We start from the raw sequence: 57,370 nt of genomic DNA, 5'->3' as shown, positions 1-57,370 counted from the left end.
CCGAACGCGGCCTCGAACACCAGCATCGCCAGCAGCAACTCCCACGACTTGGCACTGATCTGCCCGCCGACAATGCGCGCATTGAGGAAGTATTCGAGCTTGTGGATAACAATCAGGTAACCCAGCGCCGCCACGGCCACCCAGATCGACAGCGACAGGCCGACAATGGTGATCAGGGTGTTCGATATCAGGTTGCCGATCACCGGCAGCAGCCCTAGCAGGAACGTCAGCACGATCAGGGTTTTGGTCAGCGGCAGCTTGATCCCGAACATCGGCAGGACCACCGCCAGGAAAATCCCGGTGAAGAAGGTGTTGAGCAGGGAAATCTTGATCTGGGCAAACACGATGTTGCGAAACGCCTGGACCAGCAGGTGCAAGCGGTCGAACAGCGCGGCGGCCAATGGCTTGCGCTTGGTCAGGTCCGGCACGCGCTGCAAGGCAATGATCGCCCCCAACACCATGCCGATCAGCAGCGTCACAAACATGTGCGCCGCATCCTTGCCCACCAGCTGCAAGTCGCTGAGGTGTTTGCTCATCCACTCGCCAATCGCCACGCGGAATTCGGCGGCGCTGGCGGGCAGATAGACGTCGATGAACGGCGGCAATTGCCCGCGCGCGCGATCAACAACGACCATGAATTTGTCGAGAGAAGCGCCGGGGTTTTCCGCTTCGTGCAGCAGAAAACTGATGGCACCGGCAAAGATCAGCGTCAACACACTGACCACTAGCGTTCCCAATAACGCCACCGCCAGCCAGCGCGCACGCCGACCTTCGATCAGCCGCTGCAATTGCGGGGTGAGCATATTGACCAGCTCAAACACCAGCAGCCCGGCCAGCAGACTCGGTAACAACCGCAGCGGGATCACCAGCAGCAAACCACCAAAGATGATGACCCAACTGATTAGCAGCAAGACTTGGCGTTGAGAAAACGTTGGCATACAGCCTCAAAACGAACGGCGTAAAAGGATTGGCAGTCTGCCAGCGTTCCGGCGGCGAAGCGAGCAGATGCCTTCGCCCCGTAGACGCTTGATTATTTTTTCTTCAGGCAGTCGCTCATGAAGGTTTTGCGCGCATCACCCTTGAGGGCCTGGGTAGTGGCGGTAGCGTTACAGGTTTTCATCTTTTCTTGCTGAGGGGTAAGGGCTTTGGCGTCATTGGCGGCCGGCGCCGCTTTCAGGCACGTGCTCATGAAGGCTTTACGTTCATCGCCCTTGAGGGTTTTTGCGGTGGCGTCCGCATTGCAGGTGGTCATCTTGTTCTGTTGCTCAGTGGCGGCAAAGCCCTGGGAGCAGAGCAGCAAACCCATCATCAACAACGGGACACGCAACATCTTCATGGAGTTTCTCCCTGTTGCCGCACCGAGGAGCACGGCCTCGCTCTGGAGTGTAGACAACGCCTGTTACACCTTCCTGCTCTCAAGGTGGCTGCGTCGATACTGTTCCGGCGTGCACCCTGCCTGGCGTTGAAACATCGCGATAAACGCTGAACCGGTGCTGTAACCCGTGTCGAAAGCGATGTCCTGAATGCTGCGGTGGCTGTCCAGTGCTTCGATGGCGGCCAGATACCGCAAGCGCTGGCGCCACTCGCCAAAACTCATGCCCAGTTCACGCACGAACCGCCGCGCCAGCGTGCGTTCGCTGACATGGATCTGCGCGGCCCACTCCGCCAAGGGACGGTTATCACCGGGCTCGGCCTGCAAGGCTTCCAGTATTGCGAGCAAGCCGGAACTGCTGGCGTAGGGCAAGTAACACTCATGCACCGGTGCCTGTTGCAGTTGATCCACCAGTACCTGGGCCAGACGTTTGTCCGCTTCGTGCGCGGGAATCTTCACATCGCGGGCGGCAAAGTCTTTGAGAATGGCTTTGAGGATGTCGCTGATCGCCAGGGTGCAGGCCTGTTGAGGCAGATCGTGGCACATCAGCGGAGCCAGGCAGACCGCACGATAGTTGATCGGCTGATGGCTGTAGAAACTGTGCTCGGTCTGCGGCGGCACCCACACCGCGTAGTGCGGCGGTGACATGAAGCGGCTGCCGCCGATTTCCATGTGCAAGACGCCGTGGGCCGAATACTCCAGCGTGCCCCAAGGATGACGGTGCGCCGAGGCAAAACGATGAGCATCAAAGTCGGCATAGCGGAAGTACACCGGGGCAGGCAGTTCGCTGAAATCCAGCAGGTCGATGTGTTTGCTGTTCATGCTGTCCGTCATCAGGGGCAGGTTGTCTGGATCGAAGTATAGGCTTGCATCCAGACAGGCGATAATCACCCCTCATTAACGCTCTGGTTTTTCCCATGCAATACGCTTATCCCCTGCTGGCCATTTTCATCTGGGCCGGCAACACCGTGATCACCAAAATGTCAGCCGGGGCAATCTTCCCCGCCGAGATCGGTTTCTACCGCTGGCTACTGGCCGGATTGCTGTTCACACCGTTCATGCTCAACCCGGTCATCGCCCATTGGCCGGCGATCCGCCCGAACCTGGGCAAGATTTTCATCCTCGGCGTGCTGGGCATGGCGGTTTATCAAAGCCTCGCGTATTTCGCCGCGACCCTGACCTCGGCCACCAACATGGGGATCATTTTGTCGCTGATGCCGTTGATGTCACTGGCCATGGCCATTGTCAGCCTCGGCCAGCACCTGACCGCCGGAGCACTGGCCGGTGCAGTGCTGTCGCTCACGGGGGTTTTGGTGGTCGTCTCGTCCGGCAGCCTTGGCGCGCTGCTCGAGCACGGGGTGAACCTGGGTGATGCCATGATGCTGATCGCCACCCTGGCCTACGCGATCTACAGCACGCTGCTGAAAAAATGGCAGCTGCGGTTACCGCCGCTGGTGTTGCTGTATTTGCAGGTATGGGTGGCCGTGGTGGTGCTGTTTCCGCTATTCCTCGCGTCACCGAAGATCGGCCCGACGCTGCAGAACATTCCGCTGGTGCTTTACGCCTGCCTGCTGGCCTCGATGCTTGCACCATTGGCGTGGATGCAGGCCGTGATCCGCCTGGGGCCGAGCCGGACCACGTTGTTTTTCAATCTGCTGCCGTTGATTACCGCGCTGATTGCGGCGGTGGTGCTGCATGAGCAGTTGGCGATGTATCACCTGGTGGGTGGGATGTTAACGTTGGGTGGGGTGATTCTTTCCGAGCGCTGGACGACCGCGTTGGGCCGCAAGGTCAGCGTCGCCTGATAGAAAAAGATCGCAGCCTTCGGCAACTCCTACTGGATTGGCGTACACCTGTAGGAGCTGCCGGAGGCTGCGATCTTTTGATCTTAATCTTACAAACCAGCCGCTTTCAGCCGCGCCGCATGCTCGACAAACAACCGAATCGGCTCAGCCCCCTTCCCCACCAAACCCAGTGACTGATTGACGATATCGAAGTGATCCATCGGATACTCATCACCAATCACCGTCCCCAGATGCGAGCTGTAACGCCCGACCATCCCGTCGCAATGCCCGACCTCTCGAACGAAGGTCCTGGCAAACAACCGGCAACTGCGATTAGTCCCATCGAACAGGTTACGCCCCCGATCAGTTTTCCCCGGCTGCAAGGTCCCGGACCAGGAGTAATAACGCACCCCGTTGACCTCTTCCGGCCCATGCCCGCCCCAGGTGTCAGGCAAGCCCTGTGGATAACGCTGGTTGAACAGCGCCACGCCTTCAGTCGTCAGTGAATGATGAGAGGCATGGATATCCACCGGCAATTTCGGCCCGCGATAACCGGTTTCCAGCAGGCTCATCAGCGCACTGATCCACCGCAGCAAAACGGTGAGCAAACGCCCCTTGGCGCTGTCGCCCGGGTAGTGTTTGTGCAGGTAATCCGCCAGCTCCGAACCGTGATTGGGCCCGGCCACCGAGGTGACTGAGGCGACCCGATCCGGACGTTTGGCGGCGGCGTAACGGGCGGTGAGCGAGCCCTGGCTATGGCCGATCAGGTTGACCTTCTCGGCCCCGGTTTCCCGCAGAATCTCCTCGATTCGCGCCAGCAACTGTTCGCCACGTACCTCATTTGAATTGAGCGGCGAGACCTGCACTGCAATCACTGTCGCCCCACCGCGGCGCAGCGCCGAAATGATCCCGTACCAGTACGGATAGAGCAGCAGACGGATAAACCCGAGCATTCCCGGGACCAGCACCAACGGGTAACGCGTGGCGGAACCTTGCGACATGGGCGAACTTCCTTGTGATCGGTGAGGTGACGCAAGGCTGGATGCAAGACATCAGCCAAGCATCGGCATCGAAGATGACAACGCGACGACCAGTCTATGACATCCCGCCTTACTTCAGCCCCACTCCCCCGCCACGATCACCAACGACGATCAGCAAATACAACCAGACGATCTAGAACTCCCTGGCCAGCGCCCGCAAACGCTGCTCGGCCTCGGCGCCTCAAGTTCTCCACCTGGCCCGAAACGGGGCGAATTCCAGGTCGATGGCGCCGGATACAGCGCCCTCTGCGTGCCCGGACGTGAACGACATCCGCCGGTCCGGGCATTTTTTTCCTGGTTGCGCGAGGAGGCGTTGCTGTCCGGGCATGCCTTGGCGTGATTGCTTCGCGCCAGGCTGGCGATTGCCAAATGACATAAAACTTTTCGCCGCGCTCATCACTCACACCCTAGGTAGCGATCACTTCTATAGAGGGTGACGCAAACCGGATTAGCCTCCAGGAGATCGAGATGAGCGACATGCATTTGTCTGATGTAACCACCCTTCGCGAACGCGCCCGCAAGAACGTCGAGAACGGTGCGGTAACTGAAAGCTACAGCGCCAACCGTGAAGAAGTGCTGCGCCTGCTCAACGAATCGCTGGCCACCGAACTGGTCTGCGTGTTGCGCTACAAGCGCCACTACTTTATGGCCAGCGGCCTGAAAGCCCAGGTCGCCGCCGACGAATTCCTTGAACACGCGACCCAGGAAGCCCAACACGCCGACCGTTTGGCCGAGCGCATAGTGCAACTGGGCGGTGAGCCGGAGTTCAACCCTGACCTGCTGTCGAAAAACTCCCACGCTCAATACGTGGCCGGTGATTCACTTAAAGAGATGGTCTACGAAGACCTGGTCGCCGAGCGAATTGCCATCGACAGCTATCGCGAGATCATTCAGTACATCGGCGGAAAGGACCCGACCACCCGGCGCATCTTCGAAGACATCCTGGCCCAGGAAGAAGAGCATGCCGATGACATGGCCGACCTTCTGAAAGATATGTAAACCTCAAAAGCAAAAGATCGTCCGAAGGCTCGGGCCTTCGGCAGCTCCTACAGTTGGAATGCGTCCCCCAGTAGGAGCTGCCGCAGGCTGCGATCTTTTGATCTGCATTTTACCGGGAGGGTTTAACGGTCACGGGCGCCTTGCCCGCCTTCATCTGCTCCAGCAACGGCGCACACTGATTCGGTTCGCCACCGCTCGGCGCCACCAGCGCCAGCAAGCCTGCCGCCGGTGCGGCAATCACGCCCAACGCCACCATTCCCGCCCCACGCAAAATCAGCGGCACCGCCTTCACACCCGCATCAGGCTTGATGAACTTGCCGCGCACATACAGCGGCGAACGCAGCGAAATCAGTCGCCAGCCCTTGGATTCCGGGGTGATGGTCAGGTCCAGTTGCTCAGTCGCCATGTTTGCCGTGCCATCGATGTAGATGATCGCGTTTGCGGTATCGAAGACGAACAGGCGCGTGGTCGCCAGCCCAGTCTTGATGTCGAAGTCGGCGGCGGCGCAGTTGATCTTCACTTCCTTGTCGCCAAAGATCTTGCTCACCACATAGTTGCCGACGTTGAGCCCCGCCAGTTCCATCAACTCACGGCTGATGGCGCCGTCGTTGATCAGCATCTTCAGAGTGCCATTGGCGCTGCCCAGCAGTTTGGCCACCGAGTTGCCACGACCGGTGATATCGGCATCACCATTGAGTTCGCCGAAACTGGTTTTCATTGGTTCAAAGGTCGGGAACAGCTGCTTGAGTTTGAATTTGCGTGCGGTGAGTTTGGCCTTGCCTTCCAACGGTTCGGTTCGGCCATTGAGGCGAATCTGAGCATCCAGGTTGCCGCCGGCCACGCCGAAACGCAGGGGCTCAAGGCTCAGCACACCGTCAGTGAGTATCAGGTGGGTGTAGAGATCATTGAACGGCAGTTTTTCGCTGTGGACGATGCGCTTGCCGGTCAACTCGACGTCGGCGTCCATATCGCGCCAGCGCTCGGTTTTGAACTCTTCGACCGGCAACACCTTGTCAGCCGGCTGCTTGCTTTCACCGCCGCGGGCCTTTTGTTTAGCGTTGGAGTCGGCGCCGATCAGCGGGGCCAGGTCGGCAAACAGCAACTGATTGGAGAGCAATGAGCCGCTGAGTTTCGGTCGCGGATGGCTGGCGACATAGAGCAGGCTGCCATGAATGTCGCTCTGACCGATCTTGCCGTTGAATTCTTCGTAACGGAACACCGCGCCGCCCGCCTCATGAAGCTTGGCGATCAAGTGCCCGTCCGTGGCGTACGGCGGGGTGTCCGGCAGGGTCACGCCGGTCAGCGGGTAGAGATTGGCCAGGCTGGTGCCGGCCAATTTCAGGCGTAAGTCCAAAGCGCCGAGGTTCAGTGGATCGGTGAGGGTGCCGGCCAATTCGACGCTGGTGTCGGCGATCTTGACTTGAGCCTGAAGCGGAAACGGTCTGGCCGCGTCCTGCAAGGCCAGCAGGCCGCCGATCTTGCCTTCACCCGCGAGCTTCTGTTCGTGGTACTGGCCTTTGACCTTTAGGGCGAACGCGTAGTCCTGAGGCGCAGCGCCCTTCTCCTGTGCGGTTTTCGCCGCTTTGTCACCGACGATTTCGCTGAACGGAATCGGTTTCCCCAGCGGATCGATCAGCACATCGAGCTGAGTTTTCAGGCTCTGGTCGTCGAGGGTGACGTGGCCTTTGTCGAAGCCGATCGCACCGATATCCACCACCCAGTTTGAAGGCTTGGCGTTCGGGTCTTTCGGGTCGAATTTGAAGGTCCAGTTGGCGCGACCGTCGGCCAGGCGCTGGAGGTCGGCTTTCGGTTCGGTGAGGTCAATGCGCGGAATCACCACGCGCTGCGCCAGCAAGGCCAGGGGCGAGAGGCGCAACTCGACGCGCTTGAGGGTAACCATCTGCGGCTTCTTCGACCAGTCCGGGTTGCCCAGGCTCAAGTCCTCCGCCACAACATGCGGCCACGGCACCCACGCGCGCCAGCCGCCCTCGTCGGGTTCACGTTGCCAGACCACCGCGAGGTTGCCGTTGATGGCGAACGGGCGGTGCAGCTCCTCGGAAACCTTGGCGTTAAGCGGTGGTTTGATCCGGTTCCAATCGAAGAACACGATGATCAGAACCAGTACGGCCAGCAGGACAACAAGGCTGGCGAGGGTCCAAGTAAAAACTTTAAGAGTGCGCGTCATTGCACAGGGCTCCTGATACGACTAAGCGCCCTGACTGCGACGCACGCTTGAAACGTTAGGCCAGAACTGGCCTGCCATGGAATCTACGACTGAAAAACGCCCTGCAGGTTTAACCGAAATACCGCTTAACGCTCAAATAATCGGTCGGGGACACTCTGCCCCCTCATCCGGCGTTACCGACCCCGCACTTTTGCGAGTCGGGAGTGGGTCGAAAATACCCACCTCGGTGCAAAAATGTCCGCCGGAAACGCCCGTTCTAGAGCGCTTTGGCGGAACAATCAATTCCGTTGATTATTACCATTGCGTTTATGAACTTTTATATCGACTTATCGAGAGTAGCATTGCCCTCGTACCCACTTTATCGCCCTCCTACGGAGCACCTGATCATGAAACGCCAATTACTGCTTAGCCTTACACTCTCACTGCTGGCCAGCACTGCTTTTGCCCTGCCGGCTGCTGACCAAACTACCCCACAAGTCAAATCCACCCACTCGGTGTTCAGCCAAACCGTCGCCGAAGGTGGCAATGATCGCCTGAAAGAGAAAGGCCTGATCACCCAAGATGGTTCTGACCGTACTCCACAAGGTCAAACCCTGGCGGCTGACGGTTCCGATCGCACCCCACAAGGCCAGACCCTGGCTGCTGACGGTTCCGACCGCACCCCACAAGGTCAAACTCTAGCTGCTGACGGTTCCGACCGCACCCCACAAGGTCAAACCCTGGCGGCTGACGGTTCCGATCGCACTCCACAAGGCCAGACCTTGGCTGCTGACGGTTCCGATCGCACTCCACAAGGTCAAACTCTGGCCGAAGGTGGTGGTGACCGCGTCATCGAACGCAACAGCGCTTTGAGCTAAGCCAATGGCGGCCTTTAAAAAAAGCCCAATCCCCGGATTGGGCTTTTGACGTAATAGATGCCTCACTTCCCCGCTTGATCCCCCGATAGTCGTTCGACGCAGGCAAAGCCGATTTGCTAGAGTGCGTCGCTGTCTTATCCAGAAAACACCCTTGCGATGCTGCCCCGCGCCGAACAGAAACAACAGACCCGTAACGCCCTGATGGACGCTGCCCGCCACTTGATGGAATGCGGCCGAGGATTCGGCAGCCTGAGCCTGCGCGAAGTCGCCAAAACCGCCGGGATCGTGCCCACCGGTTTCTATCGGCATTTCGCCGACATGGATGAACTGGGCCTGGTACTGGTGAGTGAAGTCGGTCAGACCTTTCGCGAAACCATTCGCCTGGTGCGCCACAACGAGTTCGTCATGGGCGGCATTATTGATGCCTCGGTGCGAATCTTTCTCGACGTGGTCACGGCCAATCGCTCGCAGTTCCTGTTCCTCGCCCGCGAGCAGTACGGAGGTTCGCTGCCGGTGCGGTTGGCCATCGGCCGCTTGCGCGAAGACATCAGCTCGGACCTGGCGGCCGACTTGTCCTTGATGCCGAAACTGCAACACCTGGACATCGCCGGCCTGAGCGTCATGGCTGATCTGATTGTTAAAAGCGTGTTCGCGACCTTGCCCGACATCATTGATCCACCGATGCAGGCATTGCCTGAGCATTTGACGCCTCAAGCAAAAATTACCCAGCAGTTGCGCTTTATCTTTATCGGCCTCAAGCATTGGCAGGGCCTCGGAAGCACCGAATAACTCTCTAAAAGATCGCAGCCTTCGGCAGCTCCTACATGAACCCCTTTTCCCTGTAGGAGCTTCCGAAGGTTGCGATCTTTTTTTGTGCGCCGCAATTTGGTGCGAGTAGCTCTGCACCGCACCAAATTCATCCAAACCGCCGCAGAGTCCTGGAGTATTTGCAGAGTTCCGACAGGCATTTCCTACGCATCACCCGATTGGCAAGCCCCTTGCTCTAGCCTAAGCATTGTCCATTGCTGGAAGCTTTCCGATGCTGGTGATTCATCGCAGAATCGACCCTCAACCCGTCTGGGCCGCCGAGTTGCACCTGACCTTCGAAGCCCGGAGCAAAAGCCGTTTGCGCTGTTTCAGTGCCGAGGGTGAAGACGTCGGGTTGTTTTTGGAGCGCGGTCAGCCTCCGCTGTATGACGGCGAGTGCCTGCAAGCCGAAGACGCTCGCATCGTCCGCGTCTGCGCCCGAGCTGAACAACTGCTGCACGTCACCTGCGCCAATGCTTTGGAACTGACTCGCGCCGCCTATCACCTCGGCAACCGCCACGTCGCCCTGCAAGTCGGTGATGGCTGGTTGCGCCTGCTCGACGACTACGTGCTCAAGGCCATGCTCGAACAGCTGAATGCCAAGGTCGAAAACATCGAAGCGCCGTTCCAGCCGGAACACGGCGCCTACGGCGGCGGCCATCATCATTCGCGCCACGGCGATGAAGACTTCAACTACCCACCGAAACTGCACCAGTTCGGCGTACGGCTATGAACCCAGCCTGGGCGCTGTTGCGTCTGGCCAGCCCACAGCTGCCGATTGGCGGCTACAGCTATTCCCAGGGCCTGGAAATGGCGGTGGATAACGGCCGCATCAGCGATTGCGACAGTGCGCGGCGCTGGATCAGCGATCAGTTGCAGTTGAACCTGGCACGTTTCGAAGCGCCACTGCTGCTTGCTCATTGCGTGGCCGCAGCCGAAGAAAACTGGGGCGAACTGCTGCAACGCTGCGAAGAACATCGCGCCAGCCGAGAAACCCGCGAGCTGCATCAGGAGAGCCGGCAGATGGGCTATTCCTTAAAACAACTGCTCAACGGTTTGCCAGAGCTTGATGCGCCGGCCCGCGCCTTTCTTGAACAACGCCCCGAACCGCACTTGGCCCTCGGCTGGGCACTGGCCGCTCGCGCCTGGACGATCAGCCCACAGGATGCGCTGGCGGCGTGGCTCTGGAGTTGGCTGGAAAACCAACTGGCGGTGCTGATGAAAACCCTGCCGCTGGGCCAGCAAGCCGCTCAACGCTTGACCAGTCAATTGTTGCCGCTGCTGCAAGAGGCTCAGCAGAAAGCCACCCGAATCAACCCCGAACACGTTGGCAGCGCCCCATTCGGCCTGTCCCTGGCGTGCATGGCCCATGAGCGCCAGTACAGCCGTCTGTTCCGTTCCTAGGGCCTTTTATTTTGGAGAATCACATGAACACACAACCTCTGCGCATCGGCATCGGCGGCCCCGTCGGTTCCGGCAAAACCGCCCTGACGTTGGCCCTGTGCCTGGCGCTGCGCGACCGCTACAACCTGGCGGTGGTCACCAACGACATCTACACCCGCGAAGACGCTGATTTTCTGGTGCGCAACGAAGCCCTGGCGCCGGAGCGAATCATCGGTGTAGAAACCGGCGGTTGCCCGCACACGGCGATTCGCGAAGACGCCTCGATCAACCTCGAAGCCGTGGATCAACTGAACCGCCGCTTTCCGGGGCTGGACCTGATCCTCGTGGAGTCCGGTGGCGACAATCTTTCCGCCACCTTCAGCCCGGAACTGTCCGACCTGACCATTTACGTGATCGACGTCTCGGCCGGCGACAAACTGCCGCGCAAGGGTGGGCCGGGCATCTGCAAATCAGACCTGCTGGTGATCAACAAAGTCGACCTCGCGCCTCTGGTGGGCGCGTCGCTGGCGTTGATGGACAGCGACACCCAACGTATGCGCAACGGCAAGCCATTTGTTTTCAGCAACCAGAAAACCGGTCTGGGACTGGAAGAGATCATTACCTTCATCGAACGCCAGGGCTTGCTGACAGCGGCGTGAACACAATCAACTTTTATCAACAAGGACGCTTATCCATGACACTTAAACGCATTCTCGGCGCCATGGCCCTGCTGCTGACCCCGGCCATCGCCTTCGCCCATCCCGGGCATGGCGACAACGGCTTGATCGCCGGCATCAGTCACCCGATTGGGGGCCTTGATCACTTGCTGGCGATGGTCGCGGTCGGTTTGTGGGCGGCGCAGCAAAAAGGCACTGCACGCTGGGCGCTGCCGTGCACGTTCGTCGGCATCATGCTGATCGGCGGATTACTGGGATTTGAAGGGCTGAACCTGCCGGCGCTGGAAAGCGGGATTGCGGCGTCGGTGCTGGCGCTGGGGCTGGCGGTGGCGTATGCAGTGCGTCCGCCGTTGAGCCTGGCGGTACTGGCGACGGCGTTGTTTGCACTGTTCCACGGCGTGGCCCATGGCTTGGAGTTGCCGGACATGTCTAGCCCCTGGGCGTATGCCGCAGGGTTTGTGGTGGCGACGGCTGCGTTGCATGGGTTGGGTTACGCCGTCGTGCGGGTGTTGCCTCAAGCGGCGGCGCCATTGGTTCGACTGGCGGGTGCAGCTTCGGCGGCGACTGGCGCGTGGTTGCTGGCGGGCTGATTTCTATCGCCTGTTCCGGCCTCATCGCGAGCAGGCTCGCTCCCACATTTGCCCTGTGTACACAACTCCACTGTGGGAGCGAGCCTGCTCGCGAAGGCGGCCTGACAGACACCGCTTCTCTCAGGCCTGCTAACATGTCGCGCAACTAACCCTGCCGTGACGACGCCAGCCAATGCCGCCTGTTTCCCGCTCCGCCTCCCAGCCTGAATTGACCGCTCTGTTTGCATCGGTGCAACAGCACTTTCTGGACGTGATCGTGCCACTCTGGCAAGGCCCCGGCTGGAATGCCGACATGGCGCTGCCCTATGAGGCGCTGGATGCCGAGCATCAACCGCTACCTCCCCAACGCTACCGGGCCATGGCCTGCGCGCGGCAGCTCTATCTGTTTTCCAGCCTGATCGGTCAGGTACCGGCCGCCGAAGAGCGCGCCGCAGCGCTGTTCCGTTCCTTGCAGCAGCATTTCCACGATGCCGAGCATGGCGGCTGGTTCTACAGCATCGACCCGCAGGGCGCGCCGCTGGATCAGCGCAAAGACCTCTACACCCACGCCTTCATCCTGTTCGCCTGCGCCCATTACTGGGACAAAGTACGCGAGCCGCGGGTGGAGTCGGCGCTCAATGACGCACTGGAAGTGGTCGCACAGCGCTTTGCCACAGACGACGGCCTGTACGAAGCCAGCCTCGACCGTGACGGGTCCTCGCTCAAGTCCGGACCGCTGCAAAATCCTTTGATGCACTTGGCCGAAGCCTTTCTTGCCACGCTTTCGGTGCGAGAAGACGTCGCCGTGCAAGACGCACTCGTCGAGTTATGCACATCCATGCAGAAGCGTTTTATCGACCCGCAACACGGTGTGTTGATGGAGAAACCGCTGGGAGCTGTGGATAACTGGTTTGAACCGGGGCATCAGTTCGAGTGGTATTTCCTGCTGGAATCTTCGCCATTGCAGCGCGGTTCGGCGCTGCACCGGTCACTGGACCAGGCGTTTGCGCTGACCGAACAACTGGGCGTCGATCTACAAACAGGTGCTGTGCAGGCGATGCTCGATCTGGATGGCCGTTCCAAGGACGGCACCCAACGAATCTGGGCTCAAGCCGAGTACCTGCGGGCACTGACCTTGCGTCCGGACAGCGAGGCTGCAGTGCTGCGCCAGTTGCAGGCGTTGCAGCAACATTCTCTGCATGCCGGGGGCTGGTTTGAGTGCCGTGATGAGAATGGTGAGGTGAGCCGTCGGGACATGCCATCAACCACGCCTTATCACTTGGCAACCTGCTATCGCGGGTTGGCCGAGTATCTTCGCTGACTGAAAAACTGCCTTCGCGAGCAGGCTCGCTCCCACAAAGATCACACTGACCCTGTAGGAGCGAGCCTGCTCGCGAATTGCCGTTACGCGGTCTTAAGCCTTGACATTGCGCTCAATCGCAAACCCGCTCCACGTCTGGCTCACCGGCATCAGTTCCAGGCTGTTGATGTTGATGTGCGCCGGGGCATTGAGCACCCAGAAAATGGTGTCCGCGATGTCTTGCGGCTGAATCGGCTCGGCACCGGCGTAGGTGGCGTTGTAACGCTCCTGATCACCGGCAAAACGCACCAGCGAGAACTCGCTTTCGCACAGCCCCGGCTCGATGTTGCTGACCCGCACACCCGTACCTTGAAGGTCGCAGCGCAGGTTCAGGGAGAACTGTTTGACGAACGCTTTGCTTGCGCCATACACGTGGCTGCCCGGGTACGGGTAGTTACCGGCGATGGAGCCAAGGTTGACGATGCCGGCGCCGCGACCGTGAGCGATCAGGCGTGGCAATAACAGACGAGTGCTGTACATCAGGCCTTTGATGTTGGTATCGACCATGGTGTCCCAGTCGTCGAGGTCGCACTTGGGCGCCGGGTCAACGCCCAGGGCCAGGCCGGCGTTGTTGATCAGCCCGCGCAGTTTGGTGAAGGATGGCGGCAGGTTGGCAATCGCCTCCTCCATGGCCTTGCGATCACGCACGTCGAGCACCAGACCATGGACCTCAGTCTGCTTCGACAACTCTGCGCACAGCGCATTGAGGCGCTCTTCACGACGGCCGGTCAGCACCAGTTTCCAGCCAGCCTCGGCAAAACGACGGGCGCAGGCTTCACCAAAACCGGAGGTCGCGCCGGTAATAAACAGGGTGTTGGACATCGTGTTCTCCTCGCTTCGGCTGATCGGCAGCCACTGGAATAGAAAATCAGAAGGCAGCATGCCCGGCCTTGCCCGCAGCGGCAACTACCGTAGAAGCTGTACAAAAAACAATCAAACCTCGCCACGCCTTACACGCCGTGGCTTTCAGCCATGTGCGCGCACCTTATCCACAGGCCGGTCCACAGTTTCCGGGGGCAAGTGGAAAAGCTGTAAGCCGCTGTGTACAAGGCTTTGCGGGCACATTGGAAATTTTTTTGCTTGACCCTGGAACACCGGCTGTGTTGCCCATGGCATTTTGCACGATTCACCGGCTCTACCGACGATGGCGCCAAGCCAGCAACTACGGCCTTCAGCCGAGTCTTTCCAGAGTTTAACCACAGACTTATCCACAGGCAGCTCCAGCCCGTTTCAGCCTACTTTCGTCACCAACAAAAAGGTTGACAAAGCCTGCTTACGGTCCCGCAAAAACGCCTGATCAAAAAACAACCACAACCCTGCAAGCCACGGTTTCAAAGGCTTTCAGCCAGCTACTCCCACGTTATTCACAGCCAGCTCCACAGCAAACGGGGACAAGTCAAAACCGTGACAAAACAACTATTTGCAGCGGCTTTATGTCGCGCTTTGAGAGCTTGTAAATATTGTTTTCCACAATTTCAAAAAACCTTTACGACCGGCATAAAAAAACGCCCTGACGTGGATTCGTCAGGGCGTTTTTCATGCACTCAGCAGTTTAGTGGCCGCCGAGATAGGCGTTACGCACTTCCTCGTTAACCAGCAGTTCCTTGCCGGTGCCGGTGAGGCGGATCTCGCCGTTGACCATCACATACGCCCGGTCCGACAGTTTGAGGGCGTGGTTGGCGTTCTGCTCCACCAGGAAGATGGTCATGCCGGTACTCGCGAGTTCCCGCAGGGTCGCGAAGATCTGTTTCACCACGATCGGCGCCAATCCCAGGCTCGGCTCATCGAGCAACAGCAATTTGGGCCGGCTCATCAGCGCACGGGCGATGGCGAGCATTTGCTGTTCGCCGCCGGACATGGTCATCGCCCGTTGGTTGCGCCGTTCTTCGAGTCGCGGGAACAACTCGAACATGCGCTGCATGTCTTCCTTGGCGTACTTGTCACCGATAGGAATAGTGCCCATCAGCAGGTTTTCCTCGACGGTCATGTCGGGGAACACCCGCCGGCCTTCCGGCGACTGAGCGATGCCGTTGGACGCGATGTAGTGGGATGACTTGTGAGTGATATCCACACCCTGGTAAATGATCTGCCCGTCAGCCGCCCGAGGCTGGCCGAAGATCGACATCAACAGGGTAGATTTGCCGGCACCGTTGGAGCCGATCAGGCTGACGGTTTCACCTTCGTTGATGTACAGCGAGACTTTCTTCAGGGCCTGGATCGGCCCGTAAAACACGTCCAGCTCCTTGAGTTCGAGGATGGGTTGGCTCATAGCACCACTTCCTCTTCATCGGCGCCCAGATAGGCCGCAATCACTTTCGGATCGCGGCGTATATCGTCGGGGCCGCCCTCGGCGATGACGATGCCGTGGTCCAGCACCACAATGTGGTCAGAGATGCTCATTACCATGCCCATGTCGTGTTCGATCAGCACCACGGTCAGATCGTGCTCGTCGCGCAGCAGCCGGATCATCGCGCTCAGCGCTTCGGTTTCCTGAGGATTGAGGCCGGCGGCCGGTTCGTCGAGGCAGATGATCTGCGGCCGGGTGCACATGGCCCGGGCGATTTCCAGACGGCGTTGCTGGCCGTAGGACAGTTCACCGGCCAGACGGTTGGCGCAGTCCACCAGGTCGACGACTTCCAGCCAGTAGAAGGCGTGGTCCAACGCATCGCTTTCGGCCTTGCGGTAGCCCTTGGTGTTGAGGATACCGGCCAGCAGGTTGCGGTTGACCCACATGTGTTGGGCCACCAGCAGGTTTTCCAGCACCGACATTTCCTTGAACAGGCGAATGTTCTGGAACGTCCGCGCCAGGCCGGCCCGGTTCACCAGATGGGTGCCGCCGAACATTTTGTAGTACATCCGGCTGGCGAAAGATTTCGGCGAGACGAAATCGGTCGGTTTGAACGATTCACCCAGCAGCTTGATGACATTGGTCTCCTCGCCGCGAATGTTGAGTTCGATTTTGCCGCCGGAGGCTTTGTAGAACCCGGTCAGACAGTTGAACACCGTGGTCTTGCCGGCGCCGTTGGGGCCGATCAGGGCGAAAATCGAATTGCGGTGCACCTTCAGGCTGACATCGCTCAACGCCTTGATGCCACCGAAGTGCATCATCAGCTTCTCTACCGAGAGTACGACTTCGCTCATGGCGCTACTCCTTTACGCGGTGTCACACCGGTACGGCTGATCCGAATCAGGCCGCGCGGTCGCCAGATCATCATCAACACCATCAGGATGCCGAACAGCAGTACGCGATATTCCGCGAAGCCACGCAGCAGTTCCGGGGCGACGGTCAGCACAAATGCCGCAATCACCACGCCGATGGTCGAGCCCATGCCGCCGAGTACGACGATGGCGAGGATCAGGGCTGATTCGAAAAAGGTGAACGAGGTCGGGTTGACGAAGCCTTGATAGGTGGCGAAGAACACACCCGCCAAACCGGCGGTCGATGCACCGATGGTGAACGCCGAGAGTTTGACCAATACGTGGTTCAGGCCCATGGAGCGGCAAGCGATTTCGTCTTCACGCAAGGCTTCCCAGGCGCGACCGACCGGCATGCGGGTCAAGCGGTGCTTGATGTACAGCACAGCCAGCACCACCAGGAACAACACCGCGTAGATGAAGAAGTACTTCACGTCCGGGTTATAGGCGATGCCGAAAAACTCATGAAACGGCACCCCACCCTCTTTAGCCCTTTTGCCGAACTCGATGCCGAAGAAGGTTGGCAACGGAGCGGCCATACCATTCGGGCCACCGGTCAGGGACAGCCAGTTATTGAGGATCAACCGGATGATTTCACCGAAGCCCAGGGTCACGATTGCCAGGTAGTCACCGTGCAGGCGCAACACCGGAAAACCGAGAATGCAGCCGGCAAGGCCAGCGATGATCGCCGCCAGCGGCAGCACCGTCCAGAAGCCCAAGCCAAGGTATTGGTAACCGAGCGCCAACCCATAAGCACCGATGGCGTAGAACGCCACGTAACCCAGGTCGAGCAGACCGGCCAGACCGACCACGATGTTCAGCCCCAGGCCCAGCAGCACGTAGATCAGCCCGAGGATGACCACGCCCAGCAGGTAGGAGTTGGAGAAAAACGGGAACACCACGGCTACGACGATCAACACCGGAATGATCCAGCGCAACCGGGATTTGTAGTCAGGCGGCAATACATGCACCCCGGAACCGGTGCTTTCAAAGCCTTCGAGAATTCTCAGGCCCTTGGGGGTTTGCAGGAACAGGCTCAGGGCGAAGCGGCCCGCCATGACGATGGCGACAATCGCCGCCACACGGGTCGTTTCCAGGTTGAAGCCATAGCCATCGAGGACCACGCCGACAATCGGGCCGAACACAATCAGGGCGACAAGGCCGGCAAGAATCGCGTCAACCAGGCTTCTTTTGAGATCAATGGTTTTTTTAGTGGTTGAAGACATCGCTTACACCTTCGACACAAGAGGACGGCCGAGCAGGCCTTGGGGCCGAAAGACCAGAACGAGAACGAGCAGCGAGAAGCTGAAAACGTCTTTGTAGTCCGAGTTCACCAGACCTGAGAACAACGACTCGGAAATCCCGAGAATGATCCCGCCTAGCATCGCACCGGGTAGCGAGCCAATCCCGCCGAGTACCGCTGCGGTGAACGCTTTGATCCCGATGATGAAGCCGGCGTAGAAGTCGAACGTGCCGTAGTTCATGGTGATCAGCACGCCGGCCAGGGCCGCCATCGCTGCACCGATGATGAACACGTAGGAAATCACCCGATCGGTGTTGATCCCCAGAATCGAGGCCATCTTGCGATCTTGCTGGGTAGCGCGGCACATGCGGCCGAGCTTGGTGTACTTGATGACGTAGGTCAGCAGGGCCATCCCGGCAAACGCTGCGATCAGAATGAAGATCTTGGTGTAGGTCAACTGCACAAAACCTGTACCGATTTCGACGCGCCAGGCACCCGTGAGCAAGGTCGGAACCCCTTGTTGCTTCGCGCCCTGGGCGATCTGTGCATAGTTTTGCAGGATCAGCGAAATCCCGATGGCGCTGATCAGCGGTGCCAGTCGGGTGGAGTTACGCAGGGGTTTATAGGCAACCCGTTCGATGACCCAGCCATACACCGCCGTGACGATGATGGTAAAGATCAGTGTGCCAAGCATCAGCAGAGGGAAGGATTCAATACCGAAGTATGCCAGCAGAGCCAGACTGATCGCCGCGAGGTAAGCAGAGATCATGTAAACCTCGCCATGGGCGAAGTTGATCATGCCGATGATGCCATAGACCATTGTGTAGCCGATGGCGATCAGGCCATAGACCGACCCGAGGGTCAGGCCGTTGACCAGTTGCTGCAGGAAAATACCATCCATAACGCAATCTCACGCATTTGAGAGACTGCACAGAAGCCGGGTACGACGGACCGGGGTTCAGCCGCCGGCGTACACGGTTGTGTGCAGCTCTACGAGAAAAGACAGGTACTGCACGGACATGTTGTTTGATTGCCCGGCGCACAAGGCGCCAGGCAATCAGCAGTTCATATCACTTCTGTTTTTCCAGTTGGTGGTATTTGCCGTCCTTGTCCCACTGGTAAACCACGTAGTCGGAGACTTTCAGGTCGCCCTTGGAATCCCAGGCCTTCTCGCCCATCACGGTTTTGACCGTGTTGGCTTTCAGCCATTTGGCAGCTTCTTCGCCTTTGTTGGACTTGGCGCCATTGAAGGCAGCAGCCAGTGTCTGAACCGAAGCGTAGGCGTACAAGGTGTAGCCTTCAGGCTCGGTACCGGCTTTACGGAACGCGTCTACCACGGTCTTGCTGTCTGGCAGCATGCGCGGGTCAGCGCCGAAGGTCATCAGTACGCCGTCGACGAATTGCGGGCCACCAGCGGTGGTCACCAGTTCATCGGTCACGATGCCGTCATCGGACATGAACTTGACGTCTTTGAGGCCTTGCTCACGAAGTTGACGAACCAGAGGACCCGCTTCCGGGTGCAGACCGCCAAAGTAGACGACGTCGGCGCCAGCGCCGCGGATTTTGGTTACGATGGTGCTGAAGTCTTTCTCGCCACGGGTCAGGCCTTCGTACAACACCGGCGTTACGCCGCGCTTGACCAGTTGAGCCTTGGTGGCGTCCGCCAGACCTTGGCCGTAGGTGTCTTTGTCGTGCAGAACCACGACTTTCTTGCCTTTGAGCACGTCGACGATGTAGTCACCGGCCACGATGCCTTGCTGGTCGTCACGCCCGCACATACGGAACATGGCACTCAGGCCGCGCTCGGTAACTGCCGGGTTGGTGGAACCTGGAGTGATCGCGATGATGCCCGCTTCGTCGTAGATCTCCGAAGCCGGGATCGTCGAGGAGGAGCAGAAGTGACCGACTACGCCAGCGACTTTCTGGTTGGTCAGGTCCTTGGCGACCGTCACAGCCTGTTTCGGTTCGCAGGCGTCATCGCCCTTGACCAGTACGATTTTTTCCCCGTTTACGCCGCCCGCTGCGTTGATCGCATCGGCCGCCGCCTGTGCACCCTTCATGTACTGCTCGCCAAATGCCGCGTTGGCGCCTGTCATAGGTCCCGCCACACCGATTTTCACATCAGCCTGTGCAAACGCAGACACACCCAACGCAGTTGCCACTGCGAGGGCCAAAAAGCCTTTCTTGTAAAACGTCTGGGACATGAGGTGGTGCTCCAAGGTTTTTTTTTAGTTGGCACTGCGACTTCACTGAATGCTCAGAGCAAGGGCCGTGCCATCGGTTTTTTATTCTGAAAAAAGTCGCTGCTTTATTGTTATTTCGACTGTTTCGATCCCATTTTCATTGGGCGTGCAACCGTCTAAACCGCGGAAGGTGAAACCATTTATTTTTAAAGGCGCAACCCGAGCGCGCCATCATTGCAACCGCGGCGCCAAACGACGTGCAACCAGCCTGTAACAACGTGCGTCACCGAAGTGCACACTGCTGGTGCGGAACTGCTACAACCCGCACCTTTTACAGGCTAGTCGCTGCGCGAAAAAGCGCCGCTTCCAGCAACAAATTTCAACAATCAAATAACGATCCGCAAGCACTGGCCTGCGTGATACAGCGAGAATCCGGCCTCGTACAAACAGCTGCGCAATCCCACGCCGGCCAATGGCTGCATGGGTGCAAAAGGAATCGGCAGTGCTTGAGGATTTCCGTTGCACAGATAATCGGCAAAGGCTTTGCCGACCACAGTGCCGGTCGTGACGCCCCGACCGTTGTAACCGGTGACTGCCACTAAACCGGGCGCCGGCTCGAACAAACGCATCAAATGATCGGGGGTGAAGGCAATACAACCGGTCCAGGTGCACTCCCATTCCACCGGTTTGAGGTAAGGGAAATAGTGCTGCTGAACCCGGTCGGCCCAAGCCTTGAGGAACCAGGTCGGCTTCTGATTACCATTACCGAGACTGCCGAGCAGCAATCGACCGTCTTTATCTCGACGAATACTGCTGAGGACCTGACGGGTGTCCCAGGAGCCTTGGCCACCGGGGAGAATTTGCTGCGCCGCCTCTTCGGTCAGCGGGACCGAGGCCACTTGATAGTAATAACCGGGGAAAAAGTTGCGCCGCAACTCTGTCCAGTCACCTTCGGTGTAAGCATTCGAGGCAATCACGACTTGCTCGGCAAGCACCGAACCCTGAGCGGTTTGTACCGACCAGCGCTGGCCCTGACGTTCGAGTCGGGTCACCGGGGAATGATCGAACAACTGACCGCCGAGCCCGATGGCCGCTTTGGCCAGCCCCGTCGTGTAAGCCATGGGGTTGATCGTGCCAGCACGTCGATCGAGCAGCGCAGCGGCAATCTTTTGGGTGCCCGTTGCTTGCTCGCAGGCTTGACCGGTCAGCAGTTCGACCGGCGCGCCACGGCGCTTCCATTGTTCCTCACGACTGCGCAAGTCCGCTTCGCCACGGGCGTTGTGCGCCATGTGCAGCGTGCCTTCGCGGCGTAGTTGGCAATCGATGTTGTATTTGTCGACCAGGCTGAACACCAGGGACGGTGCCGCACCGAGCATGCGATTGAGCTGACTGCCGACCGCTTCGCCGAAACCTTGTTCGATTTCGTCCGGTGGAATCCACATTCCGGCATTCACCAGACCGACGTTGCGCCCGGAGCCGCCATGACCCGCACGATGGGCTTCCAGTACGCAGACACTTTTGCCCTGCTCCAGCAGATGCACCGCCGCCGACAGACCAGTGAAACCGGCGCCGATGACGCAGACATCCACCGTCACCTCGCCCTTGAGCGCCACGTTGTCAGGCCTTTGCGGCGTCAGCTTTTCCCACAGACACTCTTCGCGTAACGGCATTGCCAGACTCCAATCAGAAACCTAACTTACCTTCGTTGTGCAGAGGCCGCTTAAAGATCGCAGCCTGCGGCAGCTCCTACAAAACCGCAGCCAGACACAATCCCGTAGGAGCTGCCGAAGGCTGCGATCTTTTCAGGCACACCACTTTTCTATCAGTCGAACGTAATGCCCTGAGCCAACGGCAACTCCAGCGAATAGTTCACGGTGTTTGTCTGACGGCGCATGTAGCCGCGCCATGCATCGGAGCCGGATTCACGACCGCCGCCCGTTTCTTTCTCACCGCCAAACGCCCCGCCGATTTCCGCGCCGCTCGGGCCGATGTTGACGTTGGCGATGCCGCAGTCGCTGCCCACGTCCGACATGAACTGCTCGGCTTCACGCACGTCAGTGGTGAAAATGCACGACGACAAGCCTTGTGGCACGGCGTTGTTCAGGCGCAAGGCCTCGTCGAAATCCTTGTAACCGACCACGTACAGAATGGGCGCGAAGGTTTCGCTGCAGACCACATCACTCTGCTCCGGCATTTCAACGATGGCCGGCGAAACGTAATAAGCGTTAGGGAATTTGTCTTCCAGTTGGCGCTTGCCGCCGAACACCCGGCCGCCTTCGCTCAGGGCCTGCTCCAGCGCGTCCTGCATGTTTTCGAAGCTGTGCTTGTCGATCAGCGGACCGATCAGATTGCCTTCCAGCGGGTTGCCGATGCGCACTTTGGAGTAAGCGGCTTTCAGGCGGGTGACGATTTCTTCTTTCACCGATTCATGGGCAATCAGGCGACGCAACGTGGTGCAACGCTGACCGGCGGTGCCGACGGCGCTGAACAGGATGGCCCGTACGGCCATGTCCAGGTCGGCGCTTGGGCCGAGGATCATTGCGTTGTTACCGCCCAGTTCCAGAATGCTGCGAGCGAAACGTGCGGCGATTTTCGGCGCCACTTCGCGCCCCATGCGGGTGCTGCCGGTAGCGCTGATCAGCGCGACACGCGGGTCATCGACCAGGGCTTCGCCGGCATCGCGGCCGCCGATGATGACTTGGCTCAGGTGTGGCGGCGCGTCGCTGAAGTTCTTCAGTACGCGGTCAAACAGTGCCTGGCAGGCCAGTGCGGTCAGCGGGGTTTTCTCCGACGGTTTCCAGATCACCGGGTTGCCGCAGACCAGCGCCAGCGCGGCGTTCCAGGCCCAGACCGCCACCGGGAAGTTGAAGGCGCTGATAACACCGACGACGCCCAGCGGGTGCCAGGTTTCACGCATGTGGTGGCCAGGGCGCTCGGAAGCGATGGTCAAACCGTACAGCTGACGGGACAGACCGACGGCGAAATCGCAGATGTCGATCATTTCCTGAACTTCACCCAGACCTTCCTGAGTGATCTTGCCGGCTTCCCAGGACACCAGCTCGCCGAGGTCGGCCTTGTATTCACGCAGGATATCGCCCAGTTGGCGTACCAGTTCACCACGGCGCGGCGCCGGGACCTTGCGCCACAGTTCGAACGCATGATCTGCACGACTGATGTGCTGCTCGACTTCAGCGGCGCCTTCCCAGTTCACGGCGGCAATCTGGCTGCCATCGATCGGCGAATGCACCGGCACTTTGCCGTTCTGGTACAGGGCCGGGTTCACACCAAGACGATCAAGCAATGCGGCAACCATGGGTCACTCCTCAAGCGAAAAACAGAATGTGTGCAGTCGGAAAATATCGACTGATCAGACCTGTAGTTTTAGCGCTCCGGAGGTTACCCAACAAACGACCTTTAAGAGAGATATCATTCCGTTTATTCATGCTGCGAATTACTGATAAGAAAGAAACAAGAAAAAGGACAACCGATGCTGAATAAACGCTACCTGCCGTCGATCACCGCACTGCAGTGTTTCGAGGCAGTGACCCGGCATTTGAGCTTCACCCGGGCCGCCGAAGAGCTGAACCTGACCCAGAGCGCCGTCAGTAAGCAGGTCGCGCAACTCGAAGAATTGTTGCAGCACCTGCTGTTCCGCCGGGTGCGTCGACGCCTGCAAATGACCCCGGCCGGTGATTTGTACCTGGTGGAGGTACGAAAAATCCTCACACAGGTCGAGATGTCGACTCACTACCTGCGCTCCTACGGCGGTGAAACCGAAGTCCTGCGCGTCTCGACGCCTCCAACTTTCGGCGCTCGCTGGCTAGTGCCGCGCTTGAAGGGTTGGCGTCTACGCCATCCCTCGATCCATTTGGACTTGTGCAGCGAGCACGAAGCCGACGATCTGCTGCAAGGTCGCAGCGACCTCGCGTTCTACTTCGGCCAGGGCTCTCGACCCGGCACTGAGTGCCTGAAGCTGTTCGGCGAAGAGCTGGTGCCGGTCTGCGCACCGGGCAGCCTGCCGGATACGCCGTTCACCGATCCTACGCAACTCACCGACCTGGTCCTGCTGCAAAACGCCTCCCGCCCCCAGGCCTGGCATGACTGGTTCGACAGTCAGGGCTACCACACCGAACACAGCTACCACGGCCCGCGTTTCGAAACCTTTTATATGTGCATCCGCGCAGCCCAGGTCGGCTGTGGAGTGGCGCTGTTGCCACGATTTCTGGTGGAAGAGGAATTGGCCGACGGCAAACTGGTCATACCCTGGCAGCACGCGATGCCCAGCACCGATGCCTATTACCTGGCGTATCCAGAGCATTCGGCGGAAGTGCCGAAAGTGCGGGATTTTGTGAAGTGGATGCTGGAGCAGATCGACAATCCGGATGCGATGCGCAGTTGAAACCTTACACATCAACTATGGCAAATGACATTTGTGGCGAAGGGGCTTGCCGGAATGCCGCACCGCCCCGTTGGGCTGCGAAGCGGCCCCAAAAACCGGCAACCCCGGTTTTTCAGGCTCATCATGGCGTCACGCAATAACAAAGAGGCCATCGACGACCTTAGTTTGGGCGAGGCGCCCGCGCAGATCATCATCAATGGCTGGATCATCCATGCTGTACAGCCGCACCCTGCGATAAGCATTGATTCGATTGATCTCCTGCCCGAGATACTCCCAAACAACCCTCGAACACGCAGGAGTACGATGGTCAGCTGCAGAAACGCCCATCTTCAAGCCATTGAGTCGAGTAATACAGCTTTTGAAGCTCGGGATAAGAATGGTTTGGCTAATCTCGTTGGACGTCAGCGATTCATAATCAATCAGGAACAAGCGATCCTGTAGGTAGTAGGCAACCCCCATGTATCGATATCGCTCAAACTCCCCGTCCGCCCCAGCTATCTGTAAGCGTTCATTTCGTTCGTACACGAAATGCTGTCCTTTCTCGTGTATATGCACCAGGGAACACAGAATGGAACCGGGCTCTGTCATTGCATGGTAGTACTCATAGTAGTAACCCATATAGGCTTTTAGCTGTAACGAAGATTGTTGACGAAGGTGATCAAGCATCCGCTGCGGTGCCGTCATCTCGCTGGAAGGACTATTTCCCCTCGCTTTAACGCCAATAAGAATGATGAATTGCTCTGTCGGCAAACCTATCTCGAACTCATCGACCCCAAAAAAATCACAGATCCGCTTAAGGTTAAACGGTGTGGGAAAGCTATTTCCGCATAAATATTTATTAAATTGCCCACGATTAATACGAAGTCTCCTACAGACCTCCGCGACGGATCGGTAGTGACTACACAGCAGTTTTAAGTTAGCCGGAAGAAAATCACGCATACAACCCCATAACCATAGTACCCAAAGACTCAAACATAGCATCAATCAGCATCACTTTTAACCAACTTGCGAAATTGTAAATTACAACAAATGACCGGATATTACGGTTCCTGAAGCCTTCAGAACCCGCCACACCCTCAATCCGCCAGCACTCTAAATAGCAAGGAGCTTTGAATGCTAGACATCATCAACGACTTTCTCTCTGGTAAGGTTTTGATACCGTTAGTGCTTGGACTGGGAAGCTACTTCACAATCCGATCAAGATTTGTCCAGCTCCGATACTTCATCCATATGGTTTCGGTATTACGCGGCAGTTGGCATACCGGCAATCATCACTTGAGTTCATTCCAGGCATTGACGCTCAGCCTTGCCGGTCGCGTCGGAACCGGCAATATTGTGGGTGTCGGCATCGCCGTGAGCATGGGCGGCCCTGGTGCAGTGTTCTGGATGTGGATGACAGCTCTTTTGGGTATGTCGAGCAGCTTCTTCGAATGCGCACTGGGCCAACTCTATAAGCGCTGCGACGGAAATGGCCTATATTGCGGAGGCCCGTCCTGGTACATCCAGCATGGACTGGGCAAACGCTGGCTCGGAACGATTGCCGCTCTCCTGCTTCTGGTCACCTTCGGCTTTGCTATTAACGGCCTGGAATCCCATGCCGTATCACACTCGCTAAACGATGCATTTGGTCTGTCGACCACCTGGTCCGGGCTCGCATTGTCATTGATGCTGGGAATGGTGTTTATTGGCGGTATAAAACGGATAGCGGCGGTCGCCGATCTTTTGGTTCCCCTTAAGGTCCTCGCTTACATCGGCGTGACGTCTTATGTCATCGTGCTGCAATTTGACCAAGTCCCGGCAATGTTAATGACCATTGTCAAAAGTGCGTTCGGAATGGATCAGGCTTTTGGTGGGCTAGTCGGCAGCGCAATCATTATGGGCGTGAGGCGTGGGGTTTTCTCCAATGAAGCTGGACTGGGCAGCGCGCCCAATGTTGCATCAGTGGCAAAGATCGACCACCCGGTAGCACAAGGTGTGGTGCAGGCATTCAGTGTCTTCATTGATACCTTCATCATCTGCACGTGTACCGCGTTACTCATTCTGCTTTCAGGTTTCTACACACCCGGTTTCGAGGGCGACGGTATTGCACTGGCACAAAACTCGCTCGCCGAGGTGGTGGGTGATTGGGGACGAATGTTTATCAGCGTGGTACTTGCCCTGTTTGTGTTCACAGCAATGCTCTACAACTACTATCTGGGAGAAAACAGCCTGCGATTCATGATTGCTGCCCCCCGAAAAACATTAATCGCGTACCGCGCATTAGTATTAGTGCTGGTGTTCTGGGGTTCGGTTGAAGACCTCTCCACTGTTCTCGCGTTTGCCGACATCACCATGACGTTTTTGGCCTTGGTCAACCTTATAGCGATGACACTGCTATTCAAAGTGTGTATGCGAATTCTGGGCGACTACGATGAACAACTTCGCGCGGGCATTAAAACTCCCATTTTTGACTCAAGCAAGTTCAGCGATCTGGATCTCGATTTGAGGGCATGGCCCGCGATAACCACTCCTATCACACCAAAGAATCCTGTATGTGCGGATCGGGCCCAAACTAAAACTCAGGCCGTCTAAATCCCGAATAAACTCTGAACCATTTCTCTTCTGCGATGGTTCAGCAGCAAAGCAATGCACAAGCAACATCATCCAAATAAAAACAAGCACTCGCGCCCTCACAACCTGAGCGCGCTCAAGGAGTTCATCTGTGAATCGCTATCAGCCTCTTAAAGCCAACGCATCCAACACTCCAACTTTCTATATAGACTCGCATGCCGCACCTAACCTGCTGTTTGAAGATGCCTGTTTCAGAATACGCGCCGCCACGAGTCTTTTAGAGGCACTGACGTCCGTAACAGTAAAACATACTGTTGATGCCGACTTTTTTCGCCTGATACTTCCAGCCTATTTACTGCTACAGGACGGTGTCGACGCACTGGACCAAATAACATTTAAAGGACTGTAAAACATGGCCAGATCAGCGACTAATGAAATGCTCAAAGCCGCAATGATAAAAGCAATTGAAACAGGGCTTATTCCTCGCCACTCACACCTGGATGGCTATTTAAAAAGTTGGGAGAGCCTTGCGCTGGTCATTCAAGCGGCTCTTGAGGCGACACTCGATAACGGATGAGCCTCATGGGCTGAGCTATAGGAAGGTCGAAAGATGCAACGTGGGACTAATCCACCGCGGATGTAAAAAACGCTGGCAATCCCCACCTCTGATATGCGCCACTAGCCCATTCATTGAAACAGCTGCAACGTCGCCGCCACGGGCCGCGGCCAGCCTGGAGATCCCCGTTATGAGCGAGAGCGTGTTTGGCGATCGCATCGTGCAGAACCTGCTCGACACCGACTTCTACAAACTGACGATGATGCAGGCGGTGCTGCACAATTACCCGAACGTGGAAGTCGAATGGGAATTTCGTTGCCGTAACAGCGAAGATTTGCGCCCGTACCTGGCGGAGATTCGTTTCCAGATCGAACGCCTCGCCGAGTTGAGCCTGAGCGCCGACCAGTTGAGTTTCATGGAGCGCATCAGCTTCATGAAGCCGGACTTCCTGCGTTTCCTCGGGTTGTTCCGCTTCAATCTGCGCTACGTCCACACCGGTATCGAAAACGGCGAGCTGTTCATCCGTCTGCGTGGGCCATGGCTGCACGTGATCCTGTTCGAAGTGCCGCTGTTGTCCATCGTCAGCGAGGTGCGCAACCGCTATCGCTATCGTGAGGTCGTGCTGGAACAGGCGCGCGAGCAGCTCTATCGCAAGTTCGACTGGTTGACTGCCAACGCCAGCGCAGACGAATTGTCCGAATTGCAGGTAGCCGATTTCGGAACTCGCCGTCGATTCTCGTACCGCGTGCAGGAAGAAGTGGTGAGCGTGCTCAAGCACGATTTCCCCGGACGCTTCGTCGGCACCAGCAACGTGCACCTTTCACGGGAGCTGGACATGAAGCCGTTGGGCACCATGGCCCACGAATGGATCATGGCCCACCAGCAACTCGGCCCCCGGCTGATCGACAGTCAGATTGCCGCCCTCGATTGCTGGGTCCGCGAGTACCGCGGCCTATTGGGGATCGCCCTCACCGACTGCATTACCACGGATGCCTTTCTCAGCGATTTCGACCTGTACTTCGCCAAGCTCTTTGACGGCTTGCGTCATGATTCCGGTGATCCGGTGCTCTGGGCGGAAAAGGCCATCGCTCACTATCACAAGCTGGGCATCGACCCAATGAGCAAGACGCTGGTGTTCTCCGACAGCCTGACGCTGCCCAAGTCCCTGGAGATTTTTCGGGCATTGCGCGGTCGGATCAATGTCAGCTTTGGCATCGGCACCAACCTGACGTGTGATATTCCGGGTGTCGAACCGATGAGCATCGTGCTTAAAATGGCCGCCTGCAACGGCCAGCCCGTAGCCAAGATTTCCGATGAGCCTGGCAAGACTCACTGCAAAGACCCGAATTTCGTCGCCTATTTGCGACACGTTTTCAAAGTACCTGCCGCCCTTTCCAGTACATCCAGCATTTCTAGCAAGGAGTGAATTCATGCAAGCCGAACAGCGTGAGATTGCTGAACAGCTCAAGGTCCAGCCGCCGTTCGCCGACCTGGCCGCCCTCGAGGCTGAAGTCGCCCGGCGGATTACCTTCATCCAGGATTGCCTGGTCAATTCCGGGCTCAAGACCCTGGTACTCGGCATCAGCGGCGGCGTCGATTCCCTGACCGCCGGCCTGCTGGCCCAGCGTGCCATGCGCGAACTGCGCACGCGCACAGGCGACAACAGCTACACGTTCATCGCCGTGCGCCTGCCGTACGAAACCCAGTTCGACGAACACGACGCCCAGGCCTCGGTGGATTTCATCGCCCCGGATGAGCGCCACACCGTGAACATCGGCCCGGCGGTCAAAGCCCTGGCGAGCGAAGTAGCGGCCTTTGAAGGCAAGCATGCGGTCTCGGTGGATTTCGTGCTTGGCAACACCAAGGCGCGGATGCGCATGGTCGCCCAATACACCATCGCCGGCGCGGCCCACGGCCTGGTGATCGGCACCGACCACGCGGCGGAAGCAGTGATGGGCTTCTTCACCAAATTCGGTGATGGCGCTTGCGACCTGGCGCCACTGAGCGGTCTGGTGAAAAACCAGGTCCGGGACATCGCCCGCAGCTTCGGCGCACCGGAGTCGCTGGTGGAAAAAATCCCGACAGCCGACCTTGAAGACCTGTCGCCTGGCAAGCCGGACGAAGCGTCCCACGGCGTGACCTACGCCGAGATCGACGCGTTTCTGCACGGCGAGCAGGTGCGCGAGGAAGCGTTCAAGATCATCTGTGACACGTACAAAAAGACTCATCACAAGCGCGTGATGCCGTTCGCACCGTAAGTAAGTTGGCGTCTGTACCGACGCCTTCGCGAGCAGGCTCGCTCCCACATGAACAACGCTGTCCTTGTGGGAGCGAGCCTGCTCGCGAAGAACGATGACTCGGTCAAATGTCAGGCACAAAAAAAGCGTCCCAAGCGGACGCTTTTTTGTGTGCGCAATTCGATTACTTCAGGGTAACCGTGCCTTTCATCATCGAGATGTGGCCAGGGAACGAGCAGAAGAAGCCGTATTTCTCGTTAGCATCGAGCTTCGACACGTCGAAGGTCACCGAGTCGGTTTCCTTGGCGCCGATGATTTTGGTGTGAGCGATGACGCGCGCATCACCTTCTTTCAAGTAACTCTTTTCGATGCCTGCCGCCAGGCCATCGGTGGCGATTGGCTGCATATCAGCTTCTTTGCTCAGCACCCAGTTATGGCCCATGACGTTTTTCGGCAGGTTGCCGGAGTGGGTCAACTCAACGGTGAACGTCTTGCAGCTCTTGTCGATTTCAATGGCCTTCGTGCCGAAAGACATCTGATCAGTGGAGTCAACGGTGACTTTGCACTCGGCAGCCATCAGTTGGCTGCTGGCCAGTGTCAACAGGGATACCGCAACAAGTTTGGCAAACATGGTGAATCTCCAAGGCAGGGTTAATAAAACTGCGAATGGACAGAAGACTGCCTGAAATCTGCGCAAGTTCCTATGACCTGAATCAAAAATTGTATACAACTTTCGGGCTATGACACCTATCGAAACAATCTACCAGCCAGACGTCTGGGGCGGCCCTATCATCTGGTCGTCATCACTCATCCGGAGCGTCTGTCATGTCCCTTAATAGCCTGTTGTGCAGTTTGCTCGCCGCCTACGCTTGTGGCGCCAGCGGTACTTATGAAACACCCAAACGCGAAGTTTAGACCTTGGAACGCCGGGTGCCTGCCTTTACTCTGTGGCCATACTGACCATGGAGTAAGGCATGTCTTTAGCGTCCGTTTGTGTATTTTGCGGTGCCAGCACCGGCACCAACCCGGCTTATCGTGAAGCGGCTGTCGCCCTGGGGCGAGCATTGGCCGAGCGCAAGCTGACCCTGGTGTATGGCGGCGGTGCCGTGGGGCTGATGGGAATCGTCGCCGATGCTGCGCTGGCTGCCGGTGGTGAAGTGATCGGGATCATTCCGCAAAGCCTCAAAGATAAAGAAATCGGGCACAGCGGCCTGACTCGCCTGGAAGTGGTCGACGGCATGCACGCGCGCAAGGCGCGGATGGCCGAGCTCAGTGACGCCTTTATCGCCCTGCCCGGCGGCCTGGGCACGTTGGAAGAACTGTTCGAAGTCTGGACCTGGGGCCAGCTCGGTTACCACGGCAAACCGCTGGGGCTGCTGGAAGTGAACGGTTTCTACAGCAAATTGACGGCTTTTCTCGATCATATCGTCGGCGAAGGCTTCGTTCGCGAACCGCACCGTGACATGCTGCAAGTGAGCGAATCGCCGCAAACCCTGCTTGATGCACTGGACGCCTGGCAACCTTCGGTACCGCCAAAATGGGCCGAACAAAAACCCAGCTAACGGCTCGGCATCGATACAGGGCAGAATATGCGCCGCTCAACCTCACCTTCGACCCCAGAGGATCGCCCATGGCTAAACCTAATTATTCCTTCGCCAAACGTCAGAGAGACTTGGCCAAGGAGCAGAAGAAAGAGGAAAAGCTTCAGCGCAAGAAAGCTACAGCTGAAGAAGAAGCAGCAGCACTGAACCCGGATGCCGAAGGCGAAGTGGCTACAGACGAAACTGAAGCACCGAAAGATCAGGCGCCCGACGCCTGAGACCCTCAGGGCCCGATGATCTGATCAGGCCCCCCGGATCTGTGTCCAGGGTCAGCAGTTACGCTGCTGACCCTCACAGGCCAATCTGAAATACCCCATCTAGAAACTACTTACACATCTCCACTGTGGGAGCGGGCTTGCTCGCGAAAGCGGTGTGTCATTCAACATTAATATCGACTGACACACCGCTTTCGCGAGCAAGCCCGCTCCCACAGGGGATCTGCGTTAGTCCAGTGGCATTACGGTGACACGGACTTCCGGGTCATGGTTGCCGCCGCCCAGAATGACCCCACGCAACGGCGAGACATCGGAGAAATCCCGGCCCCAGGCCAAAGTGATGTGTTCCAGCGCTGGTCGCACGTTGTTGGTCGGGTCGAAATCCACCCAGCCCAGCACCGGGCAAAACACCGAAACCCAGGCATGTGACGCATCGGCACCGATCAGTCGTGGCTGGCCCGGCGGTGGCTGCGTCAACAGATAGCCGCTGATGTAACGGGCCGCCAACCCACGGGAGCGTACGCAAGCAAGCATCAGGTGAGCGAAGTCCTGACAAACGCCGCGCCGGCGTTCCAGCACTTCCACCAGCGGCGTCGCCACCTGAGTCGCTTCGGCATCAAACGTGAATTCGCTGAATATTTTCTCCATCAGCGCCTGTACACCCAGCATCAGGGGCCGCCCCGGTGGAAAGCAGCTTTGCGAGAACTCGACGAAGTTGTGCTTTAAATGCACGTAGGGCGATTCGAACCGGTAACGACACGCTTCCAGCAATTGCGGGGAAAGTGGCTGACTGCTGTAGGTCAGCGCGTTGCGGGTTTCTTCCCACGCGGGGGACTGATTGAAATCCAGCGTCGGCCGGGCCAGCACTTCAACGGTGACCCGGGCATTGACCCGTAATTCATCGTGCGGCCGCTCGAACGCCAATCGGGTCAGCGGATTGCCGAACACATCCAGTTCATCGCGGCGCGAAGTCGGGTCGGGGCTGATCTGCAGTTGCTGCCCGGTGCAACGCTGCCAGGCACACGCTCGCGGCCACAGGTGCGCGAGCTGCTGAGCCAGAGAAACCGGGCTGTCGTAGTGATAATGGGTGTCGTGGAGAATCTGGTAATGGGCGCTCATCAGACGGACACCGTGCGCTGGCTGACGTCATCGACATGGGCGAAATGGCGCAAGGCCAGACGATCCGACACTTGCCCGCTGGCGTCGGCGATTTCTTGCAACAGGTCGGCCAGCCCCTCAATGGCCGCCCGAACGCTGGCGGCGCCGAACAGCGGGTTCTCCAGGCATCCCAGATCGAACTGTGCCAAGCGTTCCACCAACTGTGGCAACCCCGCTTCGCGAGGCACGCCGAAGTCGTCATTCAAGCGTTTCAAGGTACGAGTCACCAGTTTCAACTGGAACAGCACTGCGTGGGGGTTCTGCTCGTCGAGCAGCAACAGGTCGAGCACCGGAATCAGTTGCGCCACGGCCAGATACCGCGAACGGTACGTGATGCTGCTGTTGCCCAACTCCAGCAGCCATTCCAGTCCGGCCTGATCGAAAGCACCGGTACCGCGCAGAAATGCCGCCAGGCTGGCGCTGAGAAATTGCAGACGTTCGATCCGGCGGCCGATCATCAGAAAGCGCCAGCCTTCGTCCCGGGTCATGTCGTCGAGGGCGAAACCGGATAACGCCGCCAGCGACATCACCAGACGGTTAAGGAAATCCAGCAATTCACCAAAATCCGGCTCTTCAGTTTCCAGTTCCATGGCTTCGCGCTGCAACTCCACCAGCGCCTGCCAGTTTTCCCGCGAGAGCTTGCCGCGCACTTGTGAGGCCGCCCACTGCAAACGTTGCAGGTTGGAGCGCAGGCTGAACGGCCAGTCGTCGCCGAGCAACGCGGCCAGCAAGCGTTCCGGCAACTCGCCTTCATCGGGCAACAACATCAACCGTTCGCCCAAATCCACCGCCGCCTCCAGGGCTTGCGGGTCATCGCCATCGACGTACCGCGCCAGCATGATCCGCAATAACCGCGCACTGTCATCACAGCGCTCGCAGTAACGCCCGAACCAGAACAGATTTTCCACCACCCGCGACGGCAGATACGGATCGCGTCTCACCAGGTCGTGCACACCGATCGTACGCTGGGTTTTCCATTGCTCACCGCTCGGCGGACGATCGCCCAGCACCCAGGTGTCTTTGCTCGCGCCACCGCGCTGCATCGACACCACTTCGGCGTCAGCCTCGGCGGCAACGCGAGTGAGGCCGCCGGGCAGCACCCGATAGCCATCACGGCTGGCCACTGCGTACACGCGCATGCCGATGGCCCGGGGTTGCAGATGACCCTCTTCAGCCTGCCAGATCGGGGCTTGAGAGATCTGAGCCAATTCTTGCGCGACATAGGCGTAAGGCCGAGCCTGCATGCGCTCGGCCAGCGCCTCACGCTGTTTTTCACTCAAATCACGCCCAAATATCGGAGAAAAACTCTGTGACGGGAAAGCCGGTTTGATCAACAACTCCGGCAATTTTTCCAGGGCCTGGGCCAGCACCGGCGCTTCGCCGCACCACCAGGTTGCGATTGAGGGCAGGATCAATTCTTCGCCGAACAGGAATTGATTGATCCTCGGCAGGAAGCCCAACAATCCCGGCGACTCAAGCACGCCGCTGCCGAGGGCATTGGCCACCAGCACTCGCCCTTGGCGTACCGCCTCCAGCAACCCCGGCACGCCTAGGGCCGAGTCGGTGCGCAGCTCAAGCGGGTCGCAGAAGTCATCATCGAGCCGCCGCATGATTGCGTGGACCCGGCGCAATCCGCTCAGGGTTTTCAGGTAGACCGTAGCGTTGCGCACCGTCAGGTCGCCGCCCTCCACCAGTGGATATCCGAGCTGGCGCGCCAGATAGAGGTGTTCGAAATAGCTTTCGTTGAAACGTCCCGGTGTCAGCAGCACGATCAGCGGCGCTTCGTCATCACTCGGTGCCTGACGAGCCAGGGTTTCCTGAAGCGTGCGGAAGAACCCGGCCAGGTGCTGCACTTTCAAATCGCGGTACAACTCGGGAAAGGCCCGGGACACGATGGTGCGGTTTTCCAAGGCGTAACCGGCACCGGACGGCGCTTGCGTCCGGTCCGCCGTGACCCACCAGCGACCGTCAGGCGTACGCGCCAGATCCACGGCATACAGATGCAGAAAAGCCCCGTCGGGCGGCGTGATGCCCTGACAGGGCCAGAGGAAGTTGTTGTGACCGAAAACCAGTTCAGCCGGCAGCAGCCCCTCGGCGATCAACCGTTGCGGCCCGTATAAATCTGCCAGCACAGCATTGAGCAAGCGTGCCCGCTGAGCGATCCCGGCCGATAACTGCTGCCATTCATCAGCCGCAATCACGTGCGGTAGCAGATCGAGTTCCCACGGTCGATCCGCACCCTTGGGATCGGCGTAGACGTTATAGGTCACACCGTTTTCCTGGATCTGCCGGGTCAGCAGGGCCTGACGCTGCGCCAATTGGGTTGGCGTGCTGCGCTGCAATTGGTCGAACAACCGACGCCAATGCGGGCGCACGGCGCCGCTGTCGTCGAGCAGTTCGTGATAAGTGCCCGCCGTCAGCGGGTAGCGGTCAAGCAGATCAGGCATGGAAAGCTCGGCAGACAGCAAAGAACGGTCAGACTAACGCAGGCTCATGACGCCCGGATATACGAAAAATCCGAGCGTCGTGTACGGTTTAGAAACGTCGTAAATCGAGAGTCATCGGCAACTCGTCGTTAATTTCCATATTGGGTATAGGAAGTTTCCCCGGCGTATGTCCGATGCGGAAGAAACGCGCCATTCGGCGGCTCTCCGCCTCATTGGCGTTCACCGGCAAGCTGTCGTAGTTGCGCCCGCCCGGATGGGCGACGTGGTACTGGCAACCACCCAGCGAGCGCTGCATCCAGGTGTCGAGCAGGTCGAACACCAGCGGCGCATGGACCGGGATGGTCGGTTGCAGGCAGTTGGTCGGTTGCCAGGCACGAAATCGTACGCCAGCCACAAACTCACCAACCCGTCCGGTGGGTTGCAATGGCACCGCAATGCCGTTGCAGGTCAGCACGTAACGCTGTGGTGGCAGGCCAGTGAGTTTGACCTGCAAGCGTTCAAGCGACGAATCCACGTAACGCACCGTGCCGCCAACTGCACCCTCCTCTCCCAGCACATGCCAGGGCTCCAGCGCCTGGCGCAATTGCAGTTCTATGCCGCTGACCGCGTAATCGCCGACCTTGGGGAAACGAAACTCCAGATGCGCCGCAAACCACTCGGCCCGCACCGGATAACCGGCGGCATTAAGGTCGACGATGACGTCGGCGAAATCCTGTTCGATGAAGTGTGGCAACAGGAAGCGATCGTGCAGCTCAGTGCCCCAGCGTGCCAGTTTCGGTGGCGCATAAGGCTCGCGCCAGAACCGAGCCACCAGCGCCCGCAGCAACAATTGCTGAGCCAGGCTCATGCGCGCATGGGGCGGCATTTCAAACGCGCGCAATTCGAGCAATCCAAGGCGACCGGTAGCACCGTCCGGTGAATACAGTTTGTCGATGCAAAATTCGGCACGATGGGTGTTGCCGGTCACGTCGATCAGCAGGTTGCGCAGCAGCCGATCCACCAACCACGGCGCACACTCCTCACCCGGCTCAGGCATCTGGGCGAAGGCGATTTCCAGTTCATACAACGCATCGTTGCGTGCTTCGTCGACCCGTGGTGCCTGAGACGTCGGGCCGATGAATAATCCCGAAAACAGGTAGGACAAGGACGGATGGTTATGCCAGTAGCTGATCAGGCTGCGCAGCAAATCCGGACGACGCAGGAACGGTGAGTCAGCCGGTGTCGCGCCTCCCAGTACGAAATGGTTGCCGCCGCCGGTGCCGGTGTGCCGGCCATCGATCATGAATTTCTCGGTGGTCAGTCGGGTCTGGCGCGCTTCTTCGTAAAGAAATTCGGTGCGCTCGACCAGCTCATCCCACGTGGCAGACGGCTGCACGTTGACCTCGATCACGCCCGGGTCGGGCGTGATGCGGAAGTTGCTCAGGCGCGGATCGCTCGGTGGCTCATAGCCTTCCAGCAACACCGGGCAATGCAACTCCTCGGCGGTGGCTTCGATGGCGCTGACCAATTCCAGATAATCCTCGACCCGCTCCAGCGGCGGCATGAACAGGTACAACCGCCCTTCTCGTGCTTGCGCGCAGAACGCCGTGCGGGTCAGCCAGTCGGCAGATTCGTCGATCTTTGGCGTGCGTTCATCAGCAACCGCAGGCTCGCCTTGGCTCTGAAATTGCGCCGTGTCGGGCAGTGCTGGGAAATCCTGATTCGGGTCCACAGGATGAATGAACGGGTAATCCGCCGCTTTCACCCAAGGCTGCGAGCCGAGCGGCAAGCGATAGCCCAGCGGCGAGTCACCTGGCACCAGTCGGCAGTGTTCGTCGCGCAGATACCAACGGCCGCTTTGCCACTGATCACCCTTGGCGGTGCGCGCCAGCGGCAGGACCTGACCGATGACCTTGTCCAGGCCCTGGCTGAAGACTTTGCGCAGACGTGCACGCTCCAACGGTTCTTCGAGACGTGAGTCTTCGGCGCTGACGTTCTGTGGCAAAGCGCCTTCGCGCCAGAGGTAATAGAAATTGTCTTCGTAGGCCGGAAATACAAACCGTGTGGGAATTTTCAGGCGCTCGGCGACACTCGCCAGAAAACGCCCGGCCAACTCGCCATTGGCACCATAGTCTTGCTGCTCATCGGCAATCAGCGCGCTGTTGTGCCAGATCGGCACATTGTCGCGGCGCCAATAACAGTTCAGCGACCAGCGCGGCAATTGCTCGCCGGGGTACCACTTGCCCTGACCGAAATGCACCAGACCTTTGGGCGCGTAGTGTTTGCGCATGCGCTGGAACAATTCGGCGGACAGACGCCGCTTGTCCGGCCCGAGCGCAGCGGTGTTCCATTCGGCGCCGTCCGGATCATCGATGGACACGAAAGTCGGTTCGCCGCCCATGGTCAGGCGTACGTCACCCTCCAGCAAGTCGGCATCGATCTGCCGGCCCAAAGCCTGAATTGCCAGCCACTGGTCTTCGGTGTAGGGCTTTGTTACCCGAGGCGCTTCCCAAATCCGCTCCACCGACATTTCGTGGGTGAATTCGCACTCGCACGGTTCAACCAAGCCACTGATCGGTGCCGCAGAGCCCGGATCGGGGCTACAGGCCAACGGAATGTGTCCTTCACCGGCAAACAGCCCTGACGTCGCGTCCAGGCCGATCCAGCCAGCACCGGGCAAGTAGACCTCGCACCAGGCGTGCAGGTCGGTGAAGTCCACGTCAGTGCCCGACGGGCCGTCGAGGCTTTTAACGTCAGCGGTGAGCTGGATCAGGTAACCGGAGACGAAACGCGCCGCCAGACCGAGGTTACGCAGCAGTTGCACCAGCAACCACGCGGAGTCGCGGCAAGAACCGGAGGCATGTTCCAAGGTGTGTTCTGGGGTTTGCACGCCCGGTTCCATGCGAATCAGGTAGCCGATGTCTTCGCTCAAGCGTTGATTGAGCGCGACGAGGAAATCGACGCTGGGCAGCGGCGTGCGGTCGATACCGTCCAGGTAAGCCTTGAACTTCGGCGTCAGGGGCAAGGTTTCCAGGTACGGCGCCAGCTCTTTGCGCTCATCCGCGGCGTAGGCGAAAGGGATCTTTTCGGCGTAGGGCTCAAGGAAGAAGTCGAACGGATTGAAGACCGCCATCTCCGCCAGCAGATCGACTTCGATCCGCAGTTCATCGGTTTTCTCCGGGAACACCAACCGCGCCAGGTAATTGCCCTGGGGGTCCTGCTGCCAGTTGATGAAGTGCTGCTCGGGAGAGACTTTCAGCGCATAGGAAAGTATCCGCGTGCGACTGTGGGCCGCCGGGCGCAGACGAACGATCTGCGGACCGAGCTCGACGGCGCGGTCGTAGCGGTAATGCGTGACGTGGTGCAATGCGACATGGATCGACACGGCGTGCCTCCTGCGAGCCTTAAGCGTATTGGAAAGCGCGCAAGACTTATGCCATCCAGCACCGCTGGCGCTTTCTCCGGTTGCATGAGGCAGTACAGCACCAAAATCGGGCGATGCGGGAAATTGGTTGGGAGGAGTTGCACGGAAATGTTGCGTTCAGTTGCATAGTCGCCGCCAATTAAGGCCTCTTCGCGGGCAAGCCCGCTCCCACAGTGATCTCTGTCGTTCACAAATTCTGCATTCACAGAAAACATTGTGGGAGCGGGCTTGCCCGCGAAGAGGCCGATTGCCCCAACACAGCTTCCGCCCCGGCGACCCGGTTTTCCGTGGCGCAGAAACGCAAAACGCCAACCCGAAGGTTGGCGTTCTGTTATCAGCGGTTAGCGCTTAGCGCGGTACAACCGGCTTACGCGCAGGCTTCGGCCCTTTGCCTTTGGCCGCATCTTTACGATCCTTGGCCGCCTGCTGGTTGCGGGCAAACGCCGCAGCCTTGGCCTGTTCACGCTTGTCCCACGGGTTGCCGCCATCGCTGGCGCGCGGTGGCAAGCCCGTGTGCTGGGTCAGGATCTTGGTGGTCTTTTCCCCTGCTACTTTATGGCTGCCGGCGGGTGTCGAGTTCTTGCGACGGGCGCTCTGGTAGCTGTCGGTCGCCGGCTGGTGCAGCGGGATCAACTGATTCTTGCCCGGCCCGATCAGGTCGGCGCGGCCCATGCGGGTCAGCGCTTCACGCAGCATCGGCCAGCCTTTCGGGTCGTGATAACGCAAGAACGCCTTGTGCAAACGACGCTGCTCTTCGCTCTTGACGATGGTCACGGCGTCGCTCTTGTAAGTGACCTTACGCAGCGGGTTCTTGCCCGAGTGGTACATCGCGGTGGCGGTGGCCATCGGCGACGGGTAGAACGCTTGCACCTGGTCGGCACGGAAGCCGTTGCCCTTGAGCCACAAGGCCAGGTTCATCATGTCTTCGTCGGTGGTGCCCGGGTGAGCGGCGATGAAGTACGGAATCAGGTACTGCTCTTTCCCGGCTTCCTTGGAGTACTTCTCGAACATGCGCTTGAACTTGTCATAGCTGCCAATGCCCGGCTTCATCATCTGGTTGAGCGGACCTTCCTCGGTATGTTCCGGGGCGATCTTCAGGTAACCACCGACGTGGTGGGTCACCAGCTCTTTGACGTATTCCGGCGACTCGACCGCGAGGTCATAGCGCAGGCCAGACGCGATCAAAATCTTCTTCACACCCGGCAAGGCACGAGCGCTGCGATACAACTGGATCAGCGACGAGTGATCGGTGTTCAGGTTCGGGCAAATACCGGGGAATACGCACGAAGGCTTGCGGCACGCGGATTCGATTTCCGGGGTCTTGCAGGCGATGCGGTACATGTTCGCGGTCGGGCCGCCGAGGTCGGAAATGATGCCGGTGAAGCCTGGCACCTTGTCGCGGATCTCTTCGATTTCGCGAAGGATCGATTCTTCGGAACGGTTCTGGATGATCCGGCCTTCGTGCTCGGTGATCGAGCAGAAGGTGCAACCGCCGAAGCAGCCACGCATGATGTTCACAGAGAAACGGATCATGTCGTAGGCAGGAATCTTTTCCTTGCCGTACGCCGGGTGCGGAATGCGCGCATAGGGCATGCCGAACACGTAGTCCATTTCTTCGGTGGTCATCGGAATCGGAGGCGGGTTGAACCAGACATCGACTTCGCCATGCTTCTGCACCAGCGCACGGGCGTTGCCCGGGTTGGTTTCCAGGTGAAGCACGCGGTTGGCGTGAGCGTAAAGAACGGCGTCGCCACGGACCTTTTCAACCGATGGCAGACGAATCACGGTCTTGTCGCGGGTCATCCGTGGGCTTGCCAGTATCTGCACGACTTTGGCTTCGCTCGGGTCTTCAACCGGCCCCTTTTCCTGCTCGATGGCGCAGGCTTGGGTGTCCTGGGTGTTGACGTACGGGTTGATGATCTTGTCGATCTTGCCCGGACGGTCGATGCGCGTGGAATCGACTTCGTACCAGTCTTTCGGCGTATCGCGACGGATGAACGCAGTACCGCGCACGTCGGTGATGTCTTCGATCTTGTGACCGTAGGACAGACGCTGGGCGACTTCGACAATTGCGCGCTCGGCGTTGCCGTAGAGCAGGATGTCGGCGCAGGCGTCGATCAGGATCGAGTTGCGCACCCGGTCCTGCCAGTAATCGTAGTGGGCGATGCGGCGCAGGGAAGCTTCGATGCCGCCAAGAACGATCGGCACGTTCTTGTAGGCTTCCTTGCAACGCTGGCTGTAAACCAGGCTCGCGCGGTCCGGACGTTTGCCCGCCAGGCCACCGGGGGTGTAGGCGTCATCGGAACGGATTTTTTTGTCGGCGGTGTAGCGGTTGATCATCGAGTCCATGTTACCGGCCGCGACGCCGAAGAACAGGTTCGGCTCACCGAGCTTCATGAAGTCGTCTTTGGACTGCCAGTTTGGCTGGGCAATGATCCCGACGCGGAAGCCTTGCGACTCCAGCAGCCGGCCAATAATTGCCATGCCAAACGACGGATGGTCAACGTACGCATCACCGGTGACGATGATGATGTCGCAGGAATCCCAGCCAAGCTGATCCATCTCCTCCCTGCTCATCGGCAGGAATGGCGCTGGACCGAAACATTCGGCCCAGTACTTGGGATAGTCAAATAACGGCTTGGCTGTTTGCATGACGATGACCGGTGTTGAGATGAAAAATCGCGGGCGCGGAATATAGCACAAAAAATAACCAATTCCGACGGCTATAGTCGGAAATTGCGACTCTCGGCAACTTACTCGTCGTCGAAGTTATAGCTGCCCGGCGCCAGGTTTTCGAAGCGGGTGTACTTACCGATGAACGCCAGTCGTGACGTACCGATCGGGCCGTTCCGCTGCTTGCCGATGATGATCTCGGCGATGCCTTTGTGCTCGGTTTCCGGGTGGTAAACCTCGTCCCGGTACACGAACATGATTACGTCAGCATCCTGCTCGATCGCTCCGGATTCCCGCAGGTCGGAGTTGATCGGGCGTTTGTTCGGTCGTTGCTCCAGGGAACGGTTGAGCTGGGACAGCGCCACCACCGGGCAGTTGAATTCCTTGGCCAAAGCTTTCAACGAGCGGGAGATTTCAGAAATCTCGTTGGTTCGGTTATCGCCGCTCGAACCCGGGATCTGCATCAATTGCAGGTAGTCGATCATGATCAGGCCCACATCGCCGTGCTCACGCACCAGGCGCCGGGTCCGCGCACGCATCTCCGACGGGCTGATACCGGCCGTATCGTCGATGAACAGCTTCCGTTCGTTAAGTATGCTGATAGCCGACGTCAGGCGCGGCCAATCGTCCTCGTCCAGGCGACCGGACCGGACCTTGGTCTGATCGATTCGACCGAGGGACGACAACATACGCATGATCAGCGATTCGCCTGGCATCTCCAGCGAGTAGACCAGCACGCACTTATCGCTGCGCAGCACGGCGTTTTCCACCAGGTTCATCGCAAAGGTGGTTTTACCCATCGACGGACGACCGGCGACGATGATCAGGTCAGACTGTTGCAAGCCGCTGGTCATGCCGTCAAGGTCGGTATAACCGGTCGAGAGGCCCGTAATCGCATTATCGCTATTGAACATCTCATCGATACGGTCGACGGCTTTGGTCAACAGTTCGTTCACTCTCACCGGGCCGCCGGTTTTTGGCCGGGCCTCAGCGATCTGGAAAATCTGGCGTTCGGCTTCGTCGAGAATCTCTTCAGCCGTTCGGCCTTCCGGGTTGAACGCGCTGTCGGCGATTTCGCTGGCAATGCCGATCAACTGCCGCAACGTTGCCCGTGCACGGACGATCTGCGCATAGGCCTTGATGTTGGCGACGGACGGCGTGTTTTTCGCCAGCTCACCCAGGTAACCAAGGCCGCCGACCTGCGAGGTCTGACCTTCCTTGTCCAATTGCTCGGCAAGGGTCACGACGTCGATCGGCGAGTTCTGATCGGCCAGCTTGGCGATCGCGCGGAAGATTAAACGGTGGTCATGCCGATAGAAATCGCCGTCCGAGACCTGATCGAGCACGCGTTCCCAGGCGTTGTTGTCCAGCATCAGACCACCGAGCACGGCCTGTTCGGCCTCGATGGAATGAGGCGGCACCTTCAGGGCAGCGGTGTGCAGATCGTATTGCTCGGGAGCGGAGATATCGTTCATGGCCACTTGAATAGTTTTGTGAAAATCAGGAACTGCAGAAAGACAAAGGGCACGACCTGTAAACAGGATCGTGCCCGATGTTACCGGCAAGCACCCGAGGGTGCCAGCCGACAAGTGCTGCTTAAGCTGCTACCACGACAACGCGTACGGTGGCTTCAACTTCGGCGTGCAGGTGCACGGCTACGTCGAATTCGCCTACGTTGCGGATGGTGCCGTTCGGCAGACGAACTTCGCTTTTTGCAACTTCAACGCCAGAGGCGGTCAGTGCATCAGCGATGTCGTGGGTGCCGATCGAACCGAACAGCTTGCCTTCGTCACCAGCGGTGGCAGTGATAGTCACTTCCAGCTCAGCCAGTTGGGCGGCACGGCTTTCAGCCGAAGTTTTACGGTCTGCTGCGGCTTTTTCCAGCTCAGCGCGACGCTCTTCGAACGCAGCCAGGTTGGCAGCGGTCGCAGCGGTCGCTTTGCCGTAAGGCAGCAGGTAGTTACGACCGTAACCAGCCTTAACGTTCACTTTGTCACCCAGGTTGCCCAGGTTGGTGACTTTTTCCAGAAGGATCAGTTGCATGTGAAAATCCTCTTAACTTTTAACCTTCACCGTTCGCGCTATCGACGTCTTTCGGCGTCGAACGACCGCGAAAATCAATCAGGCTGTCGACGATGGCCAAGACCACCAGCAACGGATAGATCAGCTGCATGAACAGCAACAGCGTCACGTACAACCCCACCAGCCAGAATCTGGCCAGTCGCTTTTGCGCCACCAGCCCGTGAATCAGGGCTAGCCCGGCGAACACCAGCGGTACACTGCACAACGGCGTCAACATGGCCATCTGTGGACCGATATTCGGCCCCAGAAGCATGCACGCCAGCAGCAACATCGCCGGCAAAAGCGGGAATCGGATGGCGCGAAACTCGCGACCAAAACCACCCGGGTTGTACAACAACGCCTGCCAGTAGCGCCCGACAATCAGGCTCAGCAAACTGACGATTTGCAACAAGGCCGCAATCAGGCCGGTCAGGACCGGTGCAATCAGGGACGCAAAATGCGCTTGCTCGTCTACCGACAACTTCTGGTAGACATCACCGAGTAGCGACGGCATGACTTTTATCAAAGCCTGCGCCAGCATCTCGATTTGGGGAGCAAAAACTGTCCCCAGCACCACTGCAAACACCACTCCCATCGCTATGCTGACCAGCAGCACGCGGCTCCAGGACTCACTTGCGCGCAACACCAACGCAAGGCTCCAAGACCCCAGCAACACCAGAAGTGAGCGTGGGTCATCGGCGTAAAGCCACCAGATCAATGCCGGCAGCAGTCCCAGAGCAAGAACACCAATGGCGTCCTTCAATCCGCGCCGCAGGAGCACAAAGCATCCAGCGGCAGCACCCAACCAATACAACAACGGCAATGCAGCGCATCCAGCCACTACCAGAGTGGCCTGCATACGGCCGCGCATGATGAACTCAGCTAAGGCACGCATGCTTTCAATCCTTTGCTACGTGTCGACTGCCCGGTCTCAGCGGCCGTGGCTGTCGGTGTAGGCCAGCAGGGCCAGGAAGCGGGCGCGCTTGATAGCGGTGGCCAGCTGACGCTGATAACGTGCTTTGGTACCGGTGATACGGCTTGGAACGATTTTGCCGGTCTCGGATACATAAGCTTTCAGAGTGTTGAGATCTTTGTAATCGATCTCTTTCACGTCTTCAGCGGTGAAGCGGCAGAATTTACGACGACGGAAGAAACGTGCCATGTAATAGGCTCCTCAAAAGGTCCGTGGATTACTCGTCAGCGTTATCGCTGTTGTCGCTGTCATCACTATCAGCGCTTTCGGCGCCTTCGTGCTCAGGACGGTCGCGACGCTCACGGCGCTCACTGCGGTTTTCTTCAGCCTTGAGCATCTCGGATTGGCCGGTAACGGCTTCTTCGCGACGGATGACCAGGTTACGGATCACTGCATCGTTGTAGCGGAAGTTGTCTTCCAGCTCGGCCAGGGCCTTGCCAGTGCACTCAACGTTCAGCATCACGTAGTGAGCCTTGTGAACATTGTTGATTGCGTAGGCCAGTTGACGACGGCCCCAATCTTCCAGACGGTGGATTTTGCCGCCGTCTTCTTCGATCAGCTTGGTGTAACGCTCTACCATGCCGCCGACTTGCTCGCTTTGATCCGGGTGGACCAAAAAGATGATTTCGTAATGACGCATGAATGCTCCTTACGGGTTGTAGCCTGCCGCTCAAAAGCGGTCAGACAAGGAGTGAATGACACTTATGGACTTGCTTGCGATAGACACATGCGTGCCTGCCGTCACAGCAAGGGGCGCAATTGTAGAGAAGGGACAGGAGAGGCGCAAGGCAATTGGTGATTATTTGAACAATCACCGCAACACAAAGCCGAACACCTGTAGGAGCTGCCGAAGGCTGCGATCTTTTGATCTTCTAAAAAGCAAAATCAAAAGATCGCAGCCTCGTTTCACTCGACAGCTCCTACAGTGGGGGGGGCGTCAGGACTTCTTGGTGGCGGCTTTGACGCTGCGCTGGCGCTGGGCTTCAAACAGACAAACGCCAGTCGCCACGGAAACGTTGAGACTGCTGACGCTGCCAGCCATCGGCAGGTGCACCAGGTAGTCGCAAAGATCGCGCGTCAGACGGCGCATCCCGCTGCCTTCCGCGCCCATGATCAGGATGGTCGGGCCGGTCATGTCGTGCTGATACAGGCTCTGCTCAGCCTCGCCCGCCGTACCGACGACCCACAAGCCACGCTGCTTGAGTTTTTCCAGGGTGCGCGCCAGATTCGTCACGGCGACCAACGGAATCACTTCCGCCGCGCCACAAGCGACTTTCCGTACCGTCGGGGTCAGGGTGGCTGACTTGTCTTTCGGAACGATCACCGCCAACGCACCTGCCGCATCGGCAGAACGCAGGCAGGCACCGAGGTTGTGCGGATCGGTCACGCCGTCGAGCACCAGCAGCAGCGGCGCGCCTTCGGTGCGATCGAGCAGCTCGTCGAGCATTGCCTCGCCCCAGACCTGGCTCGGACTCACCTCCGCGACCACGCCCTGGTGCACGCCTTCGACCCAGGCATCCAGCTCGCGACGCTCGGCGTTACCGACGGCTACGCGATTTTCGTTCGCCAGCTCGATCAACGTCTGGACCCGGGGATCGCTGCGACCTTCAGCCAGCCAGATCTGCTTGACGCGTTTCGGGTGGTGACGCAACAACGCTTCTACAGCGTGCACGCCGTAGATCTTTTCCAACTGACTCATGGCTTGGCCTTAGGTTTACGCGCCCCGCCACTTTTGGCAGCAGGAGCCGAACCCGCTTTTGGCGGGCCTTTACGGTGTTTGCTCGGTTTGGCTGGCTTGCCGCCGGGGGCCTTGTCAGGCGCCGACCGTCCGGTCTTTCCCCCAGACGCCGCTTTACCGCCGCTTTTCGCTTCAGACAGCAACGCCTGCTTCATTTCGCGACTTTTGCGCAGCTCGGCATTTTTCGCCGCGGCATCGCTTGGGCGATAGGCTTCGACAGCTTTTTCCTTGGCCGGACGGCGACCGGTTTTTGCCGGTGCCGGTTCTGCCGCGGTTTTAGCGGCCGCCTTGGGGGCAGGTTCAGTCTTTTCAGTTCCGCGCTTCTTGCGACCGATCGGTGCGCTGATGGTCTTTTCAGCCATCTCGAAGTCGATCTTGCGTTCGTCGAGGTCGACGCGCATCACGCGCACTTCAACGGTATCGCCAAGGCGGAAGCTGCGACCGGTACGCTCACCCGCGAGGCGGTGATGTACAGGGTCGAAGTGGTAGTAATCGCCCGGCAGCGCGGTGACGTGCACCAGGCCTTCGACGTAGATATCGGTCAGCTCGACGAACAAGCCAAAACCGGTCACGGCAGTAATCACGCCCGGGAACGACTCGCCCACACGGTCTTTCATGAACTCGCACTTGAGCCAGTTCACGACGTCGCGGGTTGCTTCGTCGGCACGGCGCTCGCTCATCGAGCACTGCTCGCCGAGCTGTTCCAGGATCGCTTCGTCGTACGGATAGATGCGCGCTTTCGGAATGGTCATCGCGCCAGCACGGCGAACGTGCGGCGTGTCCATTTTCGAATGGATGACGCTGCGGATCGCCCGGTGCGTGAGCAAGTCCGGGTAGCGGCGGATCGGCGAGGTGAAGTGGGTATAGGCTTCGTAATTCAGGCCGAAGTGGCCCTGGTTATCGGCGCTATACACGGCCTGACTCAACGAACGCAGCATGACGGTCTGGATCAGGTGAAAATCCGGACGATCCTTGATGCTTGCCAACAGTGCCTGATAATCCTTTGGCGACGGGCCGTCCTTGCCTTTGTGCAGGGACAGGCCGAGCTCACCAAGGAAAGCGCGCAGCTTTTCCAGACGCTCCGGTGGCGGACCATCGTGGACGCGATACAGCGCAGGGATTTCGTGCTTTTTCAGGAACTCGGCGGTGGCCACGTTGGCCGCCAGCATGCACTCCTCGATCAGCTTGTGCGCATCGTTACGAACGGTCGGACGGATCTCGGCAATCTTGCGCTCGGTCCCGAAGATGATCCGGGTTTCCTGCGTTTCGAAATCGATCGCGCCACGCACGTGACGGGCCGCCAGCAGAACCTTGTACAGTGCGTAAAGCTGCTTGAGGTGCGGCAGAACGTCGTTGTACTCACCACGAAGCTGACGCGCCTCGGTGAGTTTCGGCGTTTCCAGCATGGCACTGACCTTGTTGTAGGTCAGGCGAGCGTGGGAGTGGATCACCGCTTCGTAGAAGCAGTAGTCGGTCATCTCGCCGGATTTGGAGATGGTCATCTCGCAAACCATGGCCAGGCGATCGACGTGAGGATTCAGCGAGCACAGGCCGTTGGACAGTTGCTCAGGCAGCATCGGCACCACACGCTCGGGGAAGTACACCGAGTTGCCGCGAACCTGGGATTCATTGTCCAGCGCCGAACCGATCTTCACGTAGCTGGAGACGTCGGCAATGGCCACGTACAACTTCCAGCCGCCAGAGAACAGGCGCAGTTTGCCCGGCTTGGCTTCGCAGTAGACCGCATCATCGAAGTCGCGCGCATCTTCGCCGTCGATGGTCACGAACGGCAGATGGCGCAGGTCGATGCGCTTCTCTTTGTCTTTCTCTTCGACTTCAGGCTTGAGCTTGGCAGCTTCTTTGAGCACCGCCTCAGGCCAGACGTGAGGAATATCGTAGGTGCGCAGGGCGACATCGATTTCCATGCCCGGCGCCATGTAGTTGCCCACGACTTCGACCACGTCGCCTTGCGGCTGGAAGCGTGGCGTCGGCCAGTGAGTGATCTTCACTTCGACGAACTGACCGATCTGGGCGTTGGCGTTACGGCCCGGCGTGACCAGCACTTCTTGCTGGATCTTCGGATTGTCCGCAACGACGAAGCCGATACCGCCCTCTTCGAAGTAACGACCGACGATGGTCTCGTGGGCACGGGACACCACTTCGACGATCATGCCTTCGCGGCGACCGCGACGGTCGAGGCCGGAAACACGGGCCAGCGCACGGTCGCCATCGAACACCAGACGCATTTGCGCCGGACTCATGAACAGGTCGTCACTGCCGTCGTCCGGGACCAGGAAGCCGAAACCGTCACGGTGACCGCTGATGCGGCCCAGGATCAGGTCGAGCTTGTCCACCGGCGCATAGGTGCCGCGACGGGTATAGATGAGTTGAGCGTCGCGCTCCATGGCGCGCAGACGGCGACGCAGCGCTTCGATCTGGTCTTCTGTGGTCAGACCAAACTCTTCGACCAGCTGCTCACGGTTAGCAGGCGAACCACGATCAGCAAGGTGCTGAAGGATCAGTTCGCGGCTAGGAATAGGGTTTTCATATTTTTCCGCTTCACGAGCGGCCTCGGGATCGAGGGACTGCCAATCGGCCATTAGAGAGTTTTCACCTTGTCTATATGCGGGTTAGTTTGGCATAGGCGTAATGAAACGGGAAATTTCAGGCTATGACAGCCCATCTAAAGCCCTTTATTGACACTGCAAAGCTGATTTAAATGCCACTGGTAAAATTTTCCAGGTTTTTTTGATGTCAGGGGTTTACAGTTAAAAAGACGCTCCGTATAGTGCGCGCCATCGACGACGCAGACGCATTGTCGATACTGCCCAGATGGTGAAATTGGTAGACACGCCAGCTTCAGGTGCTGGTGACCGCAAGGTCGTGGAAGTTCGAGTCTTCTTCTGGGCACCAATTTCGAGCTTGAGATTAGATCAATTTCAAGGCTCACACAAAAACCCGCGAAAGCGGGTTTTTTGCATTCCAAGCTTCTGATTTATTAATACTAAATCAGGGGTTTACAGATCTAAGAGCTCTCCGTATAGTGCGCCACATCAACAGCGGCAACGCTTGCGATAATGCCCAGATGGTGAAATTGGTAGACACGCCAGCTTCAGGTGCTGGTGACCGCAAGGTCGTGGAAGTTCGAGTCTTCTTCTGGGCACCAATTCAAATTCAAGATTCCGATCTTGAATTTCACAGAAACCCGCGAAAGCGGGTTTTTGCGTTTCCGGGATTTGAAAATTCAATCCCGAAGGCTCTAGCAAACCCTTCTCGGCCCCGCAAGGCGCACTTGAGAAACAATATCGTTTATCATTGTTGCAAGATTTTGCAATGCGACAGTGAGGAACCCTGCGAATGATGTTTCGAAATACCCTGCGCCGCGGCCTGACCTTCACCCTGCTAGGCCTGTCACTCGCTACCCCCCTCACCCAGGCCACCGATGCCGTTTCCCTGACACTCTATAACGGTCAACACAAGGAAGTCGGCGACGCAATCGCCAAAGCCTTCGAAGCCAAGACCGGCATTCACGTCAATGTGCGTAAAGGCAGCAGCAACCAGCTCGCCAGCCAGGTCGTCGAAGAAGGTGATCGCTCCCCCGCCGACGTGATCTATACCGAAGAGTCGCCCCCACTGAACAAACTTGGCGAACAAGGCCTGCTGGCACAGACCGATGCCGCCACCCTCGCCGTTCTGCCGAAAGACTACGTTGCCGGCAATGGCACCTGGATCGGTATCACCGCCCGGGTTCGCGTGGTCGCCTTCAACCCGAAACTGATTGACCAAAAAGACCTGCCCACGTCGGTAATGGAGTTCTCCGATCCGAAATGGCAAGGCAAGGTCGGCTTTGTGCCTACTAGCGGCGCCTTTCAGGAACAGGCCGTGGCAATCATCAAAGTGCACGGCATGGACGCTGCGGAAGAATGGCTGACCGGCCTGCGCGCATTCGGCAAGACTTACAGCAACAACATGGTTGCGCTGAAGGCGGTGGAAAACGGCGAAGTCGCCACCGTGCTGGTCAACAACTACTACTGGTTCGCCTTGCAGCGTGAAAAAGGCCAGCTCGATTCGAAATTGCATTACTTCACCGGCGGCGACGTCGGCGGGCTGATCACAGTGTCCAGTGCAGCCGTGCTGAAATCCAGCAAGCACCCAAAAGAAGCCCAACAATTCCTCGCCTACATGGCCAGCGAAGAAGGTCAGCGCGTGATCACCCAGACCACCGCCGAATACCCTCTGCACAAAGGCATGGAATCGGATCGCGGACTCAAGCCGTTCAGCGAACTTGAGGCACCGAAGGTCACGCCAGCCGATCTTGGCAATGCCGAACAAGCCCTGGACCTGGAACGTGACGTTGGCTTGAACTGATGAGCGCATCGTTATCCGCCTCCGCCTCGCGCGGGGGTTACGTGCCACGGCGCAAGCGGCCATCGATCTGGTTGTTGCTCCCGGCTTTACTGCTGGTCGTACTCAGCCTCTTGCCGCTGATGTATGTCGGGCTCAAGACCTGGCAGGCCGGTTGGGCCGAGGCACTGCACCTGCTTTGGCGGCCGTATGTGCTCGGGCTGCTGCGCAATACCTTGTCATTGATGGTCGGTGTGACGCTGGCCTGCGGCGTGATCGGCCTGTCGCTGGCGTGGCTGCTTGAACGTAGCAATCTGCCGGGGCGACGCTTGTGGGGCGTCATTCTGTGCTTGCCGTTCGCGGTGCCGGCATTTGTCAGCAGTTTCACCTGGGTCTCGTTGAGCGCTCACTTCGAAGGGCTCGGCGGGGCAATCCTGGTGATGACCCTGTCCAAGTACCCGCTGATATTTCTGCCGGTCGCGGCGACCCTGCGCAATCTTGATCCCTCTCTCGAGGAGTCCGCACGAACCCTTGGGCAGAATCGCTGGGGCGTGTTCTTCAGGATCACCCTGCCGCTACTCTGGCCTTCGTTGCTGGCCGGTTCGCTGCTGATCGCCCTGCACATGCTGGTGGAGTTCGGTGCACTGTCGATCATCGGCCTCCAGACTTTCACCACCGCGATCTATCAACAGTTCGAGCTCGAATTCAGTAACGCCAACGCAGCAATGCTTTCGGCAGTATTGTTGGCGCTGTGTCTGGTGCTGCTTTGGCTTGAGCTGCGGGTGCGCGGCAAGGGCCGGCATGTGCGCACCGGTCAAGGCGCGGCGCGGCGTGCGGAGCAGGTTCGTCTGGGACCGTGGTCAGCGGTTGGGCAGGTTTATTGCCTGGCGCTGGCGATTATCGGCAGCGGCATTCCGCTGGGCATGTTGGTGTACTGGCTAGCCGTAGGTTCTTCAGCCGCATTCCCCGCGGCGGCGATCAGCGAAGCGCTGTTGTCCTCACTGGCACTCTCCCTCGGTGGCGCAGCACTGTGCCTGTTGCTCGCTGTGCCGGTCGGGCTGTTGGTGGTGCGTTATAAGGGTCAACTGGCAATCTGGGCCGAGCGCCTGCCGTATCTGCTGCATGCACTGCCTGGACTGGTGATCGCACTGACGCTTGTGTATTTCGCCCTGCACTATGTACCAGCGCTGTACCAGACCTCGGCGTTGTTGCTGATCGCTTATGCGCTGCTGTTTCTGCCGCTGGCTCAAGCGCCGATTCGTACGGCACTGAACAAGGCTGCGCCGCAATTGGAAGAGGCGGCACGTACGCTGGGGGCATCGTCCTTCAGTGCGTTTTGCCGGGTGACGCTGCCGATCATCTTTCCAGCACTCGGTGCAGCGTTTGCGCTGGTGTTTCTGGATGCGATGAAGGAGCTGACGGCGACGCTGCTGCTGAGCCCGACCGGGCTCAATACGCTGGCGACGGAAGTCTGGGCGCATACCGCGAATGTGGAGTTTGCGGCGGCGGCGCCTTATGCGGCGTTGTTGATTTTGGTGTCGGGGTTGCCGGTCTATCTGCTTACGACCCGGATGTATTTGAGCCGCTGACATTGCCTTCGCGAGCAGGCTCGCACATTGGAATGCATTCTCCTGTGGGAGCGAGCCTGCTCGCGAAGAGGCCAGTTTGGGCAAAGAAAATTCTAAGCCCTGAATTGCCCCAGGCTGGCCTTCAACTGCGCCGCCAACCCATCCAGCACCTTGCCGCTGGCCGTGGTTGCCACCACCGCTTGAGCCGCTTGCTCAGCCTGCGCATGAATGGTCTCAACCCGACCACGCACCGCCTGCGCGCCTTGTGCCTGATGCGCCGCGGCCTGCGTTGCCAAACCAATCGCCGCATGCACTTGCTCGACCGACACCTGCACTGATTGCTGCAACCGCGCACTGTCACGCAATACCAGCAAACCTTCGCTGGCCTGACGCCCGGCCTGACCGATCGCCGCCACCGCCTCACGCGCACCTTGCTGCAAGGCAACGATGTGCGCCTGAATGTCGCCGGTGGAGCTCTGTGTTTTGCTCGCCAGCGCTCGCACCTCGTCCGCCACCACGGCAAACCCGCGGCCGGTCTCGCCGGCTCGCGCCGCTTCGATGGCCGCGTTCAGCGCCAGCAGGTTGGTTTGCTCGGCGATCCCGTGAATCACCGTCAGCACCACTTCAATCTGCTCACTCTGCTGCGCCAGTCGCTCGATGACTTTCGCACCGGTATCAACCTGCCCGGCCAACGCCTCGATCAGGCTGCCGACTTTCGCCGACGTCCGTGTGTTTTCATCCGTGGCCGAACGAATATCCACCACTTGCTGCAAGGCTGCCTGCATGGCATGACTTTCAGACTGGGCATCATCAGCCATTTGCGACAACGCACGCAGGCTCTCGGCCACTTCATCGCGCTGCATGCCCGCCGCCGCATCGGCACCCGCATTGCGCAAGGTCATGGCGCCGATTTCCACGCCGGTTCGCTGAGCCACATCGCCCGCTTCGCGCACGATCGGCTGCAGCTTATCCACAAAGCGATTGACCGCCGAGGCCATGTCGCCGATTTCGTCCTTGCTGTTGATCTGCACGCGTTTGGTCAGATCGCCCTCGCCCGCCGCCAGGTCGTCCATGGCAGCGATGAGCAGTTTCAAGCGGTTGACCACTCGACGGCCCAGCACCACCGCGAGCAACAGCAGCACACCGCACCCTACCAGCGCCAGGCCCATGCCAATGCGCCAGCGCAAGGTCGCCGCGGCCTCCTGCACAGTGCTGGTAGTGTTGTCTTTCATTTCAGATGCCGTGGATTGAGCAGACGTCAGACGCGCACGCATCGCCGTGGCACTGTCAGCCGCCGCGCCCTTGAGGCTGTCGCCGACCAGTTGATCACTGCTGGCGATCAGCGCCGAGAAGCGCTTGTCCAGGGCCGCCAGATCGGTTTCAACCGAGGCGGTGGAGACGCCCATCAAGACCTTGCCGATTTCCACCCCGTTGGGGTTGATCGAGGCTTCGAGGTAATAGACCGACGGATCGTTCTTCGCCGCATCCAGCACCTTGTCCAGGGCACGCTCACCCTGGCCTTTCTCCAGAAGCGCCTTGTTGATCGGGTTCTCCCGGTTCAAGTAGCGCGTCAGGTGCTGCCCCGTGGCGTCGTCGTAGACCACGAACAACACGTTGGGATTACGCTGGGCCCGGCGGGCGAATTCGGACAGGGTTGGAACATCGCTGTCCCACATGGCGCGGGGTGCGACCGAAGCCAGAAGCTGCGCCATATCATTGGCGGAATCCTTCAGATCCTTTTCCAGCGTCGCACGCAGTTGTGCCTGCTCGTCCTTCAATCGCGAGGACAAACCGGCTGTGAGGCGCTGACGCGTACTGGTGGAGAGGCTGTCGAGGCTCGACGTGACTTCACGCCCCGCCTGCTCCAGCTCACCCGAGAGCTTTTGACTGTCGGCACCCAGGCGCACACCCAGATCGGCTTCCAGCGCGGTCACTGTGCTCCGAGTCAGGGCAACAGCCACCAGCACCTGCACCAAAAGCGCGATACCAAGGGTAACGAACACGGGCCGCAATAGACGGCTTTGTAACAGTGAGAGAACGGCCGACACAGGAAATCCCTCTGCTTTGACGCCATTAAATTGATGGCTCATCAAGAAGCGATAATCACAGCAAGGGTCGTGCCGTTCGAATGACCTAAACGACAAAGGCCCCAATCAAGGGGCCTTTGTGTTTTACATCAACTACTTATTAAGCGAACGGGTGACGCAGAACGATGGTTTCGTTGCGGTCCGGGCCCGTCGAAATAATGTCAATCGGCGCGCCGATCAGCTCTTCGACGCGTTTGATGTAGGCACGTGCGTTAGCTGGCAGCTCTTCCAGTGCTTTGGCACCCACGGTCGACTCGGTCCAGCCCGGCACTTCTTCGTACACAGGCTGCAGACCCACGTAGCTGTCAGCGTCAGTCGGGGCGACATCGTTACCTTCGGCATCTTTGTAGCCGACGCAGATGTTGATGGTTTCCAGACCGTCGAGTACGTCCAGCTTGGTCAGGCAGATGCCCGAGATGCTGTTCACATCGATAGCGCGACGCAGGATAACAGCGTCAAACCAGCCACAACGACGGGCACGGCCAGTAGTCGCACCGAACTCGTGACCTTGTTTGGCCAGGTGCGCACCGACTTCGTCGAACAGTTCAGTCGGGAACGGACCCGAACCTACACGCGTGGTGTAAGCCTTGGTGATGCCCAGGATGTAGTCGAGGAACATCGGGCCAACTCCCGAACCGGTAGCAACGCCGCCAGCGGTAGTGTTAGAGCTGGTCACGTACGGGTAGGTACCGTGGTCGATGTCCAGCAACGAACCTTGGGCGCCTTCAAACATGATGTCTTTGCCGGCGCGACGCAGGTCGTGCAGCTCGGCCGTCACGTCCAGCATCAGCGGCTTGAGCAGCTCAGCGTATGCTTTGCATTCAGCCAGGGTCTTTTCGAACTCGATGGCCGGCTCTTTGTAGTAACCCACCAGCATGAAGTTGTGGTAATCCACCAGTTCACGCAGCTTGTCTTCAAAGCGCGGCATGTTTAGCAGGTCGCCAACACGCAGGCCACGACGCGCAACTTTGTCTTCGTAGGCCGGGCCGATGCCGCGACCGGTCGTACCAATCTTCAGCTCGCCACGGGCCTTTTCACGGGCCTGGTCAAGCGCAACGTGAAAGGACAGGATCAGCGGGCAGGACGGGCTGATACGCAGGCGCTCACGCACCGGTACGCCTTTCTCTTCCAGCTTGATGATTTCCCGCAGCAGAGCGTCGGGTGCAACCACCACGCCGTTGCCGATCAGGCACTGCACGCCTGCGCGCAGCACGCCCGACGGGATCAGGTGCAAGACGGTTTTTTCGCCATCGATCACCAGGGTGTGACCAGCGTTGTGACCACCTTGGTAGCGCACTACGGCGGCAGCATGTTCGGTCAGCAGATCAACGATCTTGCCTTTGCCCTCATCACCCCATTGGGTGCCCAGGACTACGACATTCTTACCCATAACACTTGTCCTCATTCGCGCAAACTTGGTGCCGGCCGCGGCCGGCAGGAAAACTCAAGAAGCCAGTGGCGATACTTGCCAAAGCCCGTTCTGCTGAATCAATTGCCGGTCGCAGTCCGCTTCACGGGCGGCGGCCAAAGGTTGCCCAGGCAATGCCTGAACAACACGCTGACCCTCACTGCGCAACTGGCAAACCTGCTGCCAGAGTGCCGCATCCGTACTGTCAGGCATCCAGATACCGCCAGACGGTAACTCGATCTCAGCACGCCCCAGGGTCACCAGGGTTTTCAAATCGGTAGAGAAGCCAGTTGCCGGACGAGCGCGACCAAAGTCGGCGCCGATGTCGTCGTAACGACCGCCCTGAGCAATGGACTGGCCAACACCCGGCACGAACACCGCGAACACCACACCGGTGTGGTAGTGGTAGCCGCGCAACTCGCCCAGGTCGAAATACAGCGGCAACTCCGGGAAACGCGTGGACAGACGCTCGGCAATCGCCAGCAGGTCATCCAGAGCGGCCAGTACCGGCGCCGGCGCATTCGCCAGACGCTCGCGCGCAGCGTTCAATACTTCACGGCCGCCACACAGGTCGACCAACGCCCGCAACATGCCCGACAGATCGGCAGGCAAGCCTTCGGTCAAGGTAATGACCTCATCGATGGCCTTACGTTGCAACGCGTCGAACAACTGTTGTTCAACTTCACCGGACAAACCGGCGGCGCGAGCCAGGCCGCGGTAGATACCCACATGACCGAGGTCCATGTGCACATCCGGCACGTCGGCCAGTTGCAGCATAGCCAACATCAGGCTGATGACTTCCACGTCGCTGCTCGGGCTGGCATCGCCGTACAACTCGGCGCCCAACTGGATCGGGCTGCGCGAGGACGACAAGGCGCGCGGCTGAGCGTGCAGCACGCTACCGGCATAGCACAGGCGGCTCGGGCCTTCGCGACGCAAGGTGTGCGCATCGATGCGCGCCACTTGCGGCGTGATGTCGGCACGGAAACCCATCTGCCGGCCCGATTGCGGGTCGATGACCTTGAAGGTACGCAGATCGAGGTCCTGGCCCGCGCCGGTCAGCAGGGATTCCAGGTACTCGATATGGGGAGTCACGACGAACTCGTAACCCCAGCTCTGGAACAGATCCAACACCTGACGACGCGCGACTTCAATGCGCGCCGCTTCCGGTGGCAGTACTTCTTCGATGCCATCTGGCAGCAGCCAGCGGTCTACCGTTGCCATTACGCCATTCCCCTATGATCCGGGCGGCAAGCCTTTGGGCGAGCCTTGAGTGAAGCAGAAAATGATCGGTTCATGCGCACAAACCACGCGCATGAACAACGTGGCGAAAAGCCTGAAATCAGCTTCGCCAACCACTTTCCTCGAAAAACCTGTCGAGTCATTCAACTCGGGCGCCTGCATAAAAACAGCAATCAAACGTGCAGACGCAAAAAAGCCGGGAATTTCCCGGCTGCCGCATCATACACACGTTTTCCCAAAGGATCACCCCGCCCGAGGTTTTAGCCGCCAGGCGGGGGATGATTCAGGTCAACGTCGTATCAAGGCTTGGCTTTTTCCAGGTAACGGAAGAAGTCGCTGCTTGGGTCCAGGACCATGACGTCGGATTTGTTCGCGAAGCTTTCACGGTAGGCACGCAGGCTACGATAGAAACCGTAGAACTCCTGATCCTGGCCGTAGGCCTTGGAGTAGATCGCAGCCGCCTGGGCATCACCGTCACCGCGAACCTCTTCGGATTCACGATAGGCTTCAGCCAGCAACACACGGCGTTGACGATCGGCGTCGGCACGAATGCCTTCTGACAGCTCGTTACCCTTGGCGCGATGCTCGCGAGCTTCACGCTCACGCTCGGAACTCATGCGCTCGAACACGCTGCGGTTCACTTCTTTCGGCAGATCGATGGCCTTGACCCGAACATCGACAACTTCAATGCCCAGCTCTTTTTCCGCCATCTTGTTCAGCGAAGCGGTGATATCGGTCATCAACGCATCGCGTTCACCGGAAACCACTTCGTGCAGCGTGCGCTTACCGAACTGGTCACGCAGGCCCGATTCCAGACGACGGGAAAGACGCTCGTCAGCAATCTGCTTGAGACCGGACGTCGCGGTGTAGAAGCGCTCGGCATCTTTCACGCGCCACTTGGCGTAGGCATCGACCATCACGGCTTTCTTTTCCAGCGTCAGGAAGCGTTGCGTCGGTGCATCCAGCGTCATCAGGCGGGCGTCGAATTTGCGCACCTGGTTAACGTAAGGCACCTTCACATGCAGGCCTGGCTGGACATCAGCCTGGACCACGCGA

Annotated in this window: 49 protein-coding genes, 2 tRNA genes and 1 pseudogene (2 of these 52 cut by a window edge); 22 read left to right on the top strand and 30 right to left on the bottom strand. The window is 58.8% G+C overall.

Annotated elements, in window-relative coordinates; translation table 11 throughout:
- From ACYZTX_RS04275 to ACYZTX_RS04265, 3 genes are all read right to left on the bottom strand, one after another.
- Positions 1–938, bottom strand: the 5' portion of a protein-coding gene (locus ACYZTX_RS04275) for an AI-2E family transporter (protein WP_282376737.1). It extends 76 nt beyond the left edge of the window; 938 of the gene's 1,014 nt are visible here — the first part of the coding sequence; its start codon is at positions 936–938; its stop codon lies off the left edge, out of view.
- 92 nt (positions 939–1,030) lie between these two features.
- Positions 1,031–1,336 (bottom strand): PsiF family protein, encoded by a 306-nt coding sequence (locus tag ACYZTX_RS04270; RefSeq protein WP_462033088.1) that lies wholly within the window; start codon positions 1,334–1,336, stop codon positions 1,031–1,033.
- 63 nt (positions 1,337–1,399) lie between these two features.
- Positions 1,400–2,194: a helix-turn-helix domain-containing protein gene (locus ACYZTX_RS04265; protein WP_462033087.1), complete on the bottom strand. Its 795-nt coding sequence runs from the start codon at positions 2,192–2,194 to the stop codon at positions 1,400–1,402.
- A 95-nt stretch (positions 2,195–2,289) separates the two neighbouring features.
- Here ACYZTX_RS04265 and ACYZTX_RS04260 point away from each other — a divergent pair, with 95 nt between their 5' ends.
- A complete protein-coding gene (locus ACYZTX_RS04260; protein WP_462033086.1) occupies positions 2,290–3,177 on the top strand; it encodes a DMT family transporter in 888 nt (295 codons plus the stop codon).
- 89 nt (positions 3,178–3,266) lie between these two features.
- Here the strand turns inward: ACYZTX_RS04260 and ACYZTX_RS04255 are convergent, their stop codons facing one another.
- Positions 3,267–4,157, bottom strand: coding sequence for an esterase/lipase family protein (locus ACYZTX_RS04255; protein ID WP_462033085.1), 891 nt, complete (start codon positions 4,155–4,157; stop codon positions 3,267–3,269).
- 253 nt (positions 4,158–4,410) lie between these two features.
- Between ACYZTX_RS04255 and ACYZTX_RS04250 the strand changes: the two are divergent.
- Positions 4,411–4,536, top strand: a pseudogene (locus tag ACYZTX_RS04250) (LysR family transcriptional regulator); the annotation flags it as partial.
- Positions 4,537–4,664: 128 nt separating this feature from the next.
- Complete coding sequence (locus ACYZTX_RS04245) at positions 4,665–5,195, top strand: ferritin-like domain-containing protein (protein WP_462033084.1); 531 nt, start codon at positions 4,665–4,667, stop codon at positions 5,193–5,195.
- Between the two features lie 109 nt (positions 5,196–5,304).
- On the opposite strand, the gene ACYZTX_RS04240 is transcribed toward ACYZTX_RS04245, so the two are convergent.
- The gene (locus ACYZTX_RS04240) at positions 5,305–7,380 is read right to left on the bottom strand and encodes an AsmA family protein (RefSeq protein WP_462033083.1); all 2,076 of its coding nucleotides are present in this window, start codon (positions 7,378–7,380) and stop codon (positions 5,305–5,307) included.
- A 386-nt stretch (positions 7,381–7,766) separates the two neighbouring features.
- Here ACYZTX_RS04240 and ACYZTX_RS04235 point away from each other — a divergent pair, with 386 nt between their 5' ends.
- The 7 genes from ACYZTX_RS04235 (at position 7,767) to ACYZTX_RS04205 (ending at position 12,994) form a co-directional block, all read left to right on the top strand.
- Positions 7,767–8,237, top strand: coding sequence for a hypothetical protein (locus ACYZTX_RS04235; protein ID WP_462033082.1), 471 nt, complete (start codon positions 7,767–7,769; stop codon positions 8,235–8,237).
- A gap of 156 nt (positions 8,238–8,393) precedes the next feature.
- Positions 8,394–9,026: a TetR family transcriptional regulator gene (locus ACYZTX_RS04230; RefSeq protein WP_462033081.1), complete on the top strand. Its 633-nt coding sequence runs from the start codon at positions 8,394–8,396 to the stop codon at positions 9,024–9,026.
- Positions 9,027–9,276: 250 nt separating this feature from the next.
- The gene (gene ureE, locus ACYZTX_RS04225) at positions 9,277–9,777 is read left to right on the top strand and encodes an urease accessory protein UreE (RefSeq protein WP_462033080.1); all 501 of its coding nucleotides are present in this window, start codon (positions 9,277–9,279) and stop codon (positions 9,775–9,777) included.
- The gene (locus ACYZTX_RS04220) at positions 9,774–10,448 is read left to right on the top strand and encodes an urease accessory protein UreF (protein WP_462033079.1); all 675 of its coding nucleotides are present in this window, start codon (positions 9,774–9,776) and stop codon (positions 10,446–10,448) included. Before ureE ends, ACYZTX_RS04220 begins: the two co-directional genes overlap by 4 nt.
- Positions 10,449–10,471: 23 nt before the next feature.
- Complete coding sequence (ureG, locus tag ACYZTX_RS04215) at positions 10,472–11,086, top strand: urease accessory protein UreG (RefSeq protein ID WP_282376725.1); 615 nt, start codon at positions 10,472–10,474, stop codon at positions 11,084–11,086.
- Positions 11,087–11,121: 35 nt separating this feature from the next.
- Positions 11,122–11,694 carry a HupE/UreJ family protein gene (locus tag ACYZTX_RS04210; protein WP_462033078.1) on the top strand — a complete coding sequence of 191 codons (573 nt, stop codon included), beginning with the start codon at positions 11,122–11,124 and terminating at the stop codon, positions 11,692–11,694.
- Between the two features lie 172 nt (positions 11,695–11,866).
- On the top strand, positions 11,867–12,994 hold the full coding sequence (locus ACYZTX_RS04205) for an AGE family epimerase/isomerase (RefSeq protein WP_462033077.1): 1,128 nt from the start codon (positions 11,867–11,869) through the stop codon (positions 12,992–12,994).
- A gap of 93 nt (positions 12,995–13,087) precedes the next feature.
- Here the strand turns inward: ACYZTX_RS04205 and ACYZTX_RS04200 are convergent, their stop codons facing one another.
- From ACYZTX_RS04200 to amaB, 8 genes are all read right to left on the bottom strand, one after another.
- Entirely contained in the window at positions 13,088–13,855 is a 768-nt protein-coding gene (locus ACYZTX_RS04200) for an SDR family oxidoreductase (RefSeq protein WP_462033076.1), read from the bottom strand.
- A gap of 730 nt (positions 13,856–14,585) precedes the next feature.
- Positions 14,586–15,302: an ABC transporter ATP-binding protein gene (locus tag ACYZTX_RS04195; protein WP_462033075.1), complete on the bottom strand. Its 717-nt coding sequence runs from the start codon at positions 15,300–15,302 to the stop codon at positions 14,586–14,588.
- Positions 15,299–16,174 (bottom strand): ABC transporter ATP-binding protein, encoded by an 876-nt coding sequence (locus ACYZTX_RS04190; RefSeq protein ID WP_283189756.1) that lies wholly within the window; start codon positions 16,172–16,174, stop codon positions 15,299–15,301. Before ACYZTX_RS04190 ends, ACYZTX_RS04195 begins: the two co-directional genes overlap by 4 nt.
- Positions 16,171–17,454 (bottom strand): high-affinity branched-chain amino acid ABC transporter permease LivM, encoded by a 1,284-nt coding sequence (gene livM, locus ACYZTX_RS04185; RefSeq protein WP_462033074.1) that lies wholly within the window; start codon positions 17,452–17,454, stop codon positions 16,171–16,173. The genes ACYZTX_RS04190 and livM overlap by 4 nt, the downstream gene beginning before the upstream one ends.
- Positions 17,455–17,457: 3 nt before the next feature.
- Entirely contained in the window at positions 17,458–18,372 is a 915-nt protein-coding gene (locus ACYZTX_RS04180; RefSeq protein ID WP_403142210.1) for an ABC transporter permease subunit, read from the bottom strand.
- A 169-nt stretch (positions 18,373–18,541) separates the two neighbouring features.
- Entirely contained in the window at positions 18,542–19,675 is a 1,134-nt protein-coding gene (locus ACYZTX_RS04175; RefSeq protein WP_462033073.1) for an ABC transporter substrate-binding protein, read from the bottom strand.
- Positions 19,676–20,040: 365 nt separating this feature from the next.
- Positions 20,041–21,324 carry an L-pipecolate oxidase gene (gene amaA / locus ACYZTX_RS04170; RefSeq protein ID WP_462033072.1) on the bottom strand — a complete coding sequence of 428 codons (1,284 nt, stop codon included), beginning with the start codon at positions 21,322–21,324 and terminating at the stop codon, positions 20,041–20,043.
- A gap of 152 nt (positions 21,325–21,476) precedes the next feature.
- Entirely contained in the window at positions 21,477–22,967 is a 1,491-nt protein-coding gene (amaB, locus tag ACYZTX_RS04165) for an L-piperidine-6-carboxylate dehydrogenase (RefSeq protein WP_462033071.1), read from the bottom strand.
- A gap of 174 nt (positions 22,968–23,141) precedes the next feature.
- Here amaB and ACYZTX_RS04160 point away from each other — a divergent pair, with 174 nt between their 5' ends.
- Positions 23,142–24,053 carry a LysR family transcriptional regulator gene (locus ACYZTX_RS04160; RefSeq protein WP_462033070.1) on the top strand — a complete coding sequence of 304 codons (912 nt, stop codon included), beginning with the start codon at positions 23,142–23,144 and terminating at the stop codon, positions 24,051–24,053.
- Between the two features lie 129 nt (positions 24,054–24,182).
- Here ACYZTX_RS04160 and ACYZTX_RS04155 read toward each other — a convergent pair whose 3' ends face one another.
- Positions 24,183–24,992 carry a helix-turn-helix domain-containing protein gene (locus tag ACYZTX_RS04155; RefSeq protein WP_462033069.1) on the bottom strand — a complete coding sequence of 270 codons (810 nt, stop codon included), beginning with the start codon at positions 24,990–24,992 and terminating at the stop codon, positions 24,183–24,185.
- Between the two features lie 174 nt (positions 24,993–25,166).
- Here ACYZTX_RS04155 and ACYZTX_RS04150 point away from each other — a divergent pair, with 174 nt between their 5' ends.
- The 5 genes from ACYZTX_RS04150 to nadE all read left to right on the top strand — a co-directional run bounded on the left by ACYZTX_RS04150 (position 25,167) and on the right by nadE (position 29,417).
- The gene (locus ACYZTX_RS04150) at positions 25,167–26,624 is read left to right on the top strand and encodes an alanine/glycine:cation symporter family protein (RefSeq protein WP_462033068.1); all 1,458 of its coding nucleotides are present in this window, start codon (positions 25,167–25,169) and stop codon (positions 26,622–26,624) included.
- A gap of 130 nt (positions 26,625–26,754) precedes the next feature.
- Positions 26,755–27,012, top strand: coding sequence for a hypothetical protein (locus tag ACYZTX_RS04145; protein ID WP_462033067.1), 258 nt, complete (start codon positions 26,755–26,757; stop codon positions 27,010–27,012).
- 3 nt (positions 27,013–27,015) lie between these two features.
- Positions 27,016–27,180 carry a hypothetical protein gene (locus ACYZTX_RS04140; protein ID WP_462033066.1) on the top strand — a complete coding sequence of 55 codons (165 nt, stop codon included), beginning with the start codon at positions 27,016–27,018 and terminating at the stop codon, positions 27,178–27,180.
- 169 nt (positions 27,181–27,349) lie between these two features.
- Complete coding sequence (gene pncB / locus ACYZTX_RS04135) at positions 27,350–28,585, top strand: nicotinate phosphoribosyltransferase (protein WP_462033065.1); 1,236 nt, start codon at positions 27,350–27,352, stop codon at positions 28,583–28,585.
- A gap of 4 nt (positions 28,586–28,589) precedes the next feature.
- Complete coding sequence (gene nadE, locus ACYZTX_RS04130) at positions 28,590–29,417, top strand: ammonia-dependent NAD(+) synthetase (RefSeq protein ID WP_462033064.1); 828 nt, start codon at positions 28,590–28,592, stop codon at positions 29,415–29,417.
- A 163-nt stretch (positions 29,418–29,580) separates the two neighbouring features.
- Here nadE and azu read toward each other — a convergent pair whose 3' ends face one another.
- A complete protein-coding gene (gene azu, locus ACYZTX_RS04125; protein ID WP_462033063.1) occupies positions 29,581–30,027 on the bottom strand; it encodes an azurin in 447 nt (148 codons plus the stop codon).
- A 343-nt stretch (positions 30,028–30,370) separates the two neighbouring features.
- Between azu and ACYZTX_RS04120 the strand changes: the two genes are divergently transcribed.
- A complete protein-coding gene (locus ACYZTX_RS04120; RefSeq protein WP_462033062.1) occupies positions 30,371–30,958 on the top strand; it encodes an LOG family protein in 588 nt (195 codons plus the stop codon).
- Positions 30,959–31,026: 68 nt separating this feature from the next.
- The gene (locus tag ACYZTX_RS04115) at positions 31,027–31,215 is read left to right on the top strand and encodes a hypothetical protein (protein ID WP_007947526.1); all 189 of its coding nucleotides are present in this window, start codon (positions 31,027–31,029) and stop codon (positions 31,213–31,215) included.
- 225 nt (positions 31,216–31,440) lie between these two features.
- Here ACYZTX_RS04115 and ACYZTX_RS04110 read toward each other — a convergent pair whose 3' ends face one another.
- The 11 genes from ACYZTX_RS04110 to rnr all read right to left on the bottom strand — a co-directional run bounded on the left by ACYZTX_RS04110 (position 31,441) and on the right by rnr (position 48,265).
- Positions 31,441–32,331: a transglutaminase family protein gene (locus tag ACYZTX_RS04110; RefSeq protein WP_462033061.1), complete on the bottom strand. Its 891-nt coding sequence runs from the start codon at positions 32,329–32,331 to the stop codon at positions 31,441–31,443.
- Entirely contained in the window at positions 32,331–34,817 is a 2,487-nt protein-coding gene (locus ACYZTX_RS04105) for a circularly permuted type 2 ATP-grasp protein (RefSeq protein WP_462033060.1), read from the bottom strand. Before ACYZTX_RS04105 ends, ACYZTX_RS04110 begins: the two co-directional genes overlap by 1 nt.
- Before the next feature lie 88 nt (positions 34,818–34,905).
- A complete protein-coding gene (locus tag ACYZTX_RS04100; RefSeq protein ID WP_462033059.1) occupies positions 34,906–38,181 on the bottom strand; it encodes a transglutaminase family protein in 3,276 nt (1,091 codons plus the stop codon).
- Positions 38,182–38,568: 387 nt separating this feature from the next.
- Entirely contained in the window at positions 38,569–40,872 is a 2,304-nt protein-coding gene (locus tag ACYZTX_RS04095) for a YgiQ family radical SAM protein (protein WP_462033058.1), read from the bottom strand.
- A gap of 101 nt (positions 40,873–40,973) precedes the next feature.
- Positions 40,974–42,368 (bottom strand): replicative DNA helicase, encoded by a 1,395-nt coding sequence (dnaB, locus tag ACYZTX_RS04090; protein ID WP_462033057.1) that lies wholly within the window; start codon positions 42,366–42,368, stop codon positions 40,974–40,976.
- A 121-nt stretch (positions 42,369–42,489) separates the two neighbouring features.
- A complete protein-coding gene (gene rplI / locus ACYZTX_RS04085; RefSeq protein ID WP_003197251.1) occupies positions 42,490–42,936 on the bottom strand; it encodes a 50S ribosomal protein L9 in 447 nt (148 codons plus the stop codon).
- A 19-nt stretch (positions 42,937–42,955) separates the two neighbouring features.
- Positions 42,956–43,849 carry a hypothetical protein gene (locus ACYZTX_RS04080; RefSeq protein ID WP_462033056.1) on the bottom strand — a complete coding sequence of 298 codons (894 nt, stop codon included), beginning with the start codon at positions 43,847–43,849 and terminating at the stop codon, positions 42,956–42,958.
- A gap of 36 nt (positions 43,850–43,885) precedes the next feature.
- Entirely contained in the window at positions 43,886–44,116 is a 231-nt protein-coding gene (rpsR, locus tag ACYZTX_RS04075; protein ID WP_002551829.1) for a 30S ribosomal protein S18, read from the bottom strand.
- Between the two features lie 28 nt (positions 44,117–44,144).
- Positions 44,145–44,567, bottom strand: coding sequence for a 30S ribosomal protein S6 (gene rpsF / locus ACYZTX_RS04070; RefSeq protein WP_003217491.1), 423 nt, complete (start codon positions 44,565–44,567; stop codon positions 44,145–44,147).
- Between the two features lie 297 nt (positions 44,568–44,864).
- The gene (rlmB, locus tag ACYZTX_RS04065) at positions 44,865–45,626 is read right to left on the bottom strand and encodes a 23S rRNA (guanosine(2251)-2'-O)-methyltransferase RlmB (RefSeq protein WP_462033055.1); all 762 of its coding nucleotides are present in this window, start codon (positions 45,624–45,626) and stop codon (positions 44,865–44,867) included.
- Positions 45,623–48,265 (bottom strand): ribonuclease R, encoded by a 2,643-nt coding sequence (gene rnr, locus ACYZTX_RS04060; RefSeq protein ID WP_462033054.1) that lies wholly within the window; start codon positions 48,263–48,265, stop codon positions 45,623–45,625. The genes rlmB and rnr overlap by 4 nt, the downstream gene beginning before the upstream one ends.
- Positions 48,266–48,491: 226 nt before the next feature.
- Here rnr and ACYZTX_RS04055 point away from each other — a divergent pair.
- From ACYZTX_RS04055 to ACYZTX_RS04040, 4 genes are all read left to right on the top strand, one after another.
- Positions 48,492–48,578 (top strand) — tRNA-Leu (locus ACYZTX_RS04055).
- Between the two features lie 166 nt (positions 48,579–48,744).
- Positions 48,745–48,831, top strand: a tRNA-Leu gene (locus ACYZTX_RS04050).
- A 191-nt stretch (positions 48,832–49,022) separates the two neighbouring features.
- Positions 49,023–50,033 carry an extracellular solute-binding protein gene (locus ACYZTX_RS04045; RefSeq protein WP_462033053.1) on the top strand — a complete coding sequence of 337 codons (1,011 nt, stop codon included), beginning with the start codon at positions 49,023–49,025 and terminating at the stop codon, positions 50,031–50,033.
- Entirely contained in the window at positions 50,033–51,598 is a 1,566-nt protein-coding gene (locus tag ACYZTX_RS04040; protein WP_462033052.1) for an ABC transporter permease, read from the top strand. Before ACYZTX_RS04045 ends, ACYZTX_RS04040 begins: the two co-directional genes overlap by 1 nt.
- Positions 51,599–51,690: 92 nt before the next feature.
- On the opposite strand, the gene ACYZTX_RS04035 is transcribed toward ACYZTX_RS04040, so the two are convergent.
- The 4 genes from ACYZTX_RS04035 to hflC all read right to left on the bottom strand — a co-directional run.
- A complete protein-coding gene (locus tag ACYZTX_RS04035; protein WP_462033051.1) occupies positions 51,691–53,625 on the bottom strand; it encodes a methyl-accepting chemotaxis protein in 1,935 nt (644 codons plus the stop codon).
- A gap of 139 nt (positions 53,626–53,764) precedes the next feature.
- Entirely contained in the window at positions 53,765–55,054 is a 1,290-nt protein-coding gene (locus tag ACYZTX_RS04030) for an adenylosuccinate synthase (protein ID WP_462033050.1), read from the bottom strand.
- A gap of 54 nt (positions 55,055–55,108) precedes the next feature.
- The gene (locus tag ACYZTX_RS04025; RefSeq protein ID WP_282376695.1) at positions 55,109–56,296 is read right to left on the bottom strand and encodes an ATP phosphoribosyltransferase regulatory subunit; all 1,188 of its coding nucleotides are present in this window, start codon (positions 56,294–56,296) and stop codon (positions 55,109–55,111) included.
- Positions 56,297–56,613: 317 nt separating this feature from the next.
- Positions 56,614–57,370, bottom strand: partial view of a protease modulator HflC gene (gene hflC, locus ACYZTX_RS04020; protein WP_056746351.1) — the 3' portion only. The gene runs 113 nt beyond the window's last position; only the last 757 of its 870 coding nucleotides appear in the window; its start codon lies beyond the right edge, outside the window — the gene reads right to left on this strand; it ends in the stop codon at positions 56,614–56,616.

Source organism: Pseudomonas sp. MDT1-17 (assembly GCF_054898105.1).
Note: the sequence above shows the minus strand (reverse complement) of the source record. Positions and strands in the feature narration are given on the sequence as shown.

Excerpts from the sequence above, each read along its gene's own strand:
- ACYZTX_RS04110 (WP_462033061.1), bottom strand. The coding sequence starts at position 32,331 with ATGAGCGCCCATTACCAGATTCTCCACGACACCCATTATCACTACGAC.
- azu (WP_462033063.1), bottom strand. The coding sequence starts at position 30,027 with ATGTTTGCCAAACTTGTTGCGGTATCCCTGTTGACACTGGCCAGCAGC.
- ACYZTX_RS04115 (WP_007947526.1), top strand. The coding sequence starts at position 31,027 with ATGGCTAAACCTAATTATTCCTTCGCCAAACGTCAGAGAGACTTGGCC.
- rpsF (WP_003217491.1), bottom strand. The coding sequence starts at position 44,567 with ATGCGTCATTACGAAATCATCTTTTTGGTCCACCCGGATCAAAGCGAG.
- ureE (WP_462033080.1), top strand. The coding sequence starts at position 9,277 with ATGCTGGTGATTCATCGCAGAATCGACCCTCAACCCGTCTGGGCCGCC.
- ACYZTX_RS04270 (WP_462033088.1), bottom strand. The coding sequence starts at position 1,336 with ATGAAGATGTTGCGTGTCCCGTTGTTGATGATGGGTTTGCTGCTCTGC.
- ACYZTX_RS04260 (WP_462033086.1), top strand. The coding sequence starts at position 2,290 with ATGCAATACGCTTATCCCCTGCTGGCCATTTTCATCTGGGCCGGCAAC.
- ACYZTX_RS04155 (WP_462033069.1), bottom strand. The coding sequence starts at position 24,992 with ATGCGTGATTTTCTTCCGGCTAACTTAAAACTGCTGTGTAGTCACTAC.
- nadE (WP_462033064.1), top strand. The coding sequence starts at position 28,590 with ATGCAAGCCGAACAGCGTGAGATTGCTGAACAGCTCAAGGTCCAGCCG.
- pncB (WP_462033065.1), top strand. The coding sequence starts at position 27,350 with ATGAGCGAGAGCGTGTTTGGCGATCGCATCGTGCAGAACCTGCTCGAC.
- ACYZTX_RS04095 (WP_462033058.1), bottom strand. The coding sequence starts at position 40,872 with ATGCAAACAGCCAAGCCGTTATTTGACTATCCCAAGTACTGGGCCGAA.
- rpsR (WP_002551829.1), bottom strand. The coding sequence starts at position 44,116 with ATGGCACGTTTCTTCCGTCGTCGTAAATTCTGCCGCTTCACCGCTGAA.
- ACYZTX_RS04105 (WP_462033060.1), bottom strand. The coding sequence starts at position 34,817 with ATGCCTGATCTGCTTGACCGCTACCCGCTGACGGCGGGCACTTATCAC.
- ACYZTX_RS04080 (WP_462033056.1), bottom strand. The coding sequence starts at position 43,849 with ATGCGTGCCTTAGCTGAGTTCATCATGCGCGGCCGTATGCAGGCCACT.
- ureG (WP_282376725.1), top strand. The coding sequence starts at position 10,472 with ATGAACACACAACCTCTGCGCATCGGCATCGGCGGCCCCGTCGGTTCC.
- rnr (WP_462033054.1), bottom strand. The coding sequence starts at position 48,265 with ATGGCCGATTGGCAGTCCCTCGATCCCGAGGCCGCTCGTGAAGCGGAA.
- ACYZTX_RS04175 (WP_462033073.1), bottom strand. The coding sequence starts at position 19,675 with ATGTCCCAGACGTTTTACAAGAAAGGCTTTTTGGCCCTCGCAGTGGCA.
- ACYZTX_RS04140 (WP_462033066.1), top strand. The coding sequence starts at position 27,016 with ATGGCCAGATCAGCGACTAATGAAATGCTCAAAGCCGCAATGATAAAA.
- ACYZTX_RS04150 (WP_462033068.1), top strand. The coding sequence starts at position 25,167 with ATGCTAGACATCATCAACGACTTTCTCTCTGGTAAGGTTTTGATACCG.
- ACYZTX_RS04195 (WP_462033075.1), bottom strand. The coding sequence starts at position 15,302 with ATGAGCCAACCCATCCTCGAACTCAAGGAGCTGGACGTGTTTTACGGG.
- amaA (WP_462033072.1), bottom strand. The coding sequence starts at position 21,324 with ATGCCGTTACGCGAAGAGTGTCTGTGGGAAAAGCTGACGCCGCAAAGG.
- ACYZTX_RS04265 (WP_462033087.1), bottom strand. The coding sequence starts at position 2,194 with ATGAACAGCAAACACATCGACCTGCTGGATTTCAGCGAACTGCCTGCC.
- ACYZTX_RS04030 (WP_462033050.1), bottom strand. The coding sequence starts at position 55,054 with ATGGGTAAGAATGTCGTAGTCCTGGGCACCCAATGGGGTGATGAGGGC.
- ACYZTX_RS04200 (WP_462033076.1), bottom strand. The coding sequence starts at position 13,855 with ATGTCCAACACCCTGTTTATTACCGGCGCGACCTCCGGTTTTGGTGAA.
- ACYZTX_RS04235 (WP_462033082.1), top strand. The coding sequence starts at position 7,767 with ATGAAACGCCAATTACTGCTTAGCCTTACACTCTCACTGCTGGCCAGC.
- ACYZTX_RS04210 (WP_462033078.1), top strand. The coding sequence starts at position 11,122 with ATGACACTTAAACGCATTCTCGGCGCCATGGCCCTGCTGCTGACCCCG.
- ACYZTX_RS04040 (WP_462033052.1), top strand. The coding sequence starts at position 50,033 with ATGAGCGCATCGTTATCCGCCTCCGCCTCGCGCGGGGGTTACGTGCCA.
- rlmB (WP_462033055.1), bottom strand. The coding sequence starts at position 45,626 with ATGAGTCAGTTGGAAAAGATCTACGGCGTGCACGCTGTAGAAGCGTTG.
- ACYZTX_RS04045 (WP_462033053.1), top strand. The coding sequence starts at position 49,023 with ATGATGTTTCGAAATACCCTGCGCCGCGGCCTGACCTTCACCCTGCTA.
- ACYZTX_RS04245 (WP_462033084.1), top strand. The coding sequence starts at position 4,665 with ATGAGCGACATGCATTTGTCTGATGTAACCACCCTTCGCGAACGCGCC.
- ACYZTX_RS04205 (WP_462033077.1), top strand. The coding sequence starts at position 11,867 with ATGCCGCCTGTTTCCCGCTCCGCCTCCCAGCCTGAATTGACCGCTCTG.
- ACYZTX_RS04025 (WP_282376695.1), bottom strand. The coding sequence starts at position 56,296 with ATGGCAACGGTAGACCGCTGGCTGCTGCCAGATGGCATCGAAGAAGTA.
- ACYZTX_RS04240 (WP_462033083.1), bottom strand. The coding sequence starts at position 7,380 with ATGACGCGCACTCTTAAAGTTTTTACTTGGACCCTCGCCAGCCTTGTT.
- ACYZTX_RS04160 (WP_462033070.1), top strand. The coding sequence starts at position 23,142 with ATGCTGAATAAACGCTACCTGCCGTCGATCACCGCACTGCAGTGTTTC.
- ACYZTX_RS04255 (WP_462033085.1), bottom strand. The coding sequence starts at position 4,157 with ATGTCGCAAGGTTCCGCCACGCGTTACCCGTTGGTGCTGGTCCCGGGA.
- ACYZTX_RS04230 (WP_462033081.1), top strand. The coding sequence starts at position 8,394 with ATGCTGCCCCGCGCCGAACAGAAACAACAGACCCGTAACGCCCTGATG.
- rplI (WP_003197251.1), bottom strand. The coding sequence starts at position 42,936 with ATGCAACTGATCCTTCTGGAAAAAGTCACCAACCTGGGCAACCTGGGT.
- ACYZTX_RS04120 (WP_462033062.1), top strand. The coding sequence starts at position 30,371 with ATGTCTTTAGCGTCCGTTTGTGTATTTTGCGGTGCCAGCACCGGCACC.
- amaB (WP_462033071.1), bottom strand. The coding sequence starts at position 22,967 with ATGGTTGCCGCATTGCTTGATCGTCTTGGTGTGAACCCGGCCCTGTAC.
- ACYZTX_RS04190 (WP_283189756.1), bottom strand. The coding sequence starts at position 16,174 with ATGAGCGAAGTCGTACTCTCGGTAGAGAAGCTGATGATGCACTTCGGT.
- livM (WP_462033074.1), bottom strand. The coding sequence starts at position 17,454 with ATGTCTTCAACCACTAAAAAAACCATTGATCTCAAAAGAAGCCTGGTT.
- ACYZTX_RS04220 (WP_462033079.1), top strand. The coding sequence starts at position 9,774 with ATGAACCCAGCCTGGGCGCTGTTGCGTCTGGCCAGCCCACAGCTGCCG.
- dnaB (WP_462033057.1), bottom strand. The coding sequence starts at position 42,368 with ATGAACGATATCTCCGCTCCCGAGCAATACGATCTGCACACCGCTGCC.
- ACYZTX_RS04180 (WP_403142210.1), bottom strand. The coding sequence starts at position 18,372 with ATGGATGGTATTTTCCTGCAGCAACTGGTCAACGGCCTGACCCTCGGG.